Here is a 56,609-nt window from a genome sequence, read left to right on the forward strand (position 1 = left end):
ACCGCCGCTTAATGCACCTCCCCCATCTGCCCCCCCCGGGGGCGCCCCGCCCACCCCCGGGCGGGGGGGGGCGCGCGGGGGGGGGGGCCCCGCGGCGCGGGGGGGCCCCCGTCCGGCCCACCCCAGCGACCGGGCCTTCCCCCGTCCCCCGTTGCACCCCCGTGTTTCCCCCGTGGTCCCCCGGTTGGTGCTGACAGGATCGTGTCATTCGGCTCCGGTCCATCGCATTGCCGGAGTACGGCAATCTTTCTCGGTGCTCGATGCCGGGCACCGGCACCGGGCCGTATGCGTTGGGTAAATGTCAGCAACGAATCGGAAGTGGAGGCGTACGCGTGCCGGAGCCGGAGATCCCCGACAGCTATCTGGAGGGCTACGCCCAGATTCTGGGCGAGGCCGCCGTCACCGGCCGTCGGCTCACCCGGGAGGAGTTGGAGATCCGCCGCGGCCTGGGCAGGCAGGCCGCCGAGGCCGGGCACCAGTTGCGCGCCCTGGTCCGGATGCATCTCGCCGAGACGCGCAGCGCCTGGCCGGCGCCGGCCCCCGGCGCCACGACCGCGGCCACGGCCGCGGCCACCGAGTCCGTGCTGTCCGCGGTGGAGCAGGCGGTCGACGCGTTCGCCGAGGGTTTCGAGCGGGCGCAGCGCCTCACCGTGCGGCGGGAGGAGGCGGCGCGCCGGGAGTTCATCGACGACCTGCTGTACGGGCGCAGCGATCTGGGCCGGCTGGCCGAGCGCGCCACCCGGTTCGGGCTGCGGCTTTCCCGCGCCCACGCGGTGGCGGTGGCGTCGGGGCCCGAGGCGTACACCGAGACGGACGCCGTGCCGCGTCAGGTGGAGTCGGCGCTGCTGGCCCGGTTCAGCGGCCGCAAGATCCTGATCACGACGAAGGACGGACGGCTGATCTGCATCGCGCCGGGCAGTCAGCCCGATGTCCTGCGGTACTTCGCCAAGCAGGCGCACGCGGCGACGGACGGCGGCCGGGTCGCCGTGGGCCGTGCGCACCGGGGCCCCGGTGGTGTGGTCCAGTCGTACGACGAGGCGCTCGACGCGCTGGATCTGGCCGACCGGATGGATCTGGACGATCCGGTGCTGTACTCCGCCGATCTGCTGGTCTACCCCGTGCTGACCCGGGACCGGCAGGCGATGGCCGATCTGGTGCGCAGCGAGCTGGGCCCGCTCCAGGAGGCCAGGGGTGGTGCGGAGCCGCTACTCAAGACGCTCTCGGTGTACTTCGAGTCGGGTTGTGTCGCGGCCGAGACGGCCCGGCGGCTGACGCTGAGCGTGCGTGCCCTCACCTACCGGCTGGAGCGGATCCACCAGCTGACCGGGTCCGATCCCTCCGACCCGATGCACCGCTACACCTTGCAGACCGCGGTGATCGGTGCCCGGCTGCTGGACTGGCCCGCGAAGGAGGTGTGAGCCGCGGGCCGCTCGCGCTCCCCGAATGCGGGGAGGCCGACCTCCGCCTAGCGTGATCACTCGGGGGATTTCGGCGGTGTGCGCAGCGAGGGAGAACCGCACCATGGCCCGACATTCGCGTCAGCCACGGGAATCGGCCGAGGACGGGCAGGGGCGCGGTCCGTCCCACCGGTGGTGGGTGCTGGGGGTGATCGGGCTCGCCCAGCTGATGGTGGTGCTCGACGCGACCATCGTGAACATCGCACTGCCCTCCGCCCAGCAGGACCTCCACTTCAGCGACGGAAACCGGCAGTGGATCGTGACGGCGTACGCCCTCGCCTTCGGCTCACTGCTGCTGCTGGGCGGCCGCATCGCCGACCTGGTGGGCCGCCGGGTGGTGTTCCTGATCGGGCTGGTCGGCTTCGCGGTGGCCTCGGCGATCGGGGGCGCGGCCCCGAGCTTCGAGGTACTGGTCCTGGCCCGCGCCCTCCAGGGCCTGTTCGGCGCCCTGCTGGCACCGGCCGCGCTCTCCCTGCTCACCACGACGTTCACCGTCCCGAAGGAGCGGGCGAAGGCCTTCGGTATCTACGGGGCCATCGCGGGGGCGGGCGGCGCCGTGGGTCTGCTGCTCGGCGGAGTGCTCACCGAGTACCTCGACTGGCGCTGGTGCCTGTACGTGAACCTGCTGTTCGCGTTCGTCGCGTTCACCGGCGGCTGGCGGTTGCTCACCGCGGGCCGGCCGGCCGACCGTCCGAAGCTCGACATCCCGGGGACCTTGCTGGTCTCGTCCGGTCTCTTCTGCATCGTGTACGGATTCTCCAAGGCCGAGACACATCCGTGGAGTTCGCCCGAGACCTGGGGGTTCCTGGTGGCGGGGGCGGTGCTCCTGGCGGCGTTCGCCGGGTGGCAGACCAGGGCCGCGCATCCGCTGCTGCCGTTGCGGGTGGTGCTGGACCGGGACCGCGCGGCGTCGTTCCTCGCGATGTTCATCTCCGGCGGCGGCATGTTCGGCGTCTTCCTGTTCCTCACGTACTACCTGCAGAAGAGCCTGTTCTACTCACCTGTCTCCACCGGTCTCGCCTTCCTGCCGATGGTCGCCCTCATGATCGTGACGTCGGTGACGACGACCAACGTGCTGGTGCCGAGGTTCGGTGCCAAACCGATCGTGCCCCTCGGCATGGGCATCGCGGCCGCCGCCATGATGTGGCTGACCACGCTGGACATGGACAGCACCTACTTCGCCCATGTGCTGCCCCCGCTGATCTGCCTGGGGCTCGGGCTCGGCATGGTCTTCGCCACGGCGATGAACCTGGCCACCGCCGGGGTCGGTCCCCGGGACGCCGGGGTGGCGTCCGCGATGGTCAACACCAGCCAGCAGGTCGGTGGTTCCATCGGCACGGCGCTGCTGAACACCCTCGCCACCAGCGCGGCCACCAGCTACCTGGCCGGCCGCCGGCCGACTCCGTCCGCCGTCGCCCAGGCCCAGCTGGAGAGCTACTCCACGGCGTACTGGTGGTCCGCGGGGTTCTTCGCCGTCGGGCTGCTGGTCACGGTGATCCTCTACCGCCGGGGCGCGCCGCACCCTCACCCGGTGGATGAGGAAGTCGAACCCGTACGGGCCTGACCACCGCGCCTGAGCTCGGCCCCGGTGTCCGGGGCGCCTTCCGTCAGCCGGACGAAGGGGATGGACCCGCCCGCGGAGCGGTAGCCCTCCGCGCCGCCTGCGACCGTGAACCCCAGGTACGCGAAGAGCCGTCGCGCGCCCCTAGGACGGCGGGGGGCGTACCGCGCCATCAGTTCGCCGCCCTCCTCGGCCGGCAGGTCGGCCGCCGTCACCGCGTGGAACCGGCGGCCCACCTGAACGGTGGCCTGGGGCGTACGTTTCAGATTGCGGTACCAGTCGGCGGCGGGCCCGCGTCCGGGCGCCACCGTCCAGCTCCGCCGGCCGTCCACCGTCGCGGACTCGACGACCTCGACGGCGGTCCGGCGGGGCTGCCCCGAGGTACGTCCGGTGTGCACGAGGAGCAGCAGGCGTCCCCGGAACAGCGGTCCGAGCCCGGCCCGGAACATATGGACGGGCAGCCGGACGACGGTACGCCGCCAGCCGGCCGGTGAGGGCGGGCGCAGGGGTTCGGGCGAAGCCGCGGATTGATGCGTCACTGTGCAAATTTTGCACAATCCAAAGGTGCGCGCCACCACCGCGCGCCGCCGATCGGCCGCCGGGCCCGACACCGTCGTGGTTCCGGGCCCGCCCGGATTCGAGTACCGGCGTCCGGCACGGTACAAAGGGGCATGGCCGCGCACGAACAGGCATCTGAGGAACGACCGTCCGCCCCGGGCAGGGACGACGTCGACGCGGTGACGCGGGCGGTGCTGACGGCGTCGAGACTTCTGGTGGCCGTGTCCGCGCGTTCGCTGGCGGCCGTCGAGGACCGGGTGACGTTGCCGCAGTTCCGGCTGCTCGTGGTGCTGGCCACACACGGGGACGCCAAGCTCGTCTCGCTCGCCGAGCGGCTGGGCGTCAACCCGTCGACCGCGATGCGCATGCTGGACCGGCTGATCGTCGCCGGTCTGGCCGAACGGCAGGTCAATCCGGCCAACCGGCGGGAGACGGCACTGCGGGTGACCCCGGAGGGGCTCCAACTGGTCGAGGACGTCACGGCCGGCCGCCGCCGGGAGGTCGCCGCGATCGTCGAACGCCTCGCCCCGGAGCAGCGGTCCGCCCTCATCGAGGCGCTGACGGCCTTCACCGCCGCGGGCGGTGAGCCGGACGTGCCGGGGGGCGGCTCGGACGCGTACCCGCTGGGCTGGACGCCCGAACTGCCCGCCCCCCACGACGTCTGAGGGGCCGCGGGGGCCGGGCCGGGGTCAGCCGACGGAACCGAGCTCTTCCTGCGCGGTGGGGACCTTCGACGCGGGCACCTCGGCGGTGGGAAGCCTGCCGCCTCCGGCGGACGGCCCGCCCGGCTTGCCGCGCCACTCCTGGATCTTCTCGACGGCCGGCTGGGTCCAGCGCGCGGTGAGCGGGCCGACGATGACCAGGATCAGGACGTAGGCGGTCGCGATCGGACCGATGCGGGGTTCGGTCGCCACGGCCAGACCGGCGATGACGATGGAGAACTCGCCGCGGGCCACGAGCGTGCCGCCCGCCCGCCAGCGTCCGCGCGATCCGATGCCGGCCCGCCGGGCGGCGTACCAGCCGGTGGCGATCTTGGTGAAGACCGTGACGACGGCCAGCAGCGCGGCCGGGAGCAGCACCGGCGGGATCTCCGCGGGATTGGTGGAGAGCCCGAAGAACACGAAGAAGACGGCGGCGAAGAGGTCCCGCAGCGGGGTCAGCAGCTTGCGCGCCCCCTCCGCCACCTCGCCGGAGAGCGCGATGCCGACGAGGAACGCGCCGACGGCCGCCGAGACCTGGAGCTGCTGGGCGACCCCGGCGACCAGCACGGTCAGCCCGAGGACGACGAGCAGCAGCAGCTCGGGATTGTCGGAGGACACGGCCCGGCTGATCAGCCGGCCGTGCCGCAGCGCGAGGTAGAGCACGAAGCCGACGGTGCCGAGCGCGACGAGCAGCGCGATGCTGCCTCCGGCGAAGCCCACGCCCGCGAGCATCGCGGTGAGCAGCGGCAGATAGACGGCCATCGACAGGTCCTCGATGACGAGCACCCCGAGGATGACGGGTGTTTCCCGGTTACCGAGCCGGCCCAGGTCGGCGAGGACCTTGGCGATCACCCCGGACGACGAGATCCAGGTGACACCGGCCAGCGCGACGGCCCCGACCGGACCCCAGCCGAGCAGCAGCGCCGCGACGGCCCCCGGCGTCGCGTTGAGCACGAAGTCCACGGCGCCGGACGGGTACTGGGTCTTGAGGCTGGTGACGAGTTCGGACGCGCTGTACTCGAGCCCCAGCAGGAGCAGCAGCAGGATGACGCCGATCTCGGCGCCGACGGCGGTGAACTCCTCACTGGCGCCGAGCGGCAGCAGCCCGCCGTCGCCGAAGGCGAGTCCGGCCAGCAGATAGAGGGGGATCGAGGAGAGGCCTATTCGGCCGGCGAACCGGCCGATGATGCCGAGCCCCAGAATGACGGAGCCGAACTCCACCAGCAGTGCGGTCGTGTCGTGCACGGTCAGCCCTCCGCAATGATCTCGGAGAGCGTGTCGACGCCCTCTCGCGTACCGACGGCGACGAGTGTGTCCCCGATGGCCAGCCGGAAGTCCGGCCCCGGTGACGGATGCGCGCTGTGCGTGCGCAGCACCGCCACGATGGATGCTCCGGTCCGGGTCCGCGCCCGGGTGTCCCCGAGCAGCCGGCCGCCGTACGGGGAGCGGGATCCGAGCGGTATGTGCTCGGTGACCAGGTCGATCCCCTCGGTGCGCACGGCGTCGATCGGCGCGGCGTCGATGAGGTGGGCGAGCCCGGTGGCCTCCTGTGGGGTCAGGGGTACGGAGAGCCGGCACGAATCGGGATCGTCCTGGTCGTAGAAGCCGATGAACCGGCGTCCGTCGTGGTGCACGACGACGGAGATGTGCTGGCCCGACTCGGTGGTGTAGTCGTACTGCACTCCGACTCCGGGCAGCGTGGTGCGGTGGGTTCCCATGACTTCCTCCCGAGGGGCGCGGTATGCACTTCGATGCTCTTGGTGATCTCTTTAGACCCGCATTACCTTATCCGGACTTTCCGCCGCCCCCTCGGGAACGGACTGAGGGATGGCACACGCCCTAAGCTCACGGCGACAGCCGTCGATGGCCGCCCGCATACCGGTAACGGTCGAAAGGGGTCATGTATGCCGCGCTTTCGGGAGTTCAGGTTCAGGGCGGTCACCTCGCTCCAGCGGCACGTCGTCAACCCGCTGTCCCGGCGGATGCCGGCCCAGATCCTGCTGGAGACGACGGGCCGCACCTCCGGTCTCCCGCGCCGCACCCCGGTCGGCGGCCGCCGCAGCGGCCAGGAGTTCTGGCTCGTCTCGGAGTTCGGCGAGCGTTCCCAGTACGTCCGCAACATCCGGGCCGACGCCCGGGTCCGGGTCCGGATCAAGGGCCGCTGGCACCGGGGCACCGCCCACCCGCTGCCGGACGACGACGCCCGCGCCCGGCTCGGCACCCTGCCCGGCTACAACAGCGCGGTGGTACGGGCGGTGGGCACGGACCTGCTGTCGGTGCGGGTGGATCTCACCGACTGAGCGGGGCCGGGCCCGCACGTGCCCGGACACACACGTGCCCGGACGGTGCGGAACCGGCCGGGCACGTGGGGATCTTGCAACGGCGCCGGACGATCAGTCCGTGACCTCGATCCTGCCGTTCGGGGCGGCGGCCGGTGCGGCCTCGGTGCCCTGCGCGGGCAGATCGGACGGACCGGTCTTCACACCCGCGCCCTTGAGGTTCTTCAGCAGGGCGGCGAGGTCGACGCCCGTGGTGGAGCTGAGGAGCTCCATGCCCTGGGCGACGTTGTCCGCGACGGTGCGCGAAAGCTGGCTCGCGCCGTCCGTCGAGATCACCGTCATCTTGTCGATGGCGCTCATCGGCTCGGCCGCCTTGGCGACGACCTGCGGAAGCACCTCGACGAGCATCTGGAGGACGGCCGCGTCGCCGTACTGGGCGAAGGCGTCCGCCTTCTTCTGCATGGCCTCGGCCTCGGCGGAACCGCGCGCGGCGATGGCGGCGCCCTCGGCCTCACCCTCGATCCGTACGGCGTCGGCGAGCGCGGAGCGGTGCAGCTTCTCACCCTGACCGGTCAGCCTGGAACGCTCGGCGTCCGCCTCGGCCTCCTTGACCTGGGCGATACGGCGGGCCTCCGCCTCCTGCTCGGCCTGGTAACGGGCGGCGTCGGCGGGCTTACGGACCTTCGTGTCGAGCTCGCGGTCGGTCAGCGCGGCCTGGCGCTCGGCGACCTTCTCCTGCTCCTGGAGGACCTCCTGCTGGCGGGCTGCCTCGGCGAGCGGGCCCGCGGCGTTCGCCTTGGCGGCGGCGGCTTCCGTCTCGGCCTTGATCTCGGCCTGCTTGAGGTAGAAGGTCCGCTCGGCGATGGCGATCTCCTCGGCGGCCTTCAGCCGGGCCTGCTCCGACGCACGGCGGGCGATCGCCTCGGCGATGTCCGCCTCCTGCTTGGCGCGGGCGGCCTCGGGACGGCCGAGGTCCTCCAGGTAGGAGCCCTCGGTGGTGATGTCCTGGATCTGGAAGGCGTCCAGGATCAGGCCCTGGCCGGACAGGCTGGCCTCGGCCTCCTCCGCCACCTGACCGGCGAACGCGGCCCGGTCGCGGATGATGTCCTCGACCGACATCCGCCCCACGATGGCGCGCAGCGCGCCGGAGAGCACTTCCTGCGTGAAGCCGACGATGCCGTTCTGCTGCTGCAGGAAACGCTGGGCGGCCGCCCGGATGGCGTCCTCGCTGCCGCCGACCTTGACGATCGCGACACCTTCGAGGTGCGACTTGACCCCGCGCAGGGTGACGGCACCGCGCACGGCGACCGGGATGTGCCTGCTGGAGAGGTCCAGGGTGAACTTCTGCTGGACGAACGGCACGACGAAGACCCCGCCGCCGACGACGACCTTCTGGCCGCTGTTGTCGATGCTCGTCTGCCCGGTCACCGGGTCGGTGGACTTCTTGCCGCGGCGGCCGGTGATGATGAACGCCTCGCTGGGCCCGGCGACCTTGTAACGGGTGATCACCACGAGGGCGAGGAGTACGGCGAGTACGACGACTCCGATGACTGCGATCAGGACTGGACTCATAAGGGTGTCCCCCTCTGCCTCCCGACGGGGACGGCAGTTCTGTTGCGATCGGTGATGGGCCGGCCGGCGTACCGGCTCAGCGTTCGACGGGGCGGACCGAGACCGAGGTGGTCGAGAGCGTGGCCTCGACCCAGATCTCGGTGCCGCGTTCGACCGGCACCGGGCTCTTGGCCGACAACTTCACCACATGACCGCCCAGCCGCAGCAGGACCTCGCCGTATCCGTCGGCCGGGATGGCCGTGACCACGGACCCGGCAGAGCCGATGAGATCCTCGTCCCGCGGCGTGCTGCTGGTCTGGTCCCGCATCAGGGCCTGGCTGAACTTCCAGGTCAGCCCGGCCGCGACCAGCCCGGCCAGCACCCCGGCACCGACGGCCGCGACCGTACCGGCACCGGTCGTGCCGAGCACGATGGCACCGCCGAAACCGAGCATCGAGACGAAGCCGGCGATCACCGGAAGGGAGAGCAGCCCGTCGAACAGACCGTCCAGCACGCCCCCGAAGAGGCCTTCGAGTATTCCGTCGAAGACCAGGGACAGTGCGAGCAGCACGACCCCCGCAATACCGAGACCGAGAAACAAGGTCACGTGATCACCCCTCCCGATCTGCGGAATCCCCCGAACATTTCCGTCGAACTGGCTGGATGGTCCCATACGCACCCGCTCGGTGACACTGCCGGGTTCCGGCAGTGTTCTATGCGTTCTGGATGCCGGAGAGGTGGCCCGCCAGGGTGTCCAGGGACTGGAACGTGGCACCGAGCAGCGCCACGTGCTTCCAGCGCAGCACCCCCTCGGCGTCGATCAGGAACACCGCCCTGCGCACCCCGATACCGGGCGCGGCGACCCCGAACGCGCGGGCGATCTCCCGGCCGGTGTCGGCCAGCAGCGGCATGCGCAGGCCGTGGGTGCGGGCGAAGGACTCGTGACTGTCCACGTCCTGGGGACTGATCCCCCAGACCTCCGCGTCGAGCCCGTCGAAGGTCTCCATGCCCGAGGAGTACGAGCAGAGCTGCTTGGTGCACACGGCCGTGTTGTCGCCGGGGTAGAAGGCGAGTACGACGGCCCGGCCGCGGGCGGCGGAGAGCGTGTAGTCGCGGCGTTCGAACGAGTCACCGTCGAGTGCGCCTCCCGCGAGGGTGAAGTCCTGGACGGTGCTGCCGAGTTGTGGTGACGATCCCATGGAGTGTCCTTTGCTTTCCGGCGCTGCGGCGACCTGCCGCCCGTGCTGCGTACAGCATGCTCGTCAGTGCTTCGCCCATTCGCACCGGAGGTACGCATGACACGACGACGACCGCCCGAGGCGGCCGTACTCCTGCTGCACGGGGGGCGGGAGACCGGGACCGGCGCACCGCCGCCCGGACCTCTCAACCTGCCCGGGGTACGGATGCGGCCGTTCGCGCACGCGCTGGGGCGGGCCCTGCCCGGGGACGTCCTGGTGCGTGCCGTCCGGTACGGGCACCGCGGCTGGAACGGGAGCCGGGCGGACCCGCTCCACGACACCGTGCGCGCTCTGGACGCGCTGCGGGAAGGGATGGGGGAGATCCCGGTGGTGCTGCTGGGCCACTCGATGGGCGGCCGCGCCGCACTGCAGGCCGCCGGGCATCCGCTGGTACGGGCCGTGGTCGGCCTCGCCCCGTGGTGCCCGGACGGCGATCCGGTCGGGCAGCTCGCGGACCGGGACGTCGTCCTGGTCCACAGCACCACCGACCGTGTCACCAGCCCGGCGGCCTCCCGCACGCTCACCGCACGGGCCCGCGCCGCCGGGGCCCGCAGCTGCCTGGTCACCGTGCAAGGCAGCGATCACGCGATGCTCCGCCGCGCCCCCGCCTGGCACCGGCTGAGCACCGCACTGGTCACCGGGCTGCTGGGCCGGGCCCCGCTCCCCGGGCCCGTCGCCGACGCCCTGCGGCTGCCGCCCGGGGCCCCGGCCGATGACGGGACGGTGGATCTGGATCTCCTGCTCCCCGGCGCGACGGCGAGCGGGGCGGCCACCGGGGGCAGCCACAGCTGACCGGCGGCCTCTGGGATGCGGGGCCGGTGCGGGCAGCCGACGATGAAGGGTGGGGTGAGTCGGGCGGCCCGCGCCCCGCCCAGGAGGTTGCCTTGCAGGCCGATGAGCACGCCGACAGTCCGCCGCCGTTCGACACGGCCGCGCTCGCTGCCGTGGTCGGCGGGACCACGGCAGCGGTGGGCATCTTCGACACCGAGTTGCGCTACCTCTACGTCAACCCTGCCCTCGAACGGATCAACGGCATCCCGGCAGCCGAGCACCTGGGCCGCACGGCCGCCGAGGTGCTCCCGGAGATCGACGCCCGCGAGGACCTGATGCTGGCGGTGCTCGCCGACGGCCGGCCGCGCGAGATCGCGTCGAGCGGCCAGACGCCCGCCGCGTCCGGCGAGCTGTTGCGCTACTGGCACGGCGCGTACCACCGGGTGGAGGTGGCCGGCCGGGTGGTGGGCGTCGCCGGCGTCCTGATGGAGGTCATGGCCTCCGACGAGGACCAGCGCCGGCTGGCCCAGGCCCGGCGCCACCTGAGCCTCCTGGACACCGCGAACACCCGCGTCGGCACCACGCTCGACATGGACACCACCTGCACGGAGCTCGCCGACCTCGTCGTCCCGGGCCTCGCCGACGTCGCCACGGTCGAGGTCTTCCCGCGCGACGTCGCCCCGCCGGTGCGCCCGGCGCCGCCCGGGGTGACCCGGCTGCGGCGGGCGGCGATGGCGGCGGTGCCGGAGCTGCGTGAGGGGCTCACCCGGTTCGGGGTGGCCGGCGACTACGTCGACCACCAGGAGGACGGGGCGGTACCGCGCTGTCTGGCCACCAATCTGCCGGTCGTCGAGAACCTCACCGGCGACGAGCAGCTCGGCCGTTCCGCGCCCACCCCCGAGCGGGTCGCCGCCTACCGGGCCCTGAACATGCACTCGGCCGTCATCGTGCCCGTCTCGGTGCGCGGCGGTCCGATCGGTGTGCTCGGCCTGGTCAGGGCCGGGGACTCGCCGGCCTTCACGGACGAGGACGTGGTGGTGGCCCGGGAGCTCGCCGGACGTGCCGCGGTCGACCTCGACCACGCGCGCCGCTTCACCCATGAGCACACCATCGCCCTGGAGCTCCAGCGTTCCCTGCTCTCCGAACCGCGCCCGCCGCACCCGCACATCGAGGTCGCCACCCGCTACCTTCCGGCGGACAGCAGCGTGCTGGTCGGCGGCGACTGGTTCGACATCATCCCGCTGCCCGACGGACGCCATCTCAAGGCGATGGGCGACGTCATGGGGCACGGCGTGGAGGCCGCCGTCGCGATGAGCCACTACCGGTCGCTGCTGCGGCTGCTCGCCGACGAGAAACTGCCGCCGCACCGCATCCTGGAACAGCTCGACCGGATGGTGGAGCGGTCCGGTCTGGACCGGGCGGCGACCTGTCTGCTCGCCGTGGTCGACCGGAGCGGCGGAACGTGCCAGGTGTCGAGCGCCGGCCATCTGCCGCCGGTCTTCATCGACCCCGGAGCGGGGGGCGCCTGGATCGGCGACGTACCTTCGGGGCCGCCGCTCGGCACCGGCTTCGGCGGCTACCGCACCACGCGGGTGCGGTGCTCCCCGGGGACGGTGCTGTTCATGTACACCGACGGTCTGGTGGAGCGGCGGGGCGAGGACATCGACGAGTCCGTCGGGCGGCTCCGGGAGCTGAGGCTGCCGGTGAGCGGCAGTCTGGAGGACCTGCTGGACGGGGTGCTCGACCGGTTCGGGCCGGGCGCCGAGGACGACATCGCGGTCATGGCCTCCCGCTCCCGGCAGGCCCCCGAAGGCGGGTGCGAGACGGAGTGACCGGCCGTCGCGGCCGTCACCCCAGTTCGAGGCTGGTGATGCCGAACAGCCCGCGGTGATCGACGTCCGGCACCGGCCCGGTGTACATGCGGGCCGTCTCGAACGACGGGCTGAGCCCGAGCTGTTCGGCGACCCGCACCGCGTCCGGATTGACGTCGGGCACGTCCACGGCGACCGGGGCGGACGGGTCGGTCGCCGCGAGCGCGCTCACCAGCGCCGCGGCCGTCTCCGGCGTGGCCGCGTACAGCGGGCCGATGCGCGAGGACGTACGACAGGCGCGCAGCACGGCGAGCCCCCGCACCTCGCCCCCGCACAGCGCGACCAGCGCGGTGCGGCCCGGCGTGGTGGTCCAGGCCGCCAGGAAGCCGTCGCGCTCGGCGGGGAAGAACCGGCGGTCGTAGGCGGTGACCCGGCCGAAGGGCAGGGTGCGGGCGTCGACCAGGGTCACCCCGGGCGGCGGTGCGATGTCCACCGGCACCAGGCCCTCGTACCGCATGTTCGTCCAGGCCGGGCGGAAGCCGGACCTGCGGTAGTTGGCCTGCTGTGCCACCACCCCGTCGAGTCCGGTGTTGCGCCCCTCCAGCCGGGCCGTTCCGGTGGCCCAGACACGGCTCCCGTAGCCCTGGCCGCGCAGCTCCGGGCGGGTGAGGTAGAAGCCGAGGAACCCGAAGCCGGAGCCGTATCGGATCACGGAGACGCAGGAGACGGGCGCCCCGTCGAGCCTGCCGATCAGGAAGCCGCACGGGTCGGCGGCGAAGAAGGCCTGGCCATCGGTCAGTCCAGGGTTCCAGCCCTCGGCATGGGCCCAGTCCGCCATCATCCTGATGTCGTCCGCGCTTGCTGTGGTGATCTCGAATGTCGGCACGGAACAACCATTACCCGGAGCGGGCCCGCCTCAAGGGCACTTCGCCCCGTCACCACCCGGTCCAGAGCAGGTGGTTGACGAGCAGGGCGACGACGGCCTGGGCGGCCAGCCAGCCGCGACGGCCACGGGCGGGCAGCAGCGCGGCGGCGGGCAGCAGCCAGAGCATGAAGGGCTGCCAGATCCGTTCCGTCTCCGCCTTGCTCATCCCGGACAGATCGGCGGCCAGCAGCGCGACGAGGGCGGCGAGCACCAGCGGGACGAGCCGCCGGCCGGCGTCCGCCGTCCCGGTCCGCAGGGCGCGTGCCGCCCCGGGCGCGGCCACCGCCGTCCGGCGCAGACCCGCGACCGTCGCCGGCCCGACGGCGATAGCGGTGCAGGCGAGGTTGGCCCAGACCCAGTACCAGTACGGACGGATTCCGCCCGCCGCCTGGTAGTAGCGCTCGACCAGCAGGTGGTACGCCTCCCACCAGTCGAAGCCCGCCAGTGTGAAGACGACCGGGGCGACCAGGGCGCCCGCCACGAGGTACGGGAGCGGCCGGAGGGTCCGGGCGAGCAGGAGGACGGTCAGGAGCAGCAGCGCGACGAGGGCCAGACCGTAACTGAGGTAGCAGGTCAGCCCGTACAGCAGCCCCGAGCCGAGCGCGGCGGCCACGGGGCTGCGGACCTTCCCGGTCGCGGCCAGGGCGAGGAGGGCCACGGACCAGGCGGCGACGGAGGCGAAGTAGCCGTCCGCCGAGGTGCCGGCCCAGACCGCGACCGGTGCGAGGACGAGGAAGGGCGCGGCGCGGCGGGCGGTGCGCTCGTTGGTCAGGGCGCGGACGGCGACCAGGGCGGCCACCGCGGCGGTGCTGCCGGTCACGATGCACCAGACGCCGGCCCAGGCCCCGCCGCCGAGCCCGGCACGGTCCAGCAGGACGAAGGTGAGGGTGGCGCCCGGCGGGTGCCCGGCCACATGGGCGGGCCAGTTGCCCGGCGGACCGATCAGGATGTGGTCGTTGAAGCCGCGCAGGGCGGCGCCGATGTCGTCGAAGCGGCCGATGACCCTCAGGTACTCGTGTTTCGTGGTGAGCCGCTCGGCGATGCCCCGGCCCCAGCCGTCGATCAGGGCCAGCGAGAACACCCAGCCGAGCGAGGCGGCCCAGCAGCTCAGCAGCAGCACGCGCCAGCGCAGCCTACGGGCGAGGAGCGGGCCGTACACGACGACGGCCACGGCAACGGCCGGCGCGGCCGCCGTGCCGGGGCCGACGTGCGGGTACCAGGACGCCAGCAGCGGCGGCCAGTGGACGTACAGGACGCGGGCGTAGTCGTCGACGGACCTGCCGACGAGCGCGGCGACGGCGACCAGCAGCACCGCCGCTCCCGCGGCGGCCAGGTCGGGGCGGTGGCCGGTGCGGCGGTGGCCGGTGTCCGGTTCGGTGCGCTGCTCCGTGCGGTCCTCGGTCTTCACCCAGGCACGGTATGCACCCGCGGGCGGTGCGGACGCGCTCCGGCGGGGCGCGTCACCGAACCGTCAGATTCGCCGCAGGGGAATGACGTCAGCGTTTCGTCAGGAGTCGTACGCGCTCCGACCCGGCACCCCGGGCTTAGCGTCGGTCCCATGGGCGACAGACGTCGGCACAGCCGATTCAGCAGGCCCGGCGCCCCCTTCGGCCGGGCCCGGGCACTCCTCGAACGGACCCCCTCCGCACCCGGCTTCTGGCGCAGCCCGGTGCGCGGGGTCCGGTTCACCGCCGTGCTGGGACTCGTCCTGCTCGGCGGGCTCACCGTGCTGTTCGTGACGGGCCTGCTGTCGTACGCCGCCTACAACCCGGATCTGAACCCGGTCAACGACAAGACCCCGGACAAGGGGCTGCTGGGCTTCTACCTCTTCGCCTGGCCGACCGGACCGCACTGGCTGTACCGGCTGACGCAGGGGCTCCACGTCACGCTCGGCATCGTGCTCGTCCCCGTCCTGCTGGCCAAGCTCTGGTCGGTGGTGCCGAAGCTGTTCGCACTGCCGCCGGCCCGGTCGGTGGGGCACGCGCTGGAGCGGCTTTCGCTGCTGCTCCTGGTGGGCGGGGCGCTGTTCGAGTTCATCACCGGACTGCTCAACATCCAGCTGGACTACCTGTTCCCCGGCTCCTTCTACCCGCTGCACTTCTACGGGGCGTGGGTGTTCTTCGCCGCGTTCCTCGCCCATGCCGGGCTGCGGGCGCCGCAGGCCGTACGGGTGCTGCGCTCGGGCGCGCTCAGCGGCGACGTGCCGGGCGACGCGCTCGCCTCCCCCGATCCGGCCCCGCCGACGCTCTCCCGACGCGGGGCACTGGCGATGGTGGGCGCCGGTTCGCTCGTCCTGCTGATCACCTCGGCCGGGCGGAGCTTCGACGGGCCGCTGCGGCGCATCGCGGCGCTCACCCCGCACGGCGGCGCCGAACCGGGTTCGGGCCCGGGCGGCTTCCAGATCAACAAGACGGCCGCCGCCGTCGGCGTCACCGCGGCCGAGACGGGGGAGGGCTGGTGGCTCACCGTCAGCGGCCCCGCCGGGGACCTGCGGTTCACCCGGGACCAGCTGCTGGCCATGGACCAGTACAGCGCGGCGCTCCCGATCGCCTGCGTGGAGGGCTGGTCCACCTCCGACCAGTGGTGGCGGGGCGTACGGCTGATGGATCTCGCGGCGCTCGCCGGATACCCGCGCCGCCCGCCCGGGGTGCTGGTGGAATCCGTCCAGCGCAGCGGGCCGTTCCGGCGGGCGGCGCTCCGCGACAACCAGGTCCGCGACCCCCGCTCGCTGCTCGCGTTGCAGGTCAACGGCGAGGACCTGACGCCCGACCACGGATACCCGGCACGGATCATCGTCCCGGCCGCTCCCGGTGTGCTCAACACCAAATGGGTGGCCCGGCTTACCTTCGGAGAGCTGTGAACAGGCCGCTGAACCCCCGTGCCCTCGTGCGGCGCCGGTACGGGGAGGGCCCGCTGCACCTCCTCCTGATGGCCGCGTCCTTCGCACTGGCCTGCTATGCGGGGGTGCGGCTGCTTTCCGGTGACACGGCCGGAATCGTCCTCTGGTTCGTCGGCGCGGCCTTCGTGCACGACCTGGTGCTGGTGCCGGTGTACACGTCGGCGGACCTGCTGCTGCGCCGCTCGCCGGCCGGACGCCGCCCCGCGCTCGTCAACCACGTCCGGGTGCCGGCCTTCCTCTCCGGTCTGCTCCTGCTGATGTGGTTCCCGCTGATCACCCGTCGCTCGACGCGCTACGAGTCGGCGAGCGGGCTCTCCGTGGATGTGTTCCTGGGGAACTGGCTGCTGATCACGGCCGCGCTGTTCGCGCTCTCGGCGCTCTGGCTGGTCGTCAGGACGCTCCGGCCGCGCCGCAGGGAGACGAAGAAGCGGCCGTCCGCGTCCCACTGATCGACGGGGTGCCAGCCGAGCGGCAGGGCGTGCCGCAGCAACGCCGGTGTGCCGAGCCTGGCCCAGGGGAACGGCGCGTCGTCCGCCGGCCCCGGGCCGGGAGCACGCCCGTCGTCCAGCCGGACCCGGACCCGCTCGTCGATGTCCTGCGGGGCTGTCTCGGCGATGAGCAGGCCGCCGGCGGCGAGCACGGCCGCCGTGCGGTGCAGGAGCCGGCCCGGATCACCGCCGATGCCGATATTGCCGTCGACGAGCAGGACGGTCCCCCAACGGCCCTCGCCCGGCAGGGGGTCGAAGACCGAACGGTGCAGCGCGGAGCCGCCGAGCCGCTGGGTGCGGGCGACCGCCGCCTCGCTCACGTCGATGCCGAGCGCCCGGTGGCCGCGCGCCGCCAGCGCCGCGACCAGCCGCCCCGGCCCGCACCCGATGTCCAGGACGGGGCCCTCGCAGCGGTGCAGCGCCGACTGGTCGGCGGCGTCCGCGCGCGCACACCAGCGCTCCACGTCCAGCGGCAGCAGCCAGCCGTCCGTACGGCGGAGGAAGAGCGGCCCGTGGCCGTTGCGCAGTGCGTTGGCGTACGGGTCGGTGCTCCACGAGGCGGTGTCCGGGTGCGGCGGGCGGACCGCGTCGCGCCGGGGGACCGTGCGGCTCATCGGGCCGCCGCCGGGGTCAGTGCGGAGAGCACGGCGGCGAACCTGCCGCGCGGTGCGAGGGCGGCGACGTCCACGGCGTCGGCCACCGTGTCCACGTCCCGCAGGGCCCGCAGATCGCCTACCGCGAGACCGGCGTCGACCAGCCGCCGGCGCTGCACCGCACCGGTCTCCGGCACGGACATCGGCACCCCGCGCAGCAGCTCCGGATCGGGCTCGGCCAGGCCCAGCGCCCAGAAGCCACCGTCCTCGGCCGGGCCGAACCAGGCGTCGCAGCCTTCCCAGGAACCGGGACGGAGCGCGGGCGCCAGATCGGCGGCGGTGATCTGCGGGGTGTCCATACCGATCAGGAGCGTCGGTCCCGAGCAGGCGCCGAACGCGGCGGCGAGCCGTTCGTCGAGACCGCCCGCGCCCTGCCGCACCACCTCGATGCCCGGTGGCAGCCAGGGGCCGGGCGACCCGTCGAGGACGAGCACCCGCCGGGCGGCGGGCAGCGCGAGGACGGTGTGCAGGGTGTCGGTGAGCGAGGCCTCGGCGATCCGGGCGGCCTCCTCGGGGGTGAAGGGCGGCGTCAGCCGGGTCTTGACCCGGCCGGGCAGCGGCTCCTTCGCGATGACCAGCAGGTTCGTCGAGCCGGCGGCCGCCGTCGCGGCGCCGGTACACGCGGCCGGGTTCACCGGGACACCCCCGCCGCCACCGGCGGTTCACCGAGCACGGCCCGCATGTCGCGCACCGCGTGCCAGGTGCCCCGCCAGGTGCCGGTGACCTTGGACTTCCCGGTGCGCGAGAGGTACGGGACATCCGTCTCGGCGACCCGCAGACCGGCGTCGGCCGCCCGCACCACCATCTGCAACGGGTAGCCGCTGCGCCGGTCGGTGAGACCGAGCGCCAGCAGGTCCGTCCGGCGGCCCGCCCGCATCGGCCCGAGGTCGTGCAGCCGGAGCCCGGTCCGTCTGCGCAGCAGCCGGGACAGCGCCAGATTGCCCGCACGGGCGTGCAGGGGCCACGCGCCGATCCGGTCGGGGCGCCGGCGCCCGAGCAGCAGATCGCTCTCACCTGCCGCGATCCGGCGGACGAAACCGGGGAGCAGCCCCGGGTCCAGCGAACCGTCGCAGTCGCAGAAGCAGACGAACTCCGCCTCGGCGGCGAGCAGCCCGGCGTGGCAGGCGGAGCCGAAGCCGCGCCGCGGCTCGTGCACCACCGTCGCGCCGAGCGAACGGGCCAGCTCGGCCGAGCCGTCACTTGAGCCGTTGTCGACGACGATCGCACGCCAGCCGCGCGGGATCGAGCCGAGCACACCGGGCAGGGCCGCCGCCTCGTCCAGGCAGGGCAGCACGATGTCGGCGCGGAGGTCGGGGTTATCGGAGGGATCGGTCACGCGGCTCACCCTACGGAGAGGAAACCGACAATTCGGGTCACAGATTCTTACGAAACGTGGACGTCGACCGAGTGGCGGCGTCCGGCCTCCGCCGGCCCGGGGAGCGGGTGCCATGGTGGGGCCATGCACCCCGCGATTCCCGACCGTCCGGCGACCGAGGGCCGAGGGCCCGGGGGCGAGGTTCCCGCCCCCGTCCCCGCCCCCGCGTCCGAGCCCGCCCCGGGCCACGTTCTCGTCGTGGACGACGACCCGACCGTCTCCGAGGTCGTCACCGGATACCTGACCGGCGCCGGCTACGACGTGGACCGCGCGGCGGACGGCCCGGCCGCGCTGGAGTGCTTCGCCCGCCGCAGACCCGACCTGGTGGTCCTGGACCTGATGCTGCCCGGCATGGACGGCTTCGAGGTCTGCCGCCGGATGCGGGCGCACGGCCGGGTGCCCGTCATCATGCTGACCGCGCGCGGTGACGAGGACGACCGGATCCTCGGCCTGGAGACGGGCGCCGACGACTACGTCACCAAGCCGTTCAGCCCCCGCGAACTGGTCCTGCGCGTCGACTCCGTGCTGCGCCGCGCCCATGCGCCGGCCGCACCCGGCGGGCGCCCGGCGCTGCTCGAGGGCGCGGGCCTCGTCCTCGACCCGGTGGCCCGGAGCGCGACCCGGGACGGCCGGGTGCTGGCCCTCACCCTGCGCGAGTTCGACCTGCTCGCCTTCCTCCTGCGCCACCCGGGCCGGGTCTTCACCCGGGAGGAACTGATGAGCGAGGTGTGGGGCTGGGACTTCGGCGATCTGTCGACGGTCACGGTCCATGTGCGCAGGCTGCGCGGAAAGGCCGAACAGGACCCGGCCCGCCCGGAGCTGATCCGCACCGTCTGGGGGGTGGGCTACCGGCTGGACCTGCCGCCCGGCCCGCCGGAGGATGCCCCCACCACCCAGGGAGCGCCGTCGTGACCGACATACTCCTCATCGCGCTCTTCGCGTTCCTGGGTGCGGCGACGGCCGGACTCCTCGGCGCGCTCGTGCTGCGCCTCTTCCGGCACCGCTCGCTCGTCGTGTCGCTGACCGTGGTCGCCGCGGTCGCCGTGACCGCGATGCTCGCCGGGACGCTGGCCGTCGCCTGGGCGATGTTCCTGTCGCCGCACGACCTGTCGGTGGTCACGACCGTCGTCGCCATGGCCGCCGTCGTATCGCTCGTCACCGCGATGCTGCTCGGCCGCTGGGTGGCGGCGCGCAGCCGCGATCTGACGCTCGCCGCCCGGTCCTTCGGCGACGGCGGCACCTTCGCCGCGCCCGCGGCCCCGGCCACCGCCGAGCTCGCCGCCCTCACCCGCGAACTGGCCGCCACCAGCGCCAAGCTCGACACCTCCCGGGAACGCGAACGCGCCCTGGAGACCTCGCGGCGTGAGCTCGTCGCCTGGATCTCGCACGATCTGCGCACCCCGCTCGCCGGGCTGCGGGCCATGTCGGAGGCGCTGGAGGACGGCATGGCCGTCGACTCGCGGCGCTATCTGCGGCAGATACGGACCGAGGTGGAGCGGATGAACGACATGGTCGGCGACCTCTTCGAACTCTCCCGCATCCACGCCGGATCGCTCACTCTGAGCCCCACCCGGATCTCGGTGTACGACCTGGTGGGCGACGCGCTCGCCGGCGCCGATCCGCTGGCCCGCGAGCACGGCGTACGGCTGGTCGGGGACCGGATCGAGCCGGTACCGGTGGAGGTCGACGGCAAGGAGATGAGCCGGGTGCTGGGCAACCTGCTGATCAACGCGATCCGCCGCACCCCCACCGACGGGACCGTGGCGGTGGCCGCGCACCGCACGGGCGGCGGTGTGGTCCTGTCGGTGACCGACGGCTGCGGCGGCATCCCGGAGGAGGACCTGGCCAGGGTCTTCGACACCGGATGGCGCGGCAGCCACGCCCGGACGCCGCCGGCCGGGGCGGGCCTCGGCCTCGCGATCGTGCGCGGGATCGTGGAGGCGCACGCCGGCCGGGCCGAGGTCCGCAACGTCAGCGGCGGCTGCTGCTTCGAGGTCACACTGCCGGTGGTGTGAACGCCGGGGCGGGGGCCGGCCAGGGGAGTGGGCGTCGGTGCGGGGCCGACCGGTGGTGCGGGCGTCTGAGGGCCGCCGTGGTCGGCTGCGGCGCGGACGTCTGAGCGCCGGGCTCGGCCGGTGGCGCGGTGCGGGGCCGGCCGGTGGTGCGGGCGTCTGAGGGCCGCCGTGGTCGGCTGCGGCGCGGACGGCTGAGTGCCGGGCTCGGCCGGTGGGGCGGGCCGGTGATGCGGGCGTCAGAGCGCCGGGCTCGTGGACATCTCGCGCAGTGGGGCCGTCGCGAACTCCGCCATCCCCTCGTCGAAGCCCACCACGGGCTTCCAGCCCAGCTCCTCGCGCAACCGCCGGGAGTCCGCCGTGACATGGCGTACGTCCCCGAGCCGGTACTCGCCGGTGACGGCCGGGTCCGGGCCGCCGTGCGCCGACGCCAGGGCCGAGGCCATCTCGCCGATGGTGTGCGGCTCCCCGCTCCCGGTGTTGTACGCGGCGAAGCTTCCCGGCCGGCGCCCGGCGACGGCCTCCAGGGCCACCGTGTTGGCGGCGGCCACGTCCCGCACGTGGACGAAGTCGCGCCGCTGGGCACCGTCCTCGAAGACCTGCGGCGACTCGGCCCGGGCCAGGGACGAGCGGAAGAAGGAGGCGACCCCGGCGTACGGGGTGTCGCGCGGCATCCCCGGCCCGTACACGTTGTGGTAGCGCAGCGACAGCGCCCGCCCGCCCGTGGCGCGTGCCCACGAAGCGGCGAGGTGTTCCTGGGCGAGCTTGGTCGTCGCGTACACGTTGCGCGGGTCCACGGGCGCGTCCTCGCCGACGAGCCCCGGTGCCAGTTCCGTACCGCAGGACGGGCAGAGCGGTTCGAAGCGGCCCGCCGCCAGGTCGGCCTCCGCCCGCGGGCCCGGCCGGACCGGGCCGTGGCTCCCGCAGTCGTAGCGGCCCTCCCCGTAGACCACCATCGAACCGGCGAGCACCAGGCTCCGCACCCCGGCGTCGGCCGCGGCGGCGAGCAGCACGGCGGTCCCGAGGTCGTTGCAGCCGACGTAGAGCGGGGCGTCCGCGAAGTCCTTGCCCAGGCCGACCATCGCCGCCTGGTGGCACACGGCGTCGACACCGCGCAGCGCACCGTCCACCGCCTCGCGGTCGCGCACGTCCGCCACGATCAGCCGGCTGCCGGCCGGGCGGTCCGTCCCCCCGCCGCGCGCCGACCCACCGCCGTGGGCCGAGGGGAGCAGGGCGTCGAGCACCACCGCCTCGTGCCCGGCCGATGTGAGGGCCCGGACGATCTCCGACCCGATGAACCCGGCTCCGCCGGTGACCAGTACGCGCATGACGGCCACGCTAGGGCGCCGGGACCGGCGTGCACGGTTGCCCGCTCGGCACGTCACGGGACCGTAAGAACCGACCCGTTCGGCGGGCGGTGCGGGAAAGGGGCGGCCGGTCCTCAGCCGATGAGGAACGCGCACGCCGTGGCCGCGCCCAGCGCGGTCCCGGCGGTCACCTGGCCGACGGTGTGGTAGCCGAGCGCGACCCGCGACCAGCTCACGGCGAGCGCCATCAGGTAGCCGAACAGCCACCACGGCGAGTGCACCACGGCGAGCAGGGCGACGACGGCCGATGCGACCGAGGCGTCCACCGAGATCTTCCAGACCGTGTTGACGGCCAGCAGGACGACGGTCATCACCCAGAGCCCGAGCATCGCGGTGAGGATGCCCGAGGGGGCGCCGCCCAGCACCATGACCGCCGAACCGGCCCCGATGGAGCCGAGGATGACCAGGAAGATCGGGGCCCGCTTGGTGCGGTCGACGACATGGCGGTCGCCCCAGGTGCCGCGCCCGCGCTCCCACTCGATGTACCCCGCGGGGACGATCCCGGCACAGAGCGCGCCGAGCAGTCCCCAGAGCAGCCCGGTCCACTCGCCCGCCGCCGCGAAACCGATCGCGAGCATGCCGGCCAGCAGGACGTTACGTGGCTGGAAGACATCGGTCACCGTACGGGCGGTCGAGGTGGTGCGGGAGGTCTCCGCGGTGTCGGTGGCGCTCATGCTGACTGCTCCTTGGCTGCTGCTGATGACTCCAGGACCTGGCGGGCCCGGTCCGTCGTGACGGTCCGGTACGCGGCGGCGACCCGGACCAGCCAGGCGACCTCGCCGTCCTGGTCGGTCGCGTGCCGGTCGCCGACTGCCGCCGCCTCCCCGGGGACCGCGCCGTCGCCGTGGGCCGCCAGGGCGGCCTTGATCCAGTACGCCTCGGCGAGCGGTCCCGTCCGCTCCGGACCGGTCGCGCCGGCGGCGGCGGCGGTCCTGGCGGACTCGAGCAGGGTGTCGGGGGCGTAGTGGCGCAGCTTCTCCACCGCGTCGGCGATGTCCGCCGCCCAGCGGTCGATCCGCAGGTCGGCCGGTGTGCCGAACCGGGTCAGTTCGCGGACCAGGGAGGCCGGGGGGTCGAAGGGCTGGTCGGGGAAGGCCGCCATCAGCTCGTACCAGAGCGCGTGCAGCCGGACCTGGGCCCGCCAGAGCTTCGCCCGGCGGCGGACGTTGCTCAGGGCGGGGATGGAGGCGCCGACCGCGAAGAAGGCGAACAGCACCACCTGCGCGGCCTCGGTGATCTCGTCGAAGTCCAGCGCGAAGGCTTCGCTCGGCCGGTCGATCACGCTCACCCACAGGAACAGGGTGCGGCTGACGGTGTAGGCGACCCCGATGAACATCGCGAAGGTCATCATGCCGAGGCCGATGCGCAGCCGTCGCAGCCGGGCGCTCGCGGTGGCCAGCGCCCACTGGTAGGCGCAGACGGCTGACGCGGTGCCGAGGTAGAGGTAGAACACGCTCATGTAGAGCGTCGCGCCCCACTGCCCCGCGTGGTCCGCGACGAAGCGGTCCGAGGGGGTGGAGCGGTCCACGACGGTGAAGAAGAGCACGGTCAGCAGCACCAGCGTGGCGACGGACGCCTTGGTGGCCACCTGCTGGATCAGCCGGGCGAACCGTACGTGCCGGGGGATGTCGCCCGCGTCGGCGTACTGGCCGTAGATGGCGACGATGTAGCTGAGGATGGCGAGGATCGCGATCGTCGCCGTGTAGTGCTTGATCAGCACCGAGAGGTCGGTGACGGAGCTGTCGTTGAGACCGATGCGCACGACGCGGGTCTTGGTCCACAGCGCGGCGGCGAAACCCGCGTAGCAGCCCCACAGGGCCCGTCGGCGTCTGTCCTCCTCGTCGCCCCGGAGGGCGGCCGGCATGCGCCACAGGGCGACGGCTGTCATCAGGCCGGCTATCAGGTAGCCGGCGAGGTCGAGCGGGGTCACGGCGGAAGTCCTCGGTGGTGGGGGGAAGGGATGGGCGGGGCTCTCGGAACAGGACCGAGGGCCTAGGGCCTTCGGAACAGGCCGCGGCGGCTGGTGCCCGGGCGGGAGAGCGAGTTGGCGAGCCGCCCCACCATGTCATCGCTCGTCACGTCCCTGGCCATCCGGGGAATGAGCGAGGCACCGAATTCGGCCATGCGTTCGTCGTGGGTGTCGTACTGCGCGCGGGCCTGTACGGCGTCCGGGGACCGGAGTGCGTCGGGGCCGACGACCCGGGAGATCAGCGAGGTGTCGAAGACGGGCAGCAGCCGCTGGAGCTGCTCCGCGTCCAGCGAGGTGCCGTGGTCGAACCACTCGTGGCACAGCTCGTGCAGGATGACGTGCTGGGTCTGGTACGCGGTGGGGCGCCGCCGGTAGAGCACGAAGCTGGTCCCGCCGGCCTTCAGCCGGAGCCCGCAGGCGGCGTTGACGCGGGCCAGCCGGTCCGGCATCTCGTGCAGCACGATGGTGCGGCCGCCGGCCTCCTCCATGTTCGCCACCAGCGCGGCGATCGAGAAGGGGGCGGGCAGTGGGAGCCCGGCGAGTCCGGCCTCGCACTCTTTCCGCAGTTCGCGCAGGGACATGGGGGCCCTAACTCCGTGGTCCGCCGTCGTCGGGCCGCTGCCGGTCCTTCGCGTCCTCCAGCAGGGCGAGCGCGAACTGCAGCAGCTCCGGCGGCAGTCCGTCCTCGTCCACTCCCCGGCCGGCCAGCCCGTTGATGTCACCGGTCCGGCGCTTGGCCAGGAACTGCAGGCCGGCGACGACGTCGTCGACGACCTCGGACTCCTCCTTGAAGAAGCGCCAGTCCACGCCGAAGCCGAGACCGAGCGCCTTGAGGATGTCCTCGGAGGGCTGGGTGACCTTGCCGGCCAGGATGTTGGAGAAGTAGCTGTGCGAGAGCGACCCGCCGCGCTCCTTGACCAGGTCCGCGAAGACCCGGCCCGAGATCTTCCGGCCGGGGAAGGTCTTCTCGACCATGTACTCGACCTTCTGCCGCAACGTCCGCAGCTCCGGCGCGCGCTCTTCGCCGCTGTCCATCCGCTCCCCCACGTATCCGTCCACCGCCCGGTGTCTGTCCGGCTCCGCGCGGTGGTCCGATTCGGTCAACGGGCTCGTACTGTAACCAACCCCGGTCCCTCCTCCCCAGTGCGGGGAGCGCGGAGGGCCGGCCGAACGGGGACGTAGTGGAACATCCTGCTCCGGTGTACGGGAACAGGGTTGCGCACATACTCAACGTCACTGTTAACTCGAAAAAACACGGGCAGGGGACCACGAGGGGAGTCCCTTGCCCGTGAAGACATGCCGGCGGCGGCGGGAGCCGGGGGCGCGTAACGGGGCAAGGCGCGCATGCCCGCGCATATGGGTGTAGCCCTTCACGACGGGGGATGCGTGAAGGGCTACACCTGCATTATGACCCCAGGTCAGGCAGTCATCAACTGACCGGCGGGTCAGTGTTCTTGGCGGAGCCGGTGCCGGGGCCCGGCGGTACGCCCATGGGAAGGCGTCCGCGGGAGGGCGCTCGCGGGCCGGGCCGAGGGCCCCACGAGCGGCCCGGTCAGATAACTTCCCCCGTCCGGCCAGGGAAATCTGTCGCGGCTATGATAGAGACGATGGCTCGCACAACGAGAGTTTCTCCCCCGGTCAACGTTTCCCCTCCGGTCAACGAAGTCGGCGACACGCGGCAGGTGCCCATGCCCCCCGATTCCCCTCCGCACGCCGCCGACCGCCTGGACGACGACGACTACCCCGCCTACACCATGGGCCGCGCCGCCGAGATGATCGGCGCCACGCCGGGATTCCTCCGTGCCATCGGCGAGGCCAGGCTGATCACCCCCCTGCGGTCCGAGGGCGGCCACCGCCGCTACTCCCGCTACCAGCTGCGCATCGCCGCCCGCGCCCGGGAGCTCGTCGACGGGGGCACCCCGATCGAGGCCGCCTGCCGCATCGTGATCCTGGAGGACCAGCTCGAAGAAGCCCTCCGGCTCAACGAGGAGCTGCGCAGGCCCACTCCGGGCCGCGACGCCCACTGAGGGGCACGCCCTACCCTCCGGCCGCCGTCCCCGTGCTGCCCCGTTCGATCAGGGTGGGCAGCGGCACCTGGACGGTGTGCGCCGCGCCGCCGTCGAGCAGCGCGGTCAGTTCGCCCGCCGCGAGCCGTCCGAAGGCGACCGTGTCCCTGGAGAGCGCGGTCAGCCACGGGGCGGTCAGCCGGCACAGCGCGGAGTCCTCCCACGACACCACCGACACGTCGTCCGGGACCCGTAGCCCCAGCCCCGCCGTGACCGCCACCCCGGCCGCGGCCATCACGTCGTTGTCGTAGACGATCGCGGTCGGCGGGTCGTCCTGCTCCAGCACCCGTCGGGTCACGGCCGCCCCCTCGGTGTCCGAGTAGTCCGTGGTCAGCGAGCGGACCTCGGTCAGACCGCGTCGGTCGGCCTCGATGCGCAGGGACCGGATGCGCCGGTCGGTGTGCGCGAGCGAGGGCAGTCCGGCGATGTGCACGATGCGCCGGTGGCCCAGCTCGTACAGCCTGCCCACGATGGCCGCCATCGCTCCCGCGTCGTCGGCGCGGACCTGGGAGAGCCCCGGGTGGGGGCCGGTGTCGCTGCCCGGGAGGGCGCCGATGACCACGCCGGGCAGCCCCAGTTCGTCCAGCAGCCGGGCGCGCGGGTCATCGGTGCGCGGGTCCACGACGAGCACGCCGTCGACCCGGCGCTCGGCCCACCAGCGGCGGTAGACCGCGCATTCGGCCGTCACGTCCTCCACCACCTGGAAGAGCAGACCGAGCCTGCGTTCGGCCAGCACCTCCTGGATGCCGGAGATCAGCTGGAGGAAGAACGAGTCCACGCCCAGGTTCGCCGCCGGACGGGCCACCACCAGACCCACCGTGGCCGATCCCTCGCCCGACAGGGCGCGGGCGGCGGTGCTCGGATGCCAGCCCAACTGCTCGGCCACGCGCCGGATCCGGTCCCGGGTGATGGCCGAGACGCCCGGACGGTCGTTGAGCGCGAAGGAGACGGCGCTCTCCGACACCCCGGCCCGCTGGGCGATGTCCTTCATGGTCGGCCGTCGTGCGGGCGTGCGTCTGGCCGGTGAAGTGTCCCCGGCCGGCGGCCGCTTCGGTGTCACGCGGTGCCTCTCTCCTGCGTTCCCTGTGGCTCTCATGGGTCGTCGGGTTCGCTCACCCCGGGGCATCGTATGGCTTTCCGGCCCATTGGTCGAGCGAAGCGTCCAGGCAACTAATGCGCTTGAGCTGTGACAGCCTAAAGCGCATTAGTCATTGATCTTGAATGTGCTCACAAACCGCTCTGACCTGGGAGTATGTCGAAACATTCGGTTCTTTCCCAACGAATGTATTGACTTTGGACCACCCGCATTGCAGGGTCTGCTGGGCGAACGCATCCGGCCGGTCAGCAGCCCCCGGTCCGCCGTCCGCACGCCTGGTCCGAGCAAAGGAGCCGTTCACCGTGCGCATCTCTCGCAGAGCAGTCGCCACTGCCGCCGTCCTCGCCACTGTCCTGCCGCTGAGTGCCTGTGGGGGCGGGTCCGGATCGGGCTCCTCCGACGCCTCGGGCAAGGTCGAGGGCAAGATCACCTTCCAGACCTGGAACCTTCAGGCGAACTTCAAGGACTACTTCAACGGCGTGATCGCGGACTTCGAGAAGAAGTACCCGGGAACGGACGTCAAGTGGGTCGACCGGCCCGGCGAGGGCTACGCGGACAAGATCAGCGCGGACGCGGCCGGCGGCACCCTGCCGGACGTCGTCAACGTGTCGCCCGACCTGGTGGCCCCGCTGGCGAAGGCGGGCATCGCGCTGGACCTCGACAAGGCGGCCCCGCAGTACCGCAAGGAGTACCTGGACGGCGCCTGGAAGAGCCATCAGATACCGGGCACGGAAGGGACGTTCGCCTTCCCCTGGTACCTCAACACCGGCCCGATGTTCTACAACAAGCGCCTCCTCGAGGAGGCCGGACTCGACCCGCAGAAGCCGCCGTCCACCTACGACGAGGTCTTCGCGGACGGCCTGAAGCTGGCCGGGAAGAGCAAGGGCAAGGTCGCCACCCTCGCGAACGTGCCCACCATCGAGGACTTCGGCCGTTACGGCGGACAGCTGATGAACAAGGAAGGCACCGGCTTCGCCTTCAACGACGCCAAGGGCATCGAACTCCTCACCCACTACAAGGAGTTGTACGACGCCAAGGCGCTCGACGCTCAGGCGCTGACGGCCACCCCGGAGTCGTCGGGCCACAAGTTCCTCACCGAGTCCGTGGCGATGAACCCGGGCAGCGCGCTGGACCTGGCCAACTTCAAGAAGCAGGCCCCGAGCCTCTACAAGAACATCGGCATCACCGACCAGGTCAGCAGCACCGGCAAGGCCAACATGTACGTCATGGGCGTCATGGTGAACGCGCAGACCAAGCAGAAGCCCGCCGCCGTGGCCTTCGCGCACTACGTGACCGACGCGACCCGGCAGATGGAGTTCGCCAAGAAGGTCGCCATCTTCCCGAGCACCGCCGGATCGCTCGACGACCCGTACTTCACGAAGGAGGACGGCACGGACGAGACCCGGGTCCGGGTCGCCGCCGCCAAGTCCCTGAAGACGGCGGTCAATTACACACCGGTGCTGTTCAGCGAGCAGATGAAGACCGAGCTGCGCAACCAGATCGCCAAGGCCCTGCAGGGAAAGCAGAGCCCCAAGGAAGCCCTTGATAACGCTGTCAAGGCCTGTGACCGGCTGCTCCAGCAGAGCTGATCCCTCTCGTGACTACCTCCGCCCCCGCCCCCGCCCGTTCCCCCGTCCGCCGGATCAGCCGCCATCTGCCGCTCAGCCCCTGGCTGTTCGCGGCACCCGGGCTGATCGTGGTCGGCGCCTTCAGCCTCTTCCCGTTCTTCAGCACACTGGTCAACGCCTTCACCGACCGGCGGACCCTGGTCCCGGGGAAGTTCGTGGGCCTCGCGAACTTCCGGGAACTGCTCCACGACGAGATGTTCTGGACCGGGCTGCGCAACAGCGTGCTCTACGTACTCGGTGTCGTCCCGGCGCTCGTCATCCTGCCGCTGCTGCTGGCGATGCTCGTCCAGCGGCACATCCCAGGCATCTCGTTCTTCCGCTCGGCCTTCTACACCCCGGTCGTCGCCTCCATCGTCGTCGTCGGCCTGATCTGGGTGTGGATGCTCGACGACCGGGGGCTGATCAACTCGCTCCTGGAGGCGGTGGGGATCGGCAAGGTCGGATTCCTCAGCGACCAGTGGCTGCTGCTGGGCAGCGCGATGACGGTCACGGTCTGGAAGGGCCTCGGCTACTACATGATCATTTACCTGGCCGCGCTGGCGAACGTGCCGCGTGAGCTGCACGAGGCCGCGTCCGTGGACGGTGCGGGGGTGGTGCGCCGCTTCTTCACCGTCACCGTTCCCGCCATCCGCTCCACCATGGTGCTGGTCGCCGCGCTCTCATCGGTCTCCGCCTTCAAGGTCTTCTCCGAGGTCTACCTGATGGCCGGCCCCTCGGGCGGACCGGCGGGCGAGGACACCACCCTGGTGATGCTCGTCCAGCGGGTCGGCACCGGACTGACCGGGCGGGTCGGCTACGCCTCCGCCATCTCGGTCGTCATCTTCGTCGTCACCGTCGGCCTGATGCTCCTGGTGCTGCGCGCCGACCGCAAGGAGGACGCGTGAGCTTCCTGAAGACCACCGACGCCGAGGGCCGGCGCGTCCCGCCCTGGCAGCTCGTCCTGCGGTACGTGCTGCTGCTCGCCGTACTGGTGCTGACCGTGGGGCCGTTCCTGTGGCAGCTCTCGACCTCGCTGAAGGGCCCGAACGAGGACATCTTCAGCTCCCCGCCGAAGTTCTTCCCCAGCGACCCGACCCTGGACAACTACAGCAGGGTCGCGGACACCATCCCGGTGTGGGAGTACGCGTTCAACTCCCTCAAGGTCGCCACCGCCAACGTGGTCACCAACTGCGTCGGCGCCGCACTGGCGGGCTACGCGCTCGCCCGGCTGCGCTACCGGGGCCGCAGGGCCGCGACGCTGGCGTTCATCCTCGCCATGCTCGTACCGGTGGAGGGCATCATCATCGCCCAGTTCACCACCATGCGTGACCTGGGCCTGAACAACACCCTGCTGGGGGTGCTGCTGCCGGGGTCCATCGGGGCGATGAACGTCCTGCTGATGCGCAACGCCTTCCTGAACCTCCCGCAGGAGGTGGAGGAGGCGGCCTTCGTGGACGGTGCCAATGTCTGGCAGCGCTTCCTGCGGATCGCGCTCCCCTCGGTCAAGGGCACCCTCGCGGTCGTCGCGATCTTCGCCTTCATGGGCTCGTGGGACGACTTCCTGTGGCCGCTGATCGTCCTCAGCGACCCGGAGAACTTCACCCTGACCATCGGACTGAACTACCTGCACGGCACGTTCGCCATCGACGAACGGCTCGTCGCCGCGGGCACGATCATCGCCGTGCTCCCGCTGATCGTGCTCTTCGCCGGTCTCCAGCGCTTCTTCTTCCGGGGTGTCGGCGAAGGAGCCGTCAAGGGCTGACCGACCGCCGGCCGACCGCCGCCGAACGCCGCCACCCGCACCACAGAACCAGGACCCCTGTTCCGTATGAGCACCTCCCCGCCGCGCTTCGGCGCCAACTACACGCCCAGCCAGGGCTGGTTCCACCACTGGCTCGACTTCGACCTCGACGCCGTGCGGGCCGACCTGGACTCGATCGCCGGTCTCGGCCTCGACCACATCCGGGTCTTCCCGCTCTGGCCGCTCTTCCAGCCCAACCGGACCCTGATCCGCCCGCGCGCCGTCGAGCAGCTCGTCGAACTGGCCGACGCCGCCGCCGAACGCGGCCTCGACGTCAGCGTGGACGGGCTCCAGGGCCATCTGTCGAGCTTCGACTTCCTGCCCGCCTGGACCGGCACCTGGCACCGGCGCAACCTCTTCACCGACCCCGATGTGCTCTCCGGACAGGCCGAGTACCTGCGCACGCTCGCGGCCGCCCTCGCCGACCGGCCGCACTTCATCGGGATGACCCTCGGAAACGAGATCAACCAGTTCTCCGGCGACCCGCACCCCGACCCGGACCGCATCACCCCCGAGCAGGCCGGCAGCTGGCTGACCCGGATGCTGGAGGCCTGCGAGGAGGGGGCGCCCGGCAAGCTCCACCTGCACGCCGAGTACGACGCCGCCTGGTACCAGGACGACCACGCCTTCACCCCCGCGCACGCCGCGCGGATCGGGGCCGCCACCGCCGTCCACTCCTGGGTCTTCAACGGCACCGCCCAGCGGCACGGCCGCACCGGCACCGCCACCGAACACCACGCCGCCTATCTGATCGAGCTCTCCAAGGCCTGGGCGCTCGACGCGCACCGGCCGGTGTGGCTCCAGGAGGTCGGCGCCCCCGCCCCCCTGATCCCCGCCGAGCACGCCGCCGCGTTCACCGAGGCGACCGTCGAGAACGCGCTGGACTGCGAGGACGTCTGGGGGGTCACCTGGTGGTGCTCGCACGACGTGTCCCGCTCGCTGGCCGACTTCCCCGAACTCGAATACGGCCTCGGCCTGCTGACCAACGACCGGCAGGTCAAACCGGCCGGCCGGGCCATCGCCCGGATCGTCGAGGAACAGCGTGCCAGGGCCCACCGGCCCGCGCCGCGGACCACGGCCGTCGTCGTCGACACCGGCGACGACACGACCGCGCCCCGACGCTCCACCTGCGCCCCGGGCGGCGAGGTCTTCGAGGCCTTCGCCCGGCTCACCGCCGACGGGGCCCGCCCCACCACCGTCCTCGCGAGCAGGGCCGGGGACGCACGGCATCTGGCCGCGCGGGGTATCACCGAAGTCGTCACACCCGGCCGGGCCGGCTGACCTCGGCCGGGCCCGTCACCACCACCCACCCCCGACTCACAACGGAGCCACCCTCATGCACGACGACCGCAGCCTGGTCGAAGCCCGTCTGAAGCGCGTCCTCGACGAGCGCATCCGGCCGGCCGTATACCCGGAATCCGTCCCGCTGGACGTCGCCGTCTGGAACGCACCGGGTGAGCCCGTCCCGGTCGCCGAGGGCCTGGCCGGTGCCACCGGACCGATCGCGGTCGGCGACCGGTGGGGAGCCCCCTGGGGCACCAGCTGGTTCCGGGTGTCCGGGACGGTCCCCGAGGCATGGGCAGGCCGGACCGTCGAGGCGCTCCTCGACCTCGGCTTCGACGAGAACATGCCGGGATTCCAGTGCGAGGGCCTCGTCTACCGCCCCGACGGCACCCCGGTGAAGGGCCTCAACCCGCGCAACCAGTGGGTGCGCGTCGCCGCCCCCGCCGAGGGCGGCGAGGAGGTGCTGCTGCACATCGAGGCCGCGTCCAACCCGGTCATCCTCGACTACCACCCCTTCCTGCCGACGCAGCTGGGCGAAAAGGAGACCGCGGGCGACGAACCGCAGTACGTTCTCGCCCGGATGGATCTCGCGGTCTTCGACGAGGACGTGTGGAACCTCGTCCAGGACCTGGAGGTGCTGGGTGAGCTGATGCAGGAACTGCCGGTCGACGGCGCCCGCCGCTGGGACATCCTGCGCGCGGTCGGCAGGTCGCTCGACGCGGTCGACCTCCAGGACGTCAACGGCACCGCGGCAGCCGCCCGCGAGCAGCTCGCCGGTGTCCTCGCGACGCCCGCGCAGCCCTCCGCGCACCGGATCAGCGCCGTCGGCCACGCGCACATCGACTCCGCCTGGCTGTGGCCGCTGCGCGAGACGGTCCGCAAGGTCGCCCGTACGACGTCCAACATGACGGCTCTCCTGGAGGACGAGCCCGACTTCGTCTTCGCGATGTCGCAGGCCCAGCAGTTCGCCTGGATCAAGGAACACCGCCCCGAGGTCTACGCCAAGGTCAAGAAGGCCGTGGCCGAGGGGCGGTTCGTGCCGTCCGGCGGCATGTGGGTCGAGTCCGACACGAACATGCCGGGCTCCGAGGCGATGGCCCGCCAGTTCGTGCACGGAAAGCGGTTCTTCCTCGACGAGTTCGGCATCGAGAACGACGAGGCGTGGCTGCCCGACACCTTCGGCTTCGCGGCCGGGCTGCCGCAGATCATCAAGGCCGCGGGTTCCAAGTGGCTGCTCACGCAGAAGATCTCGTGGAGCCAGACCAACAAGTTCCCGCACCACACCTTCCAGTGGGAGGGCATCGACGGCACCCGGATCTTCACGCACTTCCCGCCCGTCGACACCTACAACTGCTCGATGAAGGGCAGCGAGATCGCCCACGCGGCGAAGAACTTCAAGGACAAGGGCGTCGCCCGGCACTCCCTGGCGCCGACCGGCTGGGGCGACGGGGGCGGTGGCACCACCCGCGAGATGATCGCCAAGGCCGCCAGGATGCGCAGTCTCGAAGGCTCCGCGACGGTGGAGTGGGAGACGCCCACCGACTTTTTCACCAAGGCGGAGGCGGAGTACCCGAACGCACCGGTGTGGGTCGGCGAGCTCTACCTGGAGCTGCACCGCGCCACCCTGACCAGCCAGGCGAAGACCAAGCAGGGCAACCGCCGCAGCGAACACCTGCTCCGCGAGGCCGAGCTGTGGGCCGCCACCGCCGCCGTGCGGACCGGGGCCGACTACCCGTACGAACAGCTGGACCGGATCTGGAAGACGGTGCTGCTGCACCAGTTCCACGACATCCTGCCCGGCTCGTCGATCGCCTGGGTGCACCGCGAGGCGGAGAAGACCTACGCCGCCGTCGCCGAGGAGCTGAACGGCATCGTAGACGCGGCACAGCGCGCGCTGGCCGGTGACGCCACGACGGGCCGGACCCTGCTCTTCAACTCCGCCCCGCACGCCCGCGGCGGAGTCCCGGCCGGTGCGGCGGCGGCCGTCACGTCCGGCGGGAGCGGCCGGATCGCACCGCGCGAGGGCGGCGGGTTCGTCCTGGACAACGATCTGCTCCGGGTGGAGATCGACGCCCGCGGCCTGGTCGTCTCGGCCTACGACATCGCCGCCGGCCGCGAAACGGTGGCTCCGGGGCAGGCCGCGAACCTGCTCCAGATCCACCCCGACTTCCCGAACATGTGGGACGCCTGGGACGTGGACGAGTTCTACCGCAACACCGTCACCGACCTGACGGACCTCGACGAGCTCACCCCCGCCGAGGACGGCGGCACCGTCTCGGTGCGGATCGTCCGCAGCTTCGGCGACTCGAAGGTCACCCAGCTGCTGAGCCTCGCGCCGGGCGTCAAGCGGCTCGACATCGACACCGAGGCCGACTGGCACGAGACGGAGAAGTTCCTCAAGGCGGCGTTCCCGCTGGACATCCACGCCGAGCGGTACGCCTCCGAGACGCAGTTCGGGCACTTCTACCGGGCCACCCACACCAACACCAGCTGGGAGGCGGCCAAGTTCGAGGCCTGCAACCACCGCTTCGTCCACCTGGAGGAGCCGGGCTGGGGCGTGGCGCTGGTCAACGACTCGACGTACGGGCACGACGTGACCCGTACCGTCCGCGACTCGGACGCGGGCACGACCACCACCGTGCGGGTCTCGCTGCTGCGCGCCCCGCGCTTCCCCGACCCGGAGACCGACCAGGGCGTGCACCGCTTCCGGCACGCGCTCGCGCCCGGGGCCGCGATCGGTGACGCGGTCCGCGAGGGCTTCCGGATCAACCTGCCGGAGCGCCGGGTCACGGGCGGGCGCGAGGTGGCGCCGCTGGTGAGCGTCGACAACGACGCGGTGGTGGTCAGCGCGGTCAAGCTGGCCGACGACGCGAGCGGCGACCTCGTCGTACGGCTCTACGAGTCGACGGGCGGCCGCGCCGGGGTCCGTGTCGGTACCGGCTTCGACGCAGCGGGTGTCGCGGTGACCGATCTGCTGGAGCGGCCGCTGGCCGACGCGACGGCGCCGGAGCTCGGCGACGCCGGGATCCAGCTGTCGCTGCGCCCGTTCGAGCTGATCACGCTGAGGTTCGCCCGCGCCTGAGGTGCCGGCGATCTCCCCCCTGGTCCCCGGATCAGGGGGGAGGCTGCTGCCGCGGGGCGGAAGCACTGTCCCGCGGGGCGGCGAATATCTACGGCGACAAGCACAGAATTTTACGCAATGTGCGGTGAGGGTTTATGACACGCCGGGCGGAGTGTAATTACTTGCCGCGCCCGCCCGCATTCATTGTGCTACTGTAGATCTCAGTTGCAGTTGTGGTTCCCAAAGACTCCAAGTGCTCTCCTCGGCTAAATGGGCCGGTGGGTGCGCTTTTGTATTTTCCGGTTCATTATCCGGATGGGGTAATCATCGCGGCGACGCGGGACTGGCACAGTGCGAGTCCCCGGGCTCTGCCCCAGAAGGAGATAAAACATGGCTACTGGCACCGTCAAGTGGTTCAACGCGGAAAAGGGCTTCGGCTTCATCGAGCAGGACGGCGGCGGCGCTGACGTCTTCGCCCACTACTCGAACATCGCCGCCAGCGGCTTCCGTGAGCTGCAGGAGGGCCAGAAGGTGAACTTCGACGTCACGCAGGGCCAGAAGGGCCCGCAGGCGGAGAACATCACCCCCGCGTGAACCTGATTGCTCCGGCGCTCACGCGCTGAGATGCTTTCGCGCAGCTGGGGCCCGCACCTTGGGGTGCGGGCCCCAGCTCGTTGCTTTTACGGGCCCGCCCCTGGCGACGCCGTGCCGGTACCCCCGCCACGAGCTGCCGGGCAGGCGCCCGAACCAAGATCTTCACCGTGCGGCGGACGATCCGCCATGGCTCCCGGACCGGAAAACCGGCCCGCCGGAGCCCCGTGACGTGACTGCGTCCCGCTCAGCGGGCCCGTTCGTCCCGTCATTGCGAAGCGCCGGACCCGGTTCCACCGGGTCCGTATCGGCTCAAGACCGGCCGCCGGGCTTCGTTCACGTATGCCAACGGCCCGTTCTTGCGATTCTTGTGCCGCTCGTCGCCGCAATGAATTCCTCGATACGCGCCATATCGAGGAAGGGTTCCGTATGAACCGCGACCGCACATCTCGCTCCAATGACCGCTTTTCCCGCACCCCCCGCAGTGGCGGCCCCGCCGCATCCGGGGGTTCCCGTTCGGGTGGCGGCTTCCGCTCGCAGGCCCCCGGCCGCCAGGGCGGTCAGGGCCGCTTCGCCGCCCCGGCCCAGCGCTCCGGCGGCTACGGCCGCCGGCCGGCCGCCAAGCAGGGCGAATTCGCACTGCCGAAGACCATCACGCCGGCGCTGCCCGCCGTGGAGGCCTTCGCCGATCTGGACATGCCCGCGGAACTGCTGGCGGCACTCGCCGGCCAGGGCGTCACCGTGCCGTTCCCGATCCAGGCGGCCACGCTGCCGAACTCGCTGGCCGGCCGTGACGTACTGGGCCGCGGCCGTACCGGATCCGGCAAGACGCTCGCCTTCGGTCTGGCCCTGCTGGCCCGTATCGAGGGTCGGCGCGCCGAGGCCCGCCGCCCGCTCGCCCTGGTCCTGGTCCCCACCCGGGAACTGGCCCAGCAGGTCACCGACGCGCTCACCCCGTACGCCCGCTCGCTCAAGCTGCGCCTGGCCACGGTCGTCGGCGGTATGTCGATCGGCCGGCAGTCCGCGGCGCTGCGCGGCGGCTCCGAGGTCGTCGTCGCCACGCCGGGCCGGCTGAAGGACCTGATCGAGCGCGGTGACTGCTTCCTGGACCGGGTGTCGATCACCGTCCTGGACGAGGCCGACCAGATGGCCGACATGGGCTTCATGCCGCAGGTCACCGAGCTGCTGGACCAGGTGCAGCCGGAGGGCCAGCGGATGCTGTTCTCGGCCACCCTGGACCGCAACGTCGACCTGCTGGTCCGCCGCTACCTGCACGACCCGGTCGTCCACTCCGTCGACCCGGCCGCCGGTGCGGTCACGACGATGGAGCACCACGTGCTCTACGTCCGGGGCGCCGACAAGTACGCCACCACGACGGAGATCGCCGCCCGCGACGGCCGCGTGATCATGTTCCTGGACACCAAGCACGCCGTGGACAAGCTCACCGACCACCTGCTGAGCAGCGGGGTCAGGGCGGCCGCGCTGCACGGCGGGAAGTCCCAGCCGCAGCGCACCCGCACCCTGACCCGGTTCAAGACCGGGCACGTCACGGTGCTCGTCGCCACCAACGTCGCGGCCCGCGGCATCCACGTCGACAACCTCGACCTGGTCGTCAACGTCGACCCGCCGAGCGACCACAAGGACTACCTGCACCGCGGCGGCCGTACCGCCCGCGCCGGGGAGTCCGGCAGTGTCGTCACGCTGGTGCTGCCCAACCAGCGCCGCGAGATGACGCGCCTGATGTCCGACGCCGGGATCACCCCGCAGATCGCCGAGGTCCGCTCCGGCGAGGCCGAGCTGAGCCGGATCACCGGTGCCCAGGCGCCCTCGGGCGTGCCCGTCACCATCACCTCGCCGCCGTCCGAGCGTCCCAAGGGCGGCTCCTCGTCCCGTGGCCGGCGCAGCCGTCCGGCCCAGGCCCGGCGCACCTCGTCGTCGGCGTCGTCCGCGCCCGCCTCCGGCGGGCAGCGCCGGCCCTCCGGCAACCGTGCCGCCTGACCGAATTCCGCGTCCCCGTCCGGCTCCGCTCCCCGACCCCGTTGAGGCACTATGCGCTGCGTCATCGCCCGCTTCCCGTTCGACCTTTTCAAGCACGAGGTCGAGGAATCGATGAAGGGCATCAAGCCCGAACCCGTCACCGGGGAATCGGTGATCATCAGCCGTCGTGTCTACCCGGTCAAGCAAGTGGGTGAAGTGATCACCCGGCAGGACCGCCGCGACTTCACGGCCGCCGAGGTGACCAGGGCGCTCGGGCGCCTCGGCTTCACCTGCCGGTCCGTACCGGCGCCCGCCGCTCCGGTGGTGCTCAGCCCCATGGAGGCGGCTTCGGCCGCGCTGGGGACACCCGGACAGGACGCCTGAACCACCGCACCACACGCCGGGGCCCGGCTTCCCTTCGGGGGAGCCGGGCCCCGGCGCGTGTCCGGGGTCAGCCCCAGAGCGCCTCGGCGAGCGTGACACCGACGTACACCGCGCCCAGACCCGCCGCCACGCTCCCGACGACGTTGGCCGCCGCGTAGAACCGCGCACCGTCCTCGGCCAGCCGCAGCGTCTCGTAGCTGAAGGTCGAGTACGTGGTCAGCGCCCCGCAGAGGCCCGTGCCGAGCAGCAGCTGGACGTGCGAGGACGCGGCGCCCGCCGTGACCGCGCCGGTCAGCAGCCCCAGGATCAGGCAGCCGCTCACATTCACCGTGAACGTCCCCCACGGGAAGACGGTGTCGTGCCGGGACTGCACCGCCCGGTCGGTGAGGTAGCGCATCGGGGCGCCGACCGCCGCGCCGACGATCACCAGCAGCCAGTTCACCGCTGCTCCCCGTCCCCTGCGCGCCGGACGATCTCGCAGGCGTCCAGGACGATCGGGCTGTCTCCGGCCGGTTCCGCGATGAGCGGCAGGAAGGCGCGCACCTTCTCCTCGGTGTCCACGATCACCACCGCCACCGGCAGGTCCTCGCTCAGCGAGAGCAGCCGCTGGGTGTGGATCATCGAGGAGGCGCCGAACCCCTCGATGCCCCGGAACACGCTGGCGCCCGCGAGCCCGGCCTCGTGCGCCCGGTGCACGATCTCGGTGTAGACGGGCCTGTGGTGCCAGACGTCGGACTCCCCGACCAGGACGGTCAGCCGAAGGGCACGTTCGGTCGCCGGTGTCGTCATGACTGCCTCCACGCCAGTACGCGGCGTGTCAGCCACACCGCACTCCACACCGCCGCGAGGGCCGCGAGCAGTGTCAGTCCCAGATATGCCAGTCCGCTGCGGGCCCGGCCGCCGTCGACGAGGCGCTCGATGTCCACGGCGTAGGTGGAGAAGGTGGTGAACCCGCCCAGCACCCCCGTACCGAAGAACGGCCGCACCAGCCGGTGGGCGGGCCACACCTCGGTGATCACGACCATGAACACGCCGATCACCGCGCAGCCGATGACGTTGACCACGAGAGTCGTCCACGGGAAACCGCCCGTCGCCGTGGGCCACAGGAGCGACGCCCCGTAGCGGGCGCTCGCGCCCACGGCACCGCCGAGGGCGACCACCGCGACGACCGCGGTCTGCGCGTTCAGGGGTTTCGAGGACACACGTCTCCTACCTGCCGGGGCGCCCGCCGGACGCGGGCGCGCTCGTTCGCAAGTAGGGACCGTTGGCGGCCGGTCCGGCCGCGGTTCGGGTACGGCGGGCCCCACCGCCGCGCAGCGGTCGTCGCCGACCGTGCTCCTTCCAGATTATCGCCCGCGCCGTCCGGGTGCGTGCCGGGGGGCCGAGCCGGGGCGTGCCCCGTGGAAACCGCCGCTCGGGCTCAATACCCGCAGGTGGGACGGGGTGCGTTCACCCGATTGGCCACCCCGTCTGCGGCTCGGGCGCCGAGGCCGCAGGGTGGTTGCATGTGGCCCCGTCGAATATGGCTGGGCGCCGCGGTCCTCCCGCTCACCCTCCTGGTACTGCGGGACGCCCCGGTGCCCCTGGTACTGCCCACGCCCGCCGCCCCCGTCCACGAGCGGGGGCACGCGGTGCCCCAGCCGGCGATCGTCGGCCGGGCGGCGTGGCACGCGGACGAGAACATGGTCAAGGAGCCGGCGGTCTACACGGGTCCGGCACGGGCGGTCTTCATCCATCACACGGGGGAGACGAACGACTACGACTGCGCGGAGGTGCCCGGCCTGCTGCGGGCGGTCGAGGAGTCCCACATCAAGGGCAACGGCTGGGACGACATCGGCTACAACTTCCTCGTCGACCGGTGCGGCACGATCTACGAGGGCCGGGCGGGCGGCGTCACACGGTCGGTGCGCGGTGCGCACACGACGGGCTTCAACGCCGACAGCGTGGGCATCGCCGTACTGGGCGACTACGGGGCCGGCACCGAGGTACCGGCGGCCGTGGTGCGGGCGCTCGCCGAGGTGGCCGCGTGGAAGCTCCGGCCGGGCGTCGACCCGCGCGGCACGGTGCGGCTGGTCTCGACGAACGGCGCGAGCAGGTATCCCAAGGGCAGGGCCGCCGTCCTGAACGTCATATCGGGGCACCGCGACGCCTATCAGACCGACTGTCCGGGCGATGCGCTGTACGGCGAACTGCCCGCGATCCGCGCCGCGGCGGCGGCCCTGCGTGGGGGGCGGACGGACACGGAGGACGCCGGTACACCGCACCGTGGTTCGCACTAGTACATAAATCTGTTGTGCCTAGTTCGAAATGGGTTAGGGTTCCGGCATGCCTGCGACGACCCCGCTTCCCGTGACCCTGACCGGCGGCCATGTCCGTCTCGAACCCCTGGCCCCCGGCCACCTCGACGACCTCTTCGCCGCCGGAGGCGACGACGACGAGGTCTGGCGCTGGCTGGGCGTGCCGACACCCAGGACCAGGCAGGAGCTCGGCGAGAAGCTGACGGAGCTGCTCACGGCCGTGCGGCAGGGCGTGTACGTCCCGTTCGCCGTCGTCCACCGCGCGAGCGGTCGGGCGATCGGCTGGACCACGTACCTGGACATCGACGTGACCCACGAACGCCTGGAGATCGGCTCGACCTGGTACGGCCGCGCGTACTGGCGGTCGGCCGTCAACACCGAGACCAAGCTGCTCCTGCTCACCCACGCCTTCGAGGAACTGGGCATGGGACGGGTGCAGTTGAAGACCGACCATCTCAACGAGCGCTCACAGGCGGCGATCGCCCGGCTCGGCGCCCGGCGCGAAGGGGTGCTGCGCAGGCACCGCCGCCGCCCCGACGGCAGCTGGCGCGACACGGTCTACTTCTCCCTGCTCGCCGACGAATGGCCCGAGGTGAAGGCCCGGCTCGGCGCCCGGCTCTGACCCGTACGGGGGCAGGCCCCCGGGCCGGTGTCCACCGACCGGTGGACCACCGGTTCCACCGGCCGGGGCTGCCGGGCGAATGCCCTGACGGACCAGCATTCAGGGCATGAGAATACGACCCGAACGCATGGCCCGCTGGAGCGCGCGGCACCCGTGGAAGGCGATCGTCGGCTGGTTCCTCTTCGTGCTGCTGTGCCTCGGCGCGGGCATCACCGCCGGCAACAACCCGGCCACGACGAAGGACTTCTGGGTCGGCGAGGCCGGCCACGCCGAGTCGATGGCCACCGACGGCGGCCTCCAGCGCCGGCCCGTCGAGCACATCCTGATCCGGGCCGCGTCCGGGCCGCTGGACGCCGCCGGGGCCACCGAGGCGGCCCGTGACCTCACCACCCGGATGAGCGGCCTGTCCGAGGTGGCGGAGGTGGCGCCCCCGGTCCGCTCGAAGGACGGCACCGTCCTGCGGGTGAGCGTGGTCATGAAGGGCGCCGAACTGGACTCCAGGAAGAACGTCGTCCCGCTCCTCGACACCACGGCGGAGGTGGCGGCCGGCCATCCGGACCTGATCGTCGAGGAGACGGGCGCGCCGGCCATCAGCAAGGGCGTGAACGACCAGCGCGGTGACGACCTCGCGCTCTCCGAGCGCCTCTCCCTGCCGGTCACCCTCGTCATCCTGTTCATCGTCTTCGGCTCCGTGGTCATGGCCGGGGTGCCGCTGCTGCTGGCGCTCTCCTCGATCGCCGCGACGATGGGCCTGGCCATGCTGGCCTCGCACCTGATGCCCGACCCGGGCGTGGGTACGAACATGATCCTGCTCATGGGGCTCGCGGTCGGCGTCGACTACACGCTCTTCTACCTCAAGCGCGAACGCGAGGAGCGGGCCCGCGCCGCCGGCCGGCTCAGCCCCGAGGCGCTGGTGGAACTCGCGGCGGCGACGGCGGGCCGGGCCGTCGTGGTCTCCGGCCTCGCAGTGATCGTCTGCACCGCCACCCTCTACCTCGCCACCGACGTCATCTTCTCCTCGCTGGCGACCGGTACCGTCCTCGTGGTCGCCGTGGCCGTGCTCAGCTCGCTCACCGTGCTTCCCGCCCTGCTGGTGAAGCTCGGCCACCGCGCCGGACGCCGCGCCGCGAAGAAGGCGGCCCGGCGGGCCGAGCGGGGCGCGCGGCCCGTCAGCAAGCCCGGCAGGCCGGAGAACGGCCGGATGTTCACCGCCCTCATGCGCCCCGCGCAGCGCCACCCCGCCATCACCCTGTGCGTGTCCGTCCTGGTCATGCTCGCCGTGGCGGCGCCCGCCCTGGGCCTCAAGCTCATCGACCCGGGCAAGGACACCTTCTCCCGCTCCATCCCGGCCATGCAGGTCTACGACCGGCTGACCGACGCGTACCCCGAACTCCTGGTCAAGCACGAGGTCGTGACCCGTACGAGCGCCGACCGGGCGCCCGAGGTCCGGCAGGCACTGACCGAGCTCGGCCGGCGGGCCCAGAGCGACCCGCTCTTCGCCAGGAACGCCGAACCCGTCGTGAGGACCTCAGCCGACGGCCGGATCAGCGTGCTGGAACTGGCCGTGCCGCACCCCGCGCCGTCCGACGAGGCGATCGCCTCCCTCGACCACCTGCGCGACCGCTACATCCCGGCCACCGTGGGCCGGTTGCCGGACGCCGACACGGCGGTGAGCGGTGACGTGGCCCGCGGCCAGGACTACGTGCACCACGAGCGGAGCAAGCTCCCGCTGGTGATCGGCTTCCTCCTGCTGCTCACCTTCGTCACGACAGCGGTGGCCTTCCGCTCGGTCGTCGTCGGACTGCTCGGAGTCGTACTGAACCTGCTCTCGGCCGCCGCCGCGCTCGGCGCACTCGTCCTGGTCTTCCAGGGCACCTGGGCCGAGGAGCTGCTGGACTTCGACTCCCTCGGCGCCATCGCCTCCCGGGTGCCGCTCTTCCTCTTCGTGCTTCTGTTCGGCCTTTCGATGGACTACCAGGTCTTCGTCGTCAGCCGGATCAAGGAGGCCATGGAACACGGCATGACGGCCCGCGAGGCGGTGCTCGACGGCATCGCCCGCTCGGCGAAGGTGGTGACAAGCGCGGCACTGGTGATGGTCACGATCTTCGCGGCCTTCGTCTTCCTGCACCTCACCGAGATGAAGCAGATGGGCTTCTGCCTGGCGGTGGCCGTCCTGCTGGACGCGGTGATCATCCGGATGATGATCCTGCCCTCGGCGCTGCTGCTCCTCGGCGACCGCGCATGGCGGCCACTGCGCCCGGCACGGCGTACGGCGGGCAGCACACCGCCCGCCCCCTCGCTCCCGCACGTAATCTGACGGGCATGCTTCAACGGCCGCAGCGCGGCGACCCGGTCTGGATCTGGGTACTCCACGGGTGGGAGGCCCTGTCCTGGGCGCTGATCGCCCTGGTCACCCTGATCACGATGCTGGGCGGCACACCCCCGGGGCGCAAGCTCGGGCTGCTCGCGCTGATGGCCGTGCTCGCCCTCTGCTACACACTGGTGCGCCGGCGCCCCGACAACCCGGTGCTCAGTCCGTACGGGTATCTCTGCGTGCTCGTCGTGGTGCTGGGCGGCGTCTCGTACCTGGGGGACGGCTTCGGGGTGTTCTACACCGTGACGCTCACCCAGTTCATCGTCTTCGCCGACAGCCCGCGGGGCGCCATCCTCCTCACCGGTCTCGGCGCCCTGGCGATCACGCTCGGCGGCGGCCTGCGGGAGGGAGGCCGAGCGGATGTGTTCCTCCACAACACCATCTCCTCCCTCGGCGTCTGGGTGGTGGCCGTCGTGATGGCACTGCTGACCCCCAGGGCGCTGGCCCAGCGCGACGAACGGGCGGCGTTGCGGGCCGAGTTGAAGAGCGCCCGGCTGGAACTGGCCGAGGTCCACCAACGGCAGGGCGCCGCGGAGGAACGCGAGCGCCTCGCCCGGGAGATCCACGACACCCTCGCCCAGGGCTTCGCCTCCATCATCGTGCTGGCGGAGGCGGCCAGGTCCCAGCTGGCCGTGGACACCGACCGCAGCGCCCAGCAGCTCCGGTCCATCGAGCAGACGGCCCGGGAGAACCTCGCCGAGGCCAGGGTGCTGGTGGGCGCCGCGCCCAGCAGCGGGGTGGCGGCCGGATCGCTCGCCGCGACGCTCCGCCGGACCCTGGACCGTTTCACCGAGGACACCGGTCTCACGGTCACGGCGGAGCTGGCGGACGTCGAGTGCGACCAGCCGACCCGGATCGCACTCCTGCGGTGCACCCAGGAGTCGCTGGCCAACGTCCGTAAGCACGCCGCCGCCTCCACCGTCGGCGTCGTCCTCGCACCGCAGCCGGGAGCCGTGGAGCTGGAGGTCACCGACGACGGCCGCGGGTTCGTCGTCGAGGACTCCCACGGCTTCGGACTGGACGGCATGCGCCGGCGCCTCGCGGAGTTCGGCGGCGGTCTCACCGTCACCAGCTCGCCCGGGGACGGCACCCGCGTCCTCGCCACGATCCCTCTGAACGACGGGCCCCAGGTGTGACATGACATCCGACCCCGCGGCAGCAGCCGCTCCGCTGCGCATCATCCTGGCCGACGACCACACGGTGATGCGCGCAGGTCTGGTCGCGCTGCTGGGCTCCGAACCCAGCGTCGACATCGTCGGGGAGGCGGGCGACGGCAGGGAGGCCGTCCGCCTCGTCGAACGGCTCCGGCCGGACGTGGCCCTGCTCGACCTGCGCATGCCGGTCCTGGACGGGGTGGGCGCGACCACGGAGATCGTCGCGGGCCCCACGGGTACCCGCGTCCTCATCCTGACCACGTACGAGACCGACGCGGACATCGAACGCGGGGTGGAGGCGGGCGCCACCGGCTATCTGCTCAAGGACGCCACCCGTGAACAGCTCGTCGACGCCATCCACGCCGCCTCCCGCGGCGAGACGGTACTGGCCCCCCGGGTCGCCCAGCGGCTGGTGGCCAAGATGCGCGGCCCGGTGCCGGCCGCACTGACCGCCCGGGAGGCCCAGGTGCTGGAGGCGGTCGCCGACGGCCTGTCCAACGCGGAGATCGGCCGGCGGCTGTTCATCGGTGAGGCGACGGTGAAGACCCATCTCCTGCGGATCTTCGCCAAGCTCGACGTCAACGACCGCACGCGCGCGGTGGTCGTGGCGATGAACAGCGGGCTGCTGCAACGGCGTTAGGCCGGGTCCGGTGCGGCCTTCGCCGTACCGGGGCGGTGCGGTACGACGACGCCTGTGACGGCCTTCACGCAGTGGGCTTCCGGTCCTTCGGGAGCGGCGCCGGCCGGGCCGCCGTCTGCACGGCGCCATGCCCCAGAGCGCCGTGGTCGTAGGCGCTCTCGGCGTGCAGCGTCTGGTCGAGGCCGGTCAACTCCTCGTCCGCGGAGGCCCGCAGCCCCATCAGCCGGTCGACGGCCTTGCCGATCCCGTACGTCATGAGGAAGGTGTACGCGGCCACGGCGAGCACGGCGACGGCCTGCCGGCCGAGCTGCGCCGCCCCGCCCCCGTACAAGAGCCCCTCCGTGCCGCCGGTCATCGTGGCGGTCGCGAACAGGCCGATGAGGAGGGTGCCGACGATGCCGCCGACGAAGTGGACACCGACGACGTCCAGCGAGTCGTCGTAGTCGAAGCGGAACTTCCACGCGACCGCGTAGGAGCAGACGACGCCCGCCGTGAGCCCGACGGCGGCGCCGCCCACGATGCCGACCGTTCCGCAGGCGGGGGTGATCGCGACCAGTCCGGCGACCGCGCCGGACGCGGCGCCGAAGGTGGTGGGGTGGCCGTCGCGCTTCTGCTCGACGAAGAGCCAGCCGAGCAGGCCGGTGCAGCCGGCGACGAGCGTGTTCAGCATCGAGGCCGCCGCCAGTCCGTTGGCCCCCAGGGCCGAGCCGCCGTTGAAGCCGAGCCAGCCGAACCAGAGCAGTCCGGCGCCGAGCATCACCATGGGCAGGTTGTGCGGGCGCATCGCGTCCTTCTTGAACCCGATGCGCGGCCCCACCACCAGGGCGAGCGCGAGACCGGACGCCCCGGACGCGATCTCCACCACCAGACCGCCGGCGAAGTCCAGCGCGCCCAGCGAGTCCTTGATCCAGCCGCCCGGACCCCACACCCAGTGGGCGACGGGAGCGTATACGAGCAGGGTCCACACCGGCACGAACACCAGCCAGGCCGCGAACCTCGTACGGTCCGCGATCGCGCCGCTGATCAGTGCCGCCGTGACGATCGCGAACGTCAGCTGGAACGTGGTGAACAGCAGGGTCGGGACGGAGCCGGTGAGGGTGTCGGGGCCGATGCCCGCCATGCCCAGGTGGCCGGGACCGCCCAGGAGCCCGCCGAACGCGTCGTCGCCGAAGGCCAGCGAGTAGCCCGCGAGCAGCCAGACGACGGTGACCAGCGCGATCGACACGAAGCTCATCATCAGCATGTTGAGGACGCTCTTCGTGCGGACCATGCCGCCGTAGAACAGGGCGAGCCCCGGAGTCATCAGCAGGACGAGTGCGGTGGCGGCCAGCAGCCAGGCGGTGTCGCCTGTGTCGAGGCCTGCCGCGGCCACGGTCACGGGGGTCACGGGGGAGTCCTCCTCGGAGCGGCGTGCGGTGCGGGCGACTGAGAGCGTGACCGGCGCGCGTTTCGTAATGAGGACCCGGGTGTTTCCGCTGTATTTCGTTGCACGGGGGTTGCCGAAGTCTCACCGGCGGGCACGGGCCCCGCGCCCGCCGTTCCTCAGCAGTGGCCGGCGGCGCGGGGCAGACCGTAGGCCGAGTCCAGCCGGTAGGTGCCACCGCTCGGCACGGTGAGCTCCGTCCACTCACCGTCCTTGCGCAGACACCCGCCACCGCCGTGCCGGCCGACCGGGCGCGCCCGCAGCCACGGCGAGTACGCGACCCGTACCGTCACCGAGCCGGCGTTCGGGACCCGGACCACCAGATCCGCCTCGTCGGTGCTCACGACCGTGGCCGGGGCCGGTACGAGCGGCACCGAGTTCCGCACCCGGTAGACGGTCCAGCCGTCGTCCTGCCAGACCTTCCGCAGCCACGGCAGCCCGCGCCGCACCAGCGCGGCCTCGGCCTCGGCCGGTCCGTCGGGCCGGCCGTGGTGGAGAACGACATAGCCCACGGCCCAGCGGTCCAGCCAGGCGCGGTAGGTGGCCGGGGACAGCGTCCCGTCGTAGAAGAGCCGGCCACGCTCCACGTCGAGCTGGCGGTTCCAGCCGCGCGCCAGGTTCACATGGCGGGCCAGGAGGGTCGCCTCCCGGTGGTTGCGGGCGGGCACGACCTCCACGCGGGTGCGGCCTGCCCCCAGACGGTGCAGTTCGCCGACCACACCGCCCGTGTGGGAGGCCCAGGACGGCACGTCGTCGGAGACCCGCAGATCGTCGATGGTCTTGTCGGCCAGCCAGTTGGCGGACAGCACGAGGGTCACGGCGATCACGGCGGTGCGTGTCCACGACCTCTCCCGGACGAGCACCAGGAGCGCCGCGAACAGCACGGGGACGGCGACGAGGCCGAGGAGCCGCTCGACGTTCGTACCGATCGGGGAGGCCACGAAGAAGGTGAGCAGGACCCCGACGGCGTACACCACGGCGCCGTAGCGCGGGACACGCCACTGCTGTCCCGGCGGCGCCGCGGCGGCCAGCGCGGCACAGACGAGGAGCGGCATCCACAGCCTGCCGCTGTGCATGGGCTGTTCGCCGCTGCCCGGGAAGAGCAGGGCGACGGCGCCCACGACGACGAAGAACGGCACGCTCAGGACGGCGCCCTTCCGCCACTGCCGGTCCAGGAGGTAAGCCGCCCCCGCCACCACGAGGAACAGCCCCGCCACCGGACTGGCCATCGTCGCCAGCGCCCCGGCCACGACGGGCGCCACGGTGCGGTGGGCGTACAGGCAGGCGACCAGCCCGATCGCGACGCCGAGGGCGAAGGTCGTGCGCCCCGACGCGACGTTGCACCACAGGGCGAGCGAGGCGAGCACCGACGGCACGACCGGATGACGCGTTCCGGCGCGGACGAAGAGCAGGGCCATGAGCCACGAACCGGCGATACCGGCGGCCACCGACACCGTCCGGACACCGAGGAAGGCCATCAGGTAGGAGGAGAAGACGCTGTAGCCGGCGGTGTGTATCCCGCCGTACCAGGAGAGGTTGTACGCGGAATCAGGATGGCGGGCGGTAAATCCCGACCAGGCGAGCTGGGCTGCCAGGTCGCCGCCGCCGGTGGCCAGGACGGCCGCCCAGACGACGTACAGCGGAACGACCACGCCGACGGCGACGAGCGGCACGGACTGCCGCCGCCACCAGGGCGGGTCCGCCGGGTCCCCGTCCCGGCTGCCGGGCCGGCTGTCACCTGTGCCGCTCGTACGCGCTTGCAACTCCCCGCTGACACACACCTGGCAAACCCTAGAGCGTGTGCCGGGCCCCGGGGGTTCGATATTTCCCGACCGTGAATCCGGATGGCTGCTTCGTCACCCCTGTGACCTGTGAGTCCTCTGTGCGACAGGGCCTCCGGTTCCGGCAGGCCGGCGCCCGGTCAGGTCAGGTCAGCGCAGCGTCTTCAGCATCTCCGCGCCGAACGGTGTGATGTCCCCGGTGCGCCCGCCCAGGGTCTTCGCGGCCCACTCGGGGTCGGCGATCAGCGCCCGGCCGACGGCGACCATGTCGAACTCGTCCCGCTCCATCCGGTCCAGCAGCCTTTCGATGCCGGTGACATCGGATCCGTTGCCCTGGAAGGCGCTGAAGAAGTCACCGTCCAGACCGACCGAGCCGACGGTGACCGTGGGCCTGCCGCTGATCTTCCGCACCCAGCCGGCGAGGTTCAGGTCCGAGTCGTCGAACTCCGGCAGCCAGTAGCGGCGGGTGGAGGCGTGGAAGACGTCGACACCGGCCTCGGCCAGCGGCGTGAGCAGGGTGTCCAGCTCCTGGGGCGTCTGCGCGAGCTTCGCCTCGTAGACGTCCTGCTTCCACTGCGACATACGGAAGAAGAGCGGGAAGGCGTCGGACACGGCCGCGCGGCAGGCCGCCACGATCTCCGCGGCGAAGCGGGTCCGCGCGACGATGCCGCCGCCGTAGGCGTCGGTGCGCCGGTTGCTGCCGGACCAGAGGAACTGGTCGAGCAGGTAGCCGTGCGCACCGTGCAGTTCGACGCCGTCGAAGCCGATGCGCTCGGCGGCGGCCGCCGCGTCGGCGAACGCGGCGATCACGTCGTCGAGGTCCTTCTGCGTCATGGCGCGCCCCTTGGGCTCACCCGTCAGGGACACTCCCGAAGGCCCGACCGGCTCCGCGTCCGCCACCGGCGGCGCGCCCTCGGCGCGTGTGACGCCGACGTGCCACAGCTGCGGGATGATCGCGCCGCCCGCCCGGTGCACGGAGTCCGCGACCCCCGCCCAGCCCGCGAGCGCGTCCGCACCGTGGAACCGCGGCACCCGGTCGCTGGTGCCCGCGGACTCGTGGTCGACGTAGGTGCCCTCGGTGATGATCAGCCCGACGCCGCCGGCGGCCCGCCGCTCGTAGTAGTCCGCCACGTCCCGGCCCGGTACCCCGCCCGGCGAGAACTGCCGGGTCATGGGTGCCATCGCGATCCGGTTGCGCGAGGTGAGCCCGCGCACCGAGAACGGGCGCGCGAGGGTGTCTGTCGGCCGGCCGGCGGTCGCTTCTGTCATGGCGTTGTCCTCTTCGTGGGGTCGGTTCATGCGGTCGGGGCGTCCACCCGTCAACCAACACCGGGACGCGGCGTGGGCATCCCGATCTCCGGTGCGGATCTGGAAAAGGCGCATTGCGGGGCGGTGGACCGTGCACGCCGCACGAAGGTCATGTTGCGTTCTGTTACGGCCGGTTGACGCAGCGCCAACACTGTGGCGGGGTCATGACAGCATCTTGGGATCGCTTGTCCGGACCGAATCCGCCGCGCCATCGTCAGTCGCGGCGTACGAACCCGTACGCCGCGACCCAGCGGGCGCGTGGACCCCTCGCGTGCCACCGTTCGAGGAGGACCTCCCGATGGCAGCATCACGCAACACCAGGCGTCGGATCGCCGCACTGATCACCACCGTGGCGACCGTGGCACTGGCAACCGGAGTCGGCGCCGCCTTACCCGCCCAGGCGGCACCCGCGGAAGGCAGAGTCCTGCACGCGGGGGCGGCCGAGGCGGTGCCCGGCAGCTACATCGTCACCCTGAAGCAGTCGGCCGGGTTCAAGGCGTCCGCGGCCGACGGCAAGCGGCTCATATCCGGCTACGGCGGCCGGATCGACCGCACCTACTCGTCCGCGCTGAACGGCTACGCCGCGCACCTCGGCAGCACCGCGGCCAAGCGGCTCGCCGCCGACCCGGCCGTCGCCTCGGTCGAGCAGGACCAGAAGGTCCACGCGACCGCCACCCAGAGCAACGCCCCCTGGGGCCTCGACCGGATCGACCAGGCGAACCTGCCGCTGAGCGGCACGTACACCTACCCGGACTCGGCGGGCGGCGGCACCACCGTCTACGTCCTGGACACCGGTGTGCGCATCACCCACCAGGAGATCAGCGGCCGGGCCTCGTACGGCTACGACTTCGTCGACAACGACACCACCGCGCAGGACGGTTACGGGCACGGCACCCATGTCGCCACGACCGTCGCCGGAAGCACCTACGGGGTCGCGAAGAAGGCGAAGATCGTCGCCGTCCGGGTCCTCGGCAACGACGGCTCCGGCACCACCGCCGGGGTCATCGCGGGCGTCGACTGGATCACCGCCAACCACGTCGCCTCGTCCGTGGCGAACGTCTCGCTCGGCGGCGGAGCCAGCACCACGCTGGACGACGCGGTGCGCAAGTCGATCGCGTCCGGAGTGACGTACTCCATCGCGGCCGGCAATTCGGGGGCGCTCGCGTCCAACTACTCCCCCGCCCGGGTCGACACCGCCATCACCGTCGGTGCCACCACCCGGACCGACGCCCGCGCGAGCTACTCCAACTACGGCTCCACCGTGGACATCTTCGCGCCGGGCTCCGGCATCACGGCCGGCTGGAACAGCTCGGACACCGCCACCTACACCGGTGACGGCACGTCCTTCGCCGCACCGCACGTCTCCGGTGCCGCGGCGGTCTACCTGACGAACCACCCCGGCGCCTCCCCGGCGGCCGTGGCCTCGGCACTCGTGAACGGCGCGACGTCCGGCGTCCTCACGGGCATCGGTACCGGCTCACCGAACAAGCTGCTCAAGCTCGTCCCGTAACGGGCCGAAAGCCGGGGGTGCGTACGGGGCGATCCCCTGTACGCACCCCCGGTATACCTCGTCCCACCGGAACCCGAACTGGCCTGAAAGGCCAGTTCAACGGCTTGTTCCAGCGCTGCGCGACACCGCGCGCCGAAGCGGTCGGATCCAGATATGTCAGGACTGTTTGCTACAGCGGTATTTCGGTGTCATGGCGAGATCAACCGAGCTCTGGTGGCGCGACGGAATCGCGGACCAGACTGACGCCCGCACATCTGTGCTCACGGCCCGTCCCCCCAGAAAGCTCCGCGGCACATGCATACGTCCCCCAGACCCGGCGACCCCGAAGCGCACCGTTCGCGTGCGGTGAGGAGGTTCCGCGCATGGTGCGCTATGTGACGCGCAAGGCGGCGGGCTGGCTGATGATGATCGTGGTCGCGACCAACGCCACCTACTTCCTGTCCAGTTGGTTCCTGGACCCGCGGTCGAACTTCAAGGAGCTGCGGCCCGTCCGCACCGAGGCCCAGATCGACCGGGCGCTCGCGCCCTACAACCTGGACCCGCAGGTGCCGGTCGTGCAGCGGTGGTGGGACTGGCTCACCTCCGTCGTCGTCCACTTCGACTGGGGGAAGTCCCCCACCGGGGTCTCCGTCAACGGGGAGATCGGCTACCGCTCGCTCGTCAGCGCGGAGCTGGTCGTCATCGCGACGGTCCTCTCCGTGGTGATCGGCGTATCGATGGGCGTGTACACCGCGTCGCGGCAGTACGGCTGGGCGGACAGGGTCTCGCAGGCCATCTCCATCGCGGTGTTCAACATCCCGACGTCCGTCGCCGCGCTCGCCGTGGTCTTCGTCGCCATCTGGCTCAACCAGCACGCCGGGCTGCGGTTCCTCTACGTCGCGGGGGAGAACTCACCGAACGTCGAGGGGCTGCTCCCGACGATCGGGGACCGCTTCCTGCACCTGATCCTGCCGACCCTGACCCTGACCCTGATGGGCTACGTCGGCTACCACCTGACCCAGCGCTCACTGCTGCTCGACACGATCAACGCCGACTTCGTGCGCACCGCACGGGCCACCGGACTCACCCGGACCAAGGCGATCCGCCGGCACGCCCTGCGGACCGCGCTCATCCCGACGGCGACCTCCGTGGCGTTCAGCGTCCCGGCCATCTTCACCGGGGCCATCATCACCGAGACGATCTTCGGCTGGAACGGCATGGGCCGCTACTTCATCCAGACCATCAGCAAGAACGACGTGCACGGCGCGGTCGCGACGGCCGCCTTCGCCGCCGCCCTGACCGCGATCGGCGCGATCCTCGCGGACATCGCCACGGCCCTCCTCGACCCGAGAGTGAGAGTGAGCTGACGTGGCCACGGACGTGACGGCCGGCCCCTCGACACCCCCGTCACCGGACGAGGTGCACCAAGCGGCGCTCCCCGCCCGGAAGAACGGGCGCAACCTCGGCCTCGGCCGGCTCTACCTGCGGCGCTTCCTGCGCAACCGCCTCGCCGTCGTCGGGGTGCTGATCTTCGTGGCGCTGGTGCTGTTCAGCGCGTTCGGCGGGCTGTTCACCTCGTACACCTACTCCGACGCCGACTTCGCCGCGCTCACCCAGCCACCGAGCGCCACCCACTGGTTCGGCACCAACCAGGGCGGCAACGACGTCTACGCCTCGGCCGTGCACGGCCTCCAGCGGTCCCTGGCGATCGCGGTCAGCGTCTCCGTCCTGACCATCGTCGTCGCCGCGGTCATCGGCTCCAGCGCCGCCTACTTCGGCGGCCGGGTGGAGAAGGCGACGCTCGCCGTCATCCACTTCCTGCTGATCGTCCCCTCCTTCCTCATCCTCGCCCTGGTCTCCAACCGGCTGGCCGGCGACTGGCGGGTGCTCATCGTCGTGCTGACGGTGTTCGGCTGGATGTCCACCGCCCGGGTGATCTGGTCGGTATCGACCTCACTGCGCGAACGGGACTACGTGACGGCCGCCGAGTTCATGGGGGTGAGCCCGCTGCGCATCATCCTGCGCCACATCATCCCCAACCTCGGATCGCTCCTCATCGTCAACCTGACGCTCGGTGTCGTCGCGACCGTCCTGAGCGAAACCGCCCTGTCCTTCCTCGGGTTCGGCGTCCAGACCCCGGACGTCTCGCTCGGCACGATGCTCGCGGACGGCGCGAGCACCGTCACCAGCGCACCCTGGCTCTTCGCCTTCCCCGCGGGCCTGGTCGTCCTGCTCACCGTGTCGATGACCTTCGTCGGCGACGGACTGCGCGACGCCCTCGACCCGATGTCAGTGACCGGCGCGGCAGGAGGCCGACGATGACCCGCACGACGACCCTGCCCAGAACCGAACCGGCCGACGACGTCACCACCCCCGTGCTCTCCGTGCGGGACCTGCGGATCTCCTTCCCCTCGGAGGCCGGGCGGGTCGAGGCGGTGCGCGGCGTCAGCTTCGACCTGCTGCCGGGCCGGACCCTCGGCATCGTCGGCGAGTCCGGCTCGGGCAAGTCGGCCACCGCCATGGGCATCATGGGCCTGCTGCCGCCCTCCGCCGATCTCGGCGGCCAGGTGCTGCTCGGCGGCCGGGAGCTGATCGGCCTCGGCGACAAGGCGCTCTCCGGCATACGGGGCGACGCCATCGGCATGGTCTTCCAGGACCCGCTGTCCGCGCTCACCCCGATCTTCACCGTCGGCCGGCAACTCTCCGACGCCCTGCGGATCCACCAGGACCTGACGAAGAAGGCGGCCTGGGACCAGGCTGTCGAACTGCTCGACCTCGTCGGCATTCCCGACCCCGCCAACCGGGCCCGGTCCTTCCCGCACGAGTTCTCCGGCGGCATGCGCCAGCGCGTCGTCATCGCCATGGCCATCGCCAACAAGCCGTCCGTGCTCGTCGCCGACGAGCCCACCACCGCCCTCGACGTCACCGTGCAGGCACAGATCCTCGACGTGCTGCGGCTGGCACAGGAGGAGACCGGCGCCGGACTCGTCCTGATCACCCACGACCTCGGAGTCGTCGCAGGCCACGCGGACGACATCGCTGTCATGTACGCGGGCCGGTTCGTGGAGCGGGCGGGCGTCGACGAACTGTTCCGCCGCCCGACCATGCCGTACACCGCGAGGCTGCTCGCCGCGGTCCCGACCGTGGACAGCGGGGTCCACCGCCCCCTGGTCCCGATCGGCGGGGAGCCGCCCGCCCTCGTGGGCCTGCCGTCCGGCTGCCCCTTCGCGGACCGCTGCACCGTCGCCATCGACGCGTGCCGCACCGACGAGCCCGCGCTGCGCGGGATCGCCGGTCACGGGGACGTGGCGTGCCTGCGCGCCGACGAGATCGCCGACGGCACCCTGGACCCGGCGGGCGCCGTCGAGTCCGCCGACGCCGTTGCGGCACCCGCGGCTTCCGGGCCCGGCGACGTGGTGCTCCGGGTCGAGGACCTCGTCAAGACGTTCCCGGTCACCAAGGGCGCCGTACTCAAACGCCGGGTCGGCACGCTGCACGCCGTGAGCGGGGTGAGCTTCGAGCTGCGCGCAGGGGAGACGCTCGGCCTGGTGGGCGAGTCCGGCAGCGGCAAGACGACGACGCTGCTGGAGATCCTGCGGCTCCGGCAGCCCGAGGGCGGCCGGATCGAGATCGCCGGCACCGATGTCGGCGAGGCCGGATCCGCCGCGCGCGTACGGGAGTTGCGCCGGGACGTACAGATCGTCATGCAGGACCCGCTGGGGGCCCTGGACCCGCGGCTGCCCGTCTACCAGCTGCTCGCCGAGCCGCTCCAGGCCATCGGCCGGGACCGCGAGTCGATCCGCTCCCGCATCGGTGAACTGCTGGGGCTGGTCGGTCTGGACGACGCCGTGAGCGACCGGTTCCCGGCCGCGCTCTCCGGCGGACAGCGCCAGCGGGTCGGTATCGCCCGCGCCCTGGCCACCGAGCCGAAACTGCTCGTCCTGGACGAGCCGCTGTCGGCGCTGGACGTGTCGGTGCAGGCCGGGGTGATCAACCTGCTGGCCCGGCTGAAGCGCGAACTCTCCCTGGCCTACCTGGTGGTGGCGCACGACCTGGCCGTGGTCCGGTACATCTCGGACCGGGTCGCGGTGATGTACCTCGGTCACATCGTCGAGACGGGGGAGACGGAGACGCTCTTCTCCGATCCCCGGCACCCGTACACCCGGGCGCTGCTGTCCGCGATCCCGGTGCCCGACCCACAGCTCGAACGCAGCCGGGAGCGGGTGGTGCTGGAGGGCGAGCAGCCGAGCGCCGTCCGGGTGCCCACGGGCTGCGTCTTCGTCGACCGCTGTCCGCTCCACCGCGTCGCCGACGAGGACATCCGCCGGCGCTGTCGTACGGAACGACCAGCGCCGACGGCGGTTGCCGAGGACCCCGGCCACCAGTACGCCTGTCACGCCGTCTGAGGCCACGCCCGCGCACCGGGAACGCTGTTCCCGGCCGAGGGCCCGCCGCTCAGCCCCCACCGGGCCTGTCCGCCCGGACCACCGAACCAGAAGGAACCCTTTCGCCATGCGCGCAAGACTGGCCCTGCCCATAGCCCTCGTCGCCGCCGTCTCCGTCGCCGCCACCGCGTGCCAGTCCTCCTCCGGGAGCGACGATGCCGACGGGGCGAAGAAGGACGCGCCCAAGGCCGCGTCGGCCGCCGTCGACTACAACCCGCAGCCGTACGACAAGATCAAGGACGGCGGCACGTACACGACGGTCGGCACCTTCGACGACCAGGGCAACCCCTTCAACGTCAACGCCACGCTGACCGCCTCCCGGGTGTGGGGCTGGTACAACGCAGCCGCGATCACGTACTCGCCCACCGGTGACGTGCAGTACAACCCGGACTACTACAGCGATGTGAAGGTCGCGGTCGAGGGCGGCAACCAGAAGGTGACCCTGACGATCAACCCGAAGGCCACCTTCAACGACGGCACCCCGATCGACTGGAAGGCGATCGAGGCCACCTGGAAGACCAACAACGGCTCCGACAAGGCCTTCGCGGCCTCGTCCACGGACGGCTACGACCAGATCACCTCGGTCGAGCAGGGCAAGAACGCCAAGCAGGCCGTCATCACCTTCAAGGGCATCAACGCCGCCTGGTCGACGCTGTTCACCACCTTCCTGCACCCCAAGGCCGCCACGGTCGCCAACTTCAACAACGCGTACGTGAAGAAGGCCCACCCGGAGTGGGGTGCGGGCCCGTACACGGTCGGCAAGTGGGACACGCACTCGGGCAACATCACCTTCGTCCGCAACCCGAAGTGGTGGGGCAAGAAGGGCAAGCTCGACAAGCGCGTCTACGTCAACCTGGAGCCGACCGCCGGGGTCAACGCCTTCAAGAACGGCCAGCTCGACTACACCTCCGCCGTCGACGCGGAGAGCCTGAAGCAGGTCAAGGGGCTCAAGGGCACGGAGATCCGCAGTGGCGGCAGCCCCTTCGAGTACTCGCTCAGCTTCAACACGAAGTCCTCCGTCCTCTCGGAGAAGGCCGTCCGCAAGGCCATCGAGCAGAGCGTGGACCGCGCACAGATCGCGAAGATCCAGTTCCAGGGGCTCGACTACAAGGAGCCGCTGCCGGGTTCGGCCGTGCTGTACAGCTTCCAGAAGGGCTACGAGGACAACCTCTCGTCCGTCCTGAAATACGACCCGGAGGCAGCGGCCAAGTCCCTCGACGCGGCGGGCTGGAAGCCCGGTTCGGACGGCGTCCGCGTCAAGAACGGCAAGAAGCTCGAGGTCGGCTACACGCTTCTCGGTGACGATCCGCTGGGGAAGGCCATCGCCGGAGCCTTCGTCGCGATGCTGAAGCCGGTGGGCGTCCATCTCGTCATCAAGAAGGGCGACGACGCGGACTTCTCCAAGGTCCTCAGCGACCGGAGCTTCGACATCTTCCTCTCGGGCAACCGCTCCATGGACCCGTTCGGCACCCGCTACCTGTGCGACTTCTACTGCTCCGACCGCGACTCCAACATCACCGGCGCGGGAACCAAGGCGCTGGACAAGGAGATCCGGGCCACCACCGAGATCGCCGACCTCGACGAGCAGGCCGCT

Annotated in this window: 51 protein-coding genes (1 of these 51 running past the window's edge); 28 read left to right on the plus strand and 23 right to left on the minus strand. The window is 71.8% G+C overall.

Annotated elements, in window-relative coordinates; translation table 11 throughout:
* Positions 1-332: 332 nt before the first annotated feature.
* Positions 333-1,418: a PucR family transcriptional regulator gene (locus tag ACFVJX_RS16845; protein WP_384122814.1), complete on the plus strand. Its 1,086-nt coding sequence runs from the start codon at positions 333-335 to the stop codon at positions 1,416-1,418.
* A 103-nt stretch (positions 1,419-1,521) separates the two neighbouring features.
* Positions 1,522-3,021 (plus strand): MFS transporter, encoded by a 1,500-nt coding sequence (locus tag ACFVJX_RS16850; protein ID WP_384122816.1) that lies wholly within the window; start codon positions 1,522-1,524, stop codon positions 3,019-3,021.
* Here ACFVJX_RS16850 and ACFVJX_RS16855 read toward each other — a convergent pair.
* Positions 2,982-3,557, minus strand: a complete 576-nt coding sequence (locus ACFVJX_RS16855) for a nitroreductase family deazaflavin-dependent oxidoreductase (protein ID WP_384122819.1) — start codon at positions 3,555-3,557, stop codon at positions 2,982-2,984. The two genes, ACFVJX_RS16850 and ACFVJX_RS16855, sit on opposite strands and share 40 nt — an antisense overlap.
* A gap of 132 nt (positions 3,558-3,689) precedes the next feature.
* On the opposite strand from ACFVJX_RS16855, the gene ACFVJX_RS16860 reads away from it, so the two are divergent.
* Positions 3,690-4,241, plus strand: a complete 552-nt coding sequence (locus ACFVJX_RS16860) for a MarR family winged helix-turn-helix transcriptional regulator (RefSeq protein ID WP_384122821.1) — start codon at positions 3,690-3,692, stop codon at positions 4,239-4,241.
* Between the two features lie 24 nt (positions 4,242-4,265).
* On the opposite strand, the gene ACFVJX_RS16865 is transcribed toward ACFVJX_RS16860, so the two are convergent.
* Positions 4,266-5,522, minus strand: coding sequence for a cation:proton antiporter (locus ACFVJX_RS16865; protein ID WP_384122823.1), 1,257 nt, complete (start codon positions 5,520-5,522; stop codon positions 4,266-4,268).
* Positions 5,523-5,524: 2 nt separating this feature from the next.
* Entirely contained in the window at positions 5,525-5,995 is a 471-nt protein-coding gene (locus ACFVJX_RS16870; RefSeq protein ID WP_384122824.1) for a cation:proton antiporter regulatory subunit, read from the minus strand.
* Positions 5,996-6,181: 186 nt separating this feature from the next.
* Here ACFVJX_RS16870 and ACFVJX_RS16875 point away from each other — a divergent pair, with 186 nt between their 5' ends.
* Positions 6,182-6,577: a nitroreductase/quinone reductase family protein gene (locus ACFVJX_RS16875; protein WP_384122826.1), complete on the plus strand. Its 396-nt coding sequence runs from the start codon at positions 6,182-6,184 to the stop codon at positions 6,575-6,577.
* A 93-nt stretch (positions 6,578-6,670) separates the two neighbouring features.
* On the opposite strand, the gene ACFVJX_RS16880 is transcribed toward ACFVJX_RS16875, so the two are convergent.
* From ACFVJX_RS16880 to ACFVJX_RS16890, 3 genes are all read right to left on the minus strand, one after another.
* Positions 6,671-8,128: a flotillin family protein gene (locus tag ACFVJX_RS16880; RefSeq protein ID WP_384122828.1), complete on the minus strand. Its 1,458-nt coding sequence runs from the start codon at positions 8,126-8,128 to the stop codon at positions 6,671-6,673.
* Positions 8,129-8,204: 76 nt separating this feature from the next.
* Positions 8,205-8,714 carry a hypothetical protein gene (locus ACFVJX_RS16885; protein ID WP_384122830.1) on the minus strand — a complete coding sequence of 170 codons (510 nt, stop codon included), beginning with the start codon at positions 8,712-8,714 and terminating at the stop codon, positions 8,205-8,207.
* A 106-nt stretch (positions 8,715-8,820) separates the two neighbouring features.
* The gene (locus ACFVJX_RS16890; RefSeq protein WP_384122832.1) at positions 8,821-9,306 is read right to left on the minus strand and encodes a peroxiredoxin; all 486 of its coding nucleotides are present in this window, start codon (positions 9,304-9,306) and stop codon (positions 8,821-8,823) included.
* A gap of 96 nt (positions 9,307-9,402) precedes the next feature.
* Between ACFVJX_RS16890 and ACFVJX_RS16895 the strand changes: the two genes are divergently transcribed.
* Together ACFVJX_RS16895 and ACFVJX_RS16900 are read left to right on the plus strand one after the other, a co-directional pair.
* Entirely contained in the window at positions 9,403-10,137 is a 735-nt protein-coding gene (locus ACFVJX_RS16895) for an alpha/beta hydrolase (RefSeq protein WP_384122834.1), read from the plus strand.
* A 92-nt stretch (positions 10,138-10,229) separates the two neighbouring features.
* Positions 10,230-11,948: a SpoIIE family protein phosphatase gene (locus ACFVJX_RS16900; protein ID WP_384122836.1), complete on the plus strand. Its 1,719-nt coding sequence runs from the start codon at positions 10,230-10,232 to the stop codon at positions 11,946-11,948.
* Positions 11,949-11,964: 16 nt separating this feature from the next.
* On the opposite strand, the gene ACFVJX_RS16905 is transcribed toward ACFVJX_RS16900, so the two are convergent.
* Both ACFVJX_RS16905 and ACFVJX_RS16910 read right to left on the minus strand, forming a co-directional pair.
* Positions 11,965-12,813 carry a GNAT family N-acetyltransferase gene (locus ACFVJX_RS16905; RefSeq protein ID WP_384122838.1) on the minus strand — a complete coding sequence of 283 codons (849 nt, stop codon included), beginning with the start codon at positions 12,811-12,813 and terminating at the stop codon, positions 11,965-11,967.
* A gap of 49 nt (positions 12,814-12,862) precedes the next feature.
* Entirely contained in the window at positions 12,863-14,260 is a 1,398-nt protein-coding gene (locus tag ACFVJX_RS16910; RefSeq protein WP_384122840.1) for a hypothetical protein, read from the minus strand.
* Positions 14,261-14,410: 150 nt separating this feature from the next.
* Between ACFVJX_RS16910 and ACFVJX_RS16915 the strand changes: the two genes are divergently transcribed.
* Complete coding sequence (locus ACFVJX_RS16915) at positions 14,411-15,712, plus strand: molybdopterin-dependent oxidoreductase (protein ID WP_384122842.1); 1,302 nt, start codon at positions 14,411-14,413, stop codon at positions 15,710-15,712.
* Positions 15,713-16,043: 331 nt separating this feature from the next.
* Here ACFVJX_RS16915 and ACFVJX_RS16920 read toward each other — a convergent pair whose 3' ends face one another.
* The 3 genes from ACFVJX_RS16920 to ACFVJX_RS16930 are packed head-to-tail and all read right to left on the minus strand — an operon-like array spanning position 16,044 to position 18,237.
* Positions 16,044-16,853, minus strand: coding sequence for a class I SAM-dependent methyltransferase (locus ACFVJX_RS16920; protein WP_384122844.1), 810 nt, complete (start codon positions 16,851-16,853; stop codon positions 16,044-16,046).
* On the minus strand, positions 16,850-17,527 hold the full coding sequence (locus tag ACFVJX_RS16925) for a DUF2064 domain-containing protein (protein ID WP_384122846.1): 678 nt from the start codon (positions 17,525-17,527) through the stop codon (positions 16,850-16,852). The genes ACFVJX_RS16920 and ACFVJX_RS16925 overlap by 4 nt, the downstream gene beginning before the upstream one ends.
* A complete protein-coding gene (locus tag ACFVJX_RS16930; protein ID WP_384122848.1) occupies positions 17,524-18,237 on the minus strand; it encodes a glycosyltransferase family 2 protein in 714 nt (237 codons plus the stop codon). The genes ACFVJX_RS16925 and ACFVJX_RS16930 overlap by 4 nt, the downstream gene beginning before the upstream one ends.
* Positions 18,238-18,351: 114 nt before the next feature.
* On the opposite strand from ACFVJX_RS16930, the gene ACFVJX_RS16935 reads away from it, so the two are divergent.
* Complete coding sequence (locus ACFVJX_RS16935) at positions 18,352-19,179, plus strand: response regulator transcription factor (protein ID WP_384122850.1); 828 nt, start codon at positions 18,352-18,354, stop codon at positions 19,177-19,179.
* A complete protein-coding gene (locus ACFVJX_RS16940; protein WP_384122852.1) occupies positions 19,176-20,282 on the plus strand; it encodes a sensor histidine kinase in 1,107 nt (368 codons plus the stop codon). The genes ACFVJX_RS16935 and ACFVJX_RS16940 overlap by 4 nt, the downstream gene beginning before the upstream one ends.
* 236 nt (positions 20,283-20,518) lie before the next feature.
* Here the strand turns inward: ACFVJX_RS16940 and ACFVJX_RS16945 are convergent, their stop codons facing one another.
* The 5 genes from ACFVJX_RS16945 to ACFVJX_RS16965 form a co-directional block, all read right to left on the minus strand.
* The gene (locus tag ACFVJX_RS16945) at positions 20,519-21,607 is read right to left on the minus strand and encodes an NAD-dependent epimerase/dehydratase family protein (RefSeq protein WP_384122854.1); all 1,089 of its coding nucleotides are present in this window, start codon (positions 21,605-21,607) and stop codon (positions 20,519-20,521) included.
* Positions 21,608-21,720: 113 nt separating this feature from the next.
* The gene (locus tag ACFVJX_RS16950; RefSeq protein WP_384122856.1) at positions 21,721-22,320 is read right to left on the minus strand and encodes a hypothetical protein; all 600 of its coding nucleotides are present in this window, start codon (positions 22,318-22,320) and stop codon (positions 21,721-21,723) included.
* A complete protein-coding gene (locus tag ACFVJX_RS16955; RefSeq protein ID WP_384122858.1) occupies positions 22,317-23,576 on the minus strand; it encodes an MAB_1171c family putative transporter in 1,260 nt (419 codons plus the stop codon). Before ACFVJX_RS16955 ends, ACFVJX_RS16950 begins: the two co-directional genes overlap by 4 nt.
* A 62-nt stretch (positions 23,577-23,638) precedes the next feature.
* Entirely contained in the window at positions 23,639-24,196 is a 558-nt protein-coding gene (locus ACFVJX_RS16960; RefSeq protein ID WP_384122860.1) for a toxin, read from the minus strand.
* Positions 24,197-24,203: 7 nt separating this feature from the next.
* The gene (locus ACFVJX_RS16965) at positions 24,204-24,650 is read right to left on the minus strand and encodes a hypothetical protein (protein ID WP_384123048.1); all 447 of its coding nucleotides are present in this window, start codon (positions 24,648-24,650) and stop codon (positions 24,204-24,206) included.
* A 653-nt stretch (positions 24,651-25,303) separates the two neighbouring features.
* On the opposite strand from ACFVJX_RS16965, the gene ACFVJX_RS16970 reads away from it, so the two are divergent.
* The gene (locus ACFVJX_RS16970) at positions 25,304-25,642 is read left to right on the plus strand and encodes a MerR family transcriptional regulator (protein ID WP_384122862.1); all 339 of its coding nucleotides are present in this window, start codon (positions 25,304-25,306) and stop codon (positions 25,640-25,642) included.
* Positions 25,643-25,652: 10 nt separating this feature from the next.
* Here the strand turns inward: ACFVJX_RS16970 and ACFVJX_RS16975 are convergent, their stop codons facing one another.
* Entirely contained in the window at positions 25,653-26,672 is a 1,020-nt protein-coding gene (locus tag ACFVJX_RS16975) for a LacI family DNA-binding transcriptional regulator (protein ID WP_384122864.1), read from the minus strand.
* A gap of 407 nt (positions 26,673-27,079) precedes the next feature.
* On the opposite strand from ACFVJX_RS16975, the gene ACFVJX_RS16980 reads away from it, so the two are divergent.
* From ACFVJX_RS16980 to ACFVJX_RS17015, 8 genes are all read left to right on the plus strand, one after another.
* Entirely contained in the window at positions 27,080-28,366 is a 1,287-nt protein-coding gene (locus ACFVJX_RS16980) for an extracellular solute-binding protein (protein ID WP_384122866.1), read from the plus strand.
* 8 nt (positions 28,367-28,374) lie between these two features.
* Complete coding sequence (locus ACFVJX_RS16985) at positions 28,375-29,289, plus strand: carbohydrate ABC transporter permease (RefSeq protein WP_384122868.1); 915 nt, start codon at positions 28,375-28,377, stop codon at positions 29,287-29,289.
* Positions 29,286-30,146, plus strand: a complete 861-nt coding sequence (locus ACFVJX_RS16990; protein WP_384122870.1) for a carbohydrate ABC transporter permease — start codon at positions 29,286-29,288, stop codon at positions 30,144-30,146. The genes ACFVJX_RS16985 and ACFVJX_RS16990 overlap by 4 nt, the downstream gene beginning before the upstream one ends.
* 66 nt (positions 30,147-30,212) lie before the next feature.
* Positions 30,213-31,466 carry a glycosyl hydrolase gene (locus tag ACFVJX_RS16995; RefSeq protein ID WP_384122872.1) on the plus strand — a complete coding sequence of 418 codons (1,254 nt, stop codon included), beginning with the start codon at positions 30,213-30,215 and terminating at the stop codon, positions 31,464-31,466.
* A gap of 55 nt (positions 31,467-31,521) precedes the next feature.
* Entirely contained in the window at positions 31,522-34,551 is a 3,030-nt protein-coding gene (locus tag ACFVJX_RS17000) for an alpha-mannosidase (RefSeq protein ID WP_384122874.1), read from the plus strand.
* A 369-nt stretch (positions 34,552-34,920) separates the two neighbouring features.
* Positions 34,921-35,124, plus strand: coding sequence for a cold-shock protein (locus tag ACFVJX_RS17005; RefSeq protein ID WP_015609674.1), 204 nt, complete (start codon positions 34,921-34,923; stop codon positions 35,122-35,124).
* Between the two features lie 426 nt (positions 35,125-35,550).
* Positions 35,551-37,119: a DEAD/DEAH box helicase gene (locus ACFVJX_RS17010; protein ID WP_384122875.1), complete on the plus strand. Its 1,569-nt coding sequence runs from the start codon at positions 35,551-35,553 to the stop codon at positions 37,117-37,119.
* Between the two features lie 51 nt (positions 37,120-37,170).
* Entirely contained in the window at positions 37,171-37,482 is a 312-nt protein-coding gene (locus tag ACFVJX_RS17015; RefSeq protein ID WP_384122877.1) for an SCO5918 family protein, read from the plus strand.
* Between the two features lie 67 nt (positions 37,483-37,549).
* On the opposite strand, the gene crcB (ACFVJX_RS17020) is transcribed toward ACFVJX_RS17015, so the two are convergent.
* From crcB (ACFVJX_RS17020) to crcB (ACFVJX_RS17030), 3 genes are read right to left on the minus strand one after another with little or no spacing between them, the layout of a single operon-like run.
* Positions 37,550-37,924 (minus strand): fluoride efflux transporter CrcB, encoded by a 375-nt coding sequence (gene crcB, locus ACFVJX_RS17020; RefSeq protein WP_384122878.1) that lies wholly within the window; start codon positions 37,922-37,924, stop codon positions 37,550-37,552.
* Complete coding sequence (locus ACFVJX_RS17025) at positions 37,921-38,271, minus strand: DUF190 domain-containing protein (protein WP_384122880.1); 351 nt, start codon at positions 38,269-38,271, stop codon at positions 37,921-37,923. Before ACFVJX_RS17025 ends, crcB (ACFVJX_RS17020) begins: the two co-directional genes overlap by 4 nt.
* Positions 38,268-38,684 carry a fluoride efflux transporter CrcB gene (crcB, locus tag ACFVJX_RS17030; protein ID WP_384122882.1) on the minus strand — a complete coding sequence of 139 codons (417 nt, stop codon included), beginning with the start codon at positions 38,682-38,684 and terminating at the stop codon, positions 38,268-38,270. Before crcB (ACFVJX_RS17030) ends, ACFVJX_RS17025 begins: the two co-directional genes overlap by 4 nt.
* A 303-nt stretch (positions 38,685-38,987) precedes the next feature.
* On the opposite strand from crcB (ACFVJX_RS17030), the gene ACFVJX_RS17035 reads away from it, so the two are divergent.
* The 5 genes from ACFVJX_RS17035 to ACFVJX_RS17055 all read left to right on the plus strand — a co-directional run bounded on the left by ACFVJX_RS17035 (position 38,988) and on the right by ACFVJX_RS17055 (position 44,569).
* Entirely contained in the window at positions 38,988-39,761 is a 774-nt protein-coding gene (locus ACFVJX_RS17035) for a peptidoglycan recognition protein (RefSeq protein WP_384122884.1), read from the plus strand.
* 46 nt (positions 39,762-39,807) lie between these two features.
* Positions 39,808-40,401: a GNAT family N-acetyltransferase gene (locus ACFVJX_RS17040; protein ID WP_384122886.1), complete on the plus strand. Its 594-nt coding sequence runs from the start codon at positions 39,808-39,810 to the stop codon at positions 40,399-40,401.
* A gap of 106 nt (positions 40,402-40,507) precedes the next feature.
* Positions 40,508-42,718, plus strand: coding sequence for an MMPL family transporter (locus tag ACFVJX_RS17045; protein WP_384122888.1), 2,211 nt, complete (start codon positions 40,508-40,510; stop codon positions 42,716-42,718).
* A gap of 5 nt (positions 42,719-42,723) precedes the next feature.
* A complete protein-coding gene (locus ACFVJX_RS17050; protein ID WP_384122890.1) occupies positions 42,724-43,911 on the plus strand; it encodes a sensor histidine kinase in 1,188 nt (395 codons plus the stop codon).
* 1 nt (position 43,912) lies between these two features.
* A complete protein-coding gene (locus tag ACFVJX_RS17055; protein ID WP_384122892.1) occupies positions 43,913-44,569 on the plus strand; it encodes a response regulator in 657 nt (218 codons plus the stop codon).
* A 64-nt stretch (positions 44,570-44,633) separates the two neighbouring features.
* Here the strand turns inward: ACFVJX_RS17055 and ACFVJX_RS17060 are convergent, their stop codons facing one another.
* The 3 genes from ACFVJX_RS17060 to ACFVJX_RS17070 form a co-directional block, all read right to left on the minus strand.
* Complete coding sequence (locus ACFVJX_RS17060) at positions 44,634-45,956, minus strand: ammonium transporter (protein WP_384122894.1); 1,323 nt, start codon at positions 45,954-45,956, stop codon at positions 44,634-44,636.
* A 155-nt stretch (positions 45,957-46,111) separates the two neighbouring features.
* Entirely contained in the window at positions 46,112-47,665 is a 1,554-nt protein-coding gene (locus ACFVJX_RS17065) for a hypothetical protein (protein ID WP_384123050.1), read from the minus strand.
* Positions 47,666-47,923: 258 nt separating this feature from the next.
* A complete protein-coding gene (locus tag ACFVJX_RS17070) occupies positions 47,924-49,042 on the minus strand; it encodes an NADH:flavin oxidoreductase (protein ID WP_384122896.1) in 1,119 nt (372 codons plus the stop codon).
* A gap of 337 nt (positions 49,043-49,379) precedes the next feature.
* On the opposite strand from ACFVJX_RS17070, the gene ACFVJX_RS17075 reads away from it, so the two are divergent.
* The 5 genes from ACFVJX_RS17075 to ACFVJX_RS17095 all read left to right on the plus strand — a co-directional run.
* Positions 49,380-50,591 carry a S8 family peptidase gene (locus ACFVJX_RS17075; RefSeq protein ID WP_384122898.1) on the plus strand — a complete coding sequence of 404 codons (1,212 nt, stop codon included), beginning with the start codon at positions 49,380-49,382 and terminating at the stop codon, positions 50,589-50,591.
* A 362-nt stretch (positions 50,592-50,953) separates the two neighbouring features.
* Complete coding sequence (locus ACFVJX_RS17080; protein ID WP_384122900.1) at positions 50,954-51,937, plus strand: ABC transporter permease; 984 nt, start codon at positions 50,954-50,956, stop codon at positions 51,935-51,937.
* 52 nt (positions 51,938-51,989) lie between these two features.
* Entirely contained in the window at positions 51,990-52,892 is a 903-nt protein-coding gene (locus tag ACFVJX_RS17085; protein WP_384123052.1) for an ABC transporter permease, read from the plus strand.
* Complete coding sequence (locus ACFVJX_RS17090) at positions 52,889-54,976, plus strand: dipeptide ABC transporter ATP-binding protein (RefSeq protein ID WP_384122902.1); 2,088 nt, start codon at positions 52,889-52,891, stop codon at positions 54,974-54,976. The genes ACFVJX_RS17085 and ACFVJX_RS17090 overlap by 4 nt, the downstream gene beginning before the upstream one ends.
* A 106-nt stretch (positions 54,977-55,082) precedes the next feature.
* A protein-coding gene (locus tag ACFVJX_RS17095) for an ABC transporter family substrate-binding protein (RefSeq protein ID WP_384122904.1) crosses the window boundary here: on the plus strand, positions 55,083-56,609 show its 5' portion. The gene runs 156 nt beyond the window's last position; only the first 1,527 of its 1,683 coding nucleotides appear in the window; the start codon lies at positions 55,083-55,085; its stop codon lies off the right edge, out of view.

It is taken from the genome of Streptomyces sp. NPDC127177, assembly GCF_042672475.1.
GTDB lineage: Bacteria > Actinomycetota > Actinomycetes > Streptomycetales > Streptomycetaceae > Streptomyces.

What these genes read in the sequence shown, in the direction of transcription:
- ACFVJX_RS16870 (WP_384122824.1), bottom strand. Translation starts at nt 5,995, where the DNA reads ATGGGAACCCACCGCACCACGCTGCCCGGAGTCGGAGTGCAGTACGAC.
- ACFVJX_RS16950 (WP_384122856.1), bottom strand. Translation starts at nt 22,320, where the DNA reads ATGAGCGCCACCGACACCGCGGAGACCTCCCGCACCACCTCGACCGCC.
- ACFVJX_RS16895 (WP_384122834.1), top strand. Translation starts at nt 9,403, where the DNA reads ATGACACGACGACGACCGCCCGAGGCGGCCGTACTCCTGCTGCACGGG.
- ACFVJX_RS16945 (WP_384122854.1), bottom strand. Translation starts at nt 21,607, where the DNA reads ATGCGCGTACTGGTCACCGGCGGAGCCGGGTTCATCGGGTCGGAGATC.
- ACFVJX_RS17015 (WP_384122877.1), top strand. Translation starts at nt 37,171, where the DNA reads ATGCGCTGCGTCATCGCCCGCTTCCCGTTCGACCTTTTCAAGCACGAG.
- ACFVJX_RS17050 (WP_384122890.1), top strand. Translation starts at nt 42,724, where the DNA reads ATGCTTCAACGGCCGCAGCGCGGCGACCCGGTCTGGATCTGGGTACTC.
- ACFVJX_RS16965 (WP_384123048.1), bottom strand. Translation starts at nt 24,650, where the DNA reads ATGGACAGCGGCGAAGAGCGCGCGCCGGAGCTGCGGACGTTGCGGCAG.
- ACFVJX_RS17075 (WP_384122898.1), top strand. Translation starts at nt 49,380, where the DNA reads ATGGCAGCATCACGCAACACCAGGCGTCGGATCGCCGCACTGATCACC.
- ACFVJX_RS17005 (WP_015609674.1), top strand. Translation starts at nt 34,921, where the DNA reads ATGGCTACTGGCACCGTCAAGTGGTTCAACGCGGAAAAGGGCTTCGGC.
- ACFVJX_RS16880 (WP_384122828.1), bottom strand. Translation starts at nt 8,128, where the DNA reads ATGAGTCCAGTCCTGATCGCAGTCATCGGAGTCGTCGTACTCGCCGTA.
- ACFVJX_RS17090 (WP_384122902.1), top strand. Translation starts at nt 52,889, where the DNA reads ATGACCCGCACGACGACCCTGCCCAGAACCGAACCGGCCGACGACGTC.
- ACFVJX_RS16975 (WP_384122864.1), bottom strand. Translation starts at nt 26,672, where the DNA reads ATGAAGGACATCGCCCAGCGGGCCGGGGTGTCGGAGAGCGCCGTCTCC.
- ACFVJX_RS17070 (WP_384122896.1), bottom strand. Translation starts at nt 49,042, where the DNA reads ATGACAGAAGCGACCGCCGGCCGGCCGACAGACACCCTCGCGCGCCCG.
- ACFVJX_RS17045 (WP_384122888.1), top strand. Translation starts at nt 40,508, where the DNA reads ATGAGAATACGACCCGAACGCATGGCCCGCTGGAGCGCGCGGCACCCG.
- ACFVJX_RS16915 (WP_384122842.1), top strand. Translation starts at nt 14,411, where the DNA reads ATGGGCGACAGACGTCGGCACAGCCGATTCAGCAGGCCCGGCGCCCCC.
- ACFVJX_RS17000 (WP_384122874.1), top strand. Translation starts at nt 31,522, where the DNA reads ATGCACGACGACCGCAGCCTGGTCGAAGCCCGTCTGAAGCGCGTCCTC.
- ACFVJX_RS16860 (WP_384122821.1), top strand. Translation starts at nt 3,690, where the DNA reads ATGGCCGCGCACGAACAGGCATCTGAGGAACGACCGTCCGCCCCGGGC.
- ACFVJX_RS17025 (WP_384122880.1), bottom strand. Translation starts at nt 38,271, where the DNA reads ATGACGACACCGGCGACCGAACGTGCCCTTCGGCTGACCGTCCTGGTC.
- ACFVJX_RS17040 (WP_384122886.1), top strand. Translation starts at nt 39,808, where the DNA reads ATGCCTGCGACGACCCCGCTTCCCGTGACCCTGACCGGCGGCCATGTC.
- ACFVJX_RS17035 (WP_384122884.1), top strand. Translation starts at nt 38,988, where the DNA reads ATGTGGCCCCGTCGAATATGGCTGGGCGCCGCGGTCCTCCCGCTCACC.
- ACFVJX_RS17010 (WP_384122875.1), top strand. Translation starts at nt 35,551, where the DNA reads ATGAACCGCGACCGCACATCTCGCTCCAATGACCGCTTTTCCCGCACC.
- ACFVJX_RS16890 (WP_384122832.1), bottom strand. Translation starts at nt 9,306, where the DNA reads ATGGGATCGTCACCACAACTCGGCAGCACCGTCCAGGACTTCACCCTC.
- ACFVJX_RS16875 (WP_384122826.1), top strand. Translation starts at nt 6,182, where the DNA reads ATGCCGCGCTTTCGGGAGTTCAGGTTCAGGGCGGTCACCTCGCTCCAG.
- ACFVJX_RS16970 (WP_384122862.1), top strand. Translation starts at nt 25,304, where the DNA reads ATGCCCCCCGATTCCCCTCCGCACGCCGCCGACCGCCTGGACGACGAC.
- ACFVJX_RS17080 (WP_384122900.1), top strand. Translation starts at nt 50,954, where the DNA reads ATGGTGCGCTATGTGACGCGCAAGGCGGCGGGCTGGCTGATGATGATC.
- ACFVJX_RS16995 (WP_384122872.1), top strand. Translation starts at nt 30,213, where the DNA reads ATGAGCACCTCCCCGCCGCGCTTCGGCGCCAACTACACGCCCAGCCAG.
- ACFVJX_RS16920 (WP_384122844.1), bottom strand. Translation starts at nt 16,853, where the DNA reads ATGAGCCGCACGGTCCCCCGGCGCGACGCGGTCCGCCCGCCGCACCCG.
- ACFVJX_RS16960 (WP_384122860.1), bottom strand. Translation starts at nt 24,196, where the DNA reads ATGTCCCTGCGCGAACTGCGGAAAGAGTGCGAGGCCGGACTCGCCGGG.
- ACFVJX_RS16935 (WP_384122850.1), top strand. Translation starts at nt 18,352, where the DNA reads ATGCACCCCGCGATTCCCGACCGTCCGGCGACCGAGGGCCGAGGGCCC.
- ACFVJX_RS16850 (WP_384122816.1), top strand. Translation starts at nt 1,522, where the DNA reads ATGGCCCGACATTCGCGTCAGCCACGGGAATCGGCCGAGGACGGGCAG.
- ACFVJX_RS17055 (WP_384122892.1), top strand. Translation starts at nt 43,913, where the DNA reads ATGACATCCGACCCCGCGGCAGCAGCCGCTCCGCTGCGCATCATCCTG.